Genomic DNA, 57,671 nt, shown 5'->3' with positions numbered 1-57,671 from the left:
CGTAGTCGTGCCGCAGGACGGCCGCTGCCGCGCGCAACGCGAAGGCCGTCACGGCGGCCGCCTCGAAACCTTCGTGGCCGAACCGGGCGAGCACTTCCTGCGCTCCCTGGCCGACGCACAGTGGGTCCGGGGAGATCGCCGGGAAGTGGCCGTGGGTGCAGTCGGTCGCGGCGGTCAGGCCGAACAAGCCCGGCGCGGTGAGCAGATCGTGGGTGGAGCGGACCTCGAAAGGCGGTAGCTGGACGCGCAGTCGGCCAGTGTTGGGTACCACCGGCTCGGTACGCACGTTCAGGCCCGGTCCCTTCGTGCCGACCGGCAGGTCGGAGCGGATCGGCGCACTGCCGGACAGCGCGGCCAGGCCCGTTTCGAGCACGGCGCCGGGTGCCCCGGTGCCGAGCAGAAGGTGGACGTCGAGGTCTGCGACGCCTTCGACGACCACGCGGGTGACCGGTTCCGATGCGTCCAGGATCGCGGCGTTCGACAGGTCGCGGCTCGTGCGGGACAACCCGGGTCCGCGATGTCCCCGCCACGGGCCGTCCTCGGGTGCCAGCGTCCCGACATCGAAGGGCGCCTGCCACTTCGTCTTCGCGACCAGCGCGGTGGCGAGTACCAGCAGCGTCTCGGGATCGACCGTGAGGGGAAAGCGTTCGATGAGCCCATCGGTGTGCCGGGCCGCCCAGCTGTCGAGCTCGGACTGCCCGGCCAGCCGCGCGAGCACGCTCTCGGGAAGCGACTGCGACCACGGCTCGTGCAACGGAAGGTCGCGGCGCACCCACACTCCGAGTGCGGCCGACACCGCCTCCGCGCGCTCGAGGTCGTCCAGCAGCCGGAGCGCCGCGGCTTGCCCGTCCGCCGCGGGCAAGCCGGTCGCGGTCGTCAGTTCGTCCCGAGCCGGACCGTCCGCCGCGGAAGCGAGCAGGGCGAGCAGTGGCCATACCCCGGCGCCGGACACCACGAAGTCTCGTTCGCCCGCCGCCGCGCACCACCGTGCGGTGAGCGCGTTGGCGGCGCCGACATGGGATTCCACAGAAGTCCGCACCAGCCCACCCTAGCTACGCCGGGGGCCGCGCGGCGTTATCCGGACACGGCGGAGCCCGGGCGCAGCACGATCTTGCCCAGTACCGTCCTTTCCTCCAACAGGCGATGCGCGCGGCTCGCCTGGTCCAGCGGCAGCACGGCCTCGACCAGCGGGTCGAGGCCGCCCGCCGCCGCGCGGGCCAGAACGGCGGTGCGCGCTTGAGCTACTCGGTTCAGCCAGTCCGGTCCTGCGCAACCGACGAAGGTGAGCCCGCGCATGAGCAGGTCGCTCGCCGACACCTGCGCGGGTGCTCCGGACAACCATCCGTAGCCCAGCATCCGGCCGCGCAGGGGTGTCAGGAGATCGAGCAGGCCGACGGCACTCGCGCCGCCGATCGAATCGAACACCACGTCCACCGTCGCGCCGTCGAGTGTTTCGCGCAGCCGGGTGGTCCAGTCCGGATCGTTGTGGTCGATCACCTCGTCGGCTCCCAGTTTGCGCGCGTGGGCGACCTTGTCGGGACCACCTGCGGTCCCGATGACGCGAGCCGCCCCGAATTCTCTCGCCAATTGGGTCAGCGCGCTGCCGATGCCCGTGGCGGCGGCTTCGATCAGGACGGTTTCGATGCCGGTGAGCGCGGCGGTCTCCAGCAGTGGAATCGCCACCGATCCGTTCATCAGCACCGCCGCGGCGTCCACGAAGGACAGGCCGTCCGGAATGGAAACCACGGAATCCGCGTTGGCGGCGACGAATTCGGCGTAAGCGCCGGAACCCTGGGTCGACACGACGACCCGGCGTCCGATCAGCGCCGGATCGACCTGCGCGCCGACCTCGGTGACGACCCCTGCGGCTTGGAAACCGAAAACCAGCGGCAGTGGCGCGCCGAGCGGGAACTCGCCGGAGCGCAGCTTGGTCTCGGGGAACAGCACCGGGATCGCCTCGGCGCGGATCACCACCTCGTCCGCGTCTGCCCGTGGCGCCGGGACGTCCGCGGTGACCAGCACGTCCGGGCTGCCCGGCGCCGTCATTACGATTGCCTGCATATGAACTCCATAAGTTGACTGACGGTCCAATTGACTCACCGATGATATGGACCGTCGGTCAACTTGTCTAGAAAGTGGGTGCGATGGGCGACGGACGGCCGAAGGAACGGGCCGACGCGGCGCGCAACCGGCGGGCGATAGTGGACGCCACCTTCGCCCTGTTGGCCGAGCACGGCGCCGAAGCGATCACCATGGACCGCGTCGCGGCCGCCGCCGGAGTGGGCAAGGGCACGATCTTCCATCGCTTCGGCAGCCGGGCGGGACTGTTGCACGAGATGGTCGCGCAAAGCGCGGTCGCGCTCATGGACGCGGTCACCAGCGGCCCGCCACCCCTCGGCCCCGGTGCGCCCGCCGATGCCCGGCTGGTCGCCTACTTCGACGCCATGGCGCGGTTGGTGATCAACAATTCCGAGCTGATGGTCGCCTATCGCACCGAGCCGCCACATCCGCGAACCGCCGAATTCCACGCGTTCTGGGACCACCACATCACCACGTTGCTGCGCGAGGCGCGTCCGGACCTGGACGCCGAAGTGGTCGGGCGGCTACTGCTCGGCGCGCTGAGCGCCGAACTGGTGCCTGCCATGGTCCGCGCGGGCGAGACGGAACGGTTGCTGGCCGCAGTCCGCGAGCTGGTCGAATCGGTGCTACGCGCGCCCTGACGCTCGTGCGGCATCGCGACCGGCGCGTCGGTCCGTCTACGGCTCGACCGTTTGTGTGCGGCACGCGGTTTCGATCCGCTCACACCTCGCGCGGCGATCAGTCCCGCGACAGAATGGCCTCGAACCGTTCGTCGGCTCGGTCGAGCTGATCGAGGATGTGCTGCCGGACGTGCTCGGCCAGCGGCGTGTCCGGCCGGGTGACCAGATCGCGGTACACGTCGGTGAGCGGGCGGTACTTGGCGGCGAGTCTCGCCATCGCGGGGCCGGTGGCGTAGAGGATGCCCACACCGTTGTCGGTGAAGTCGGAGAGCTTGATGACGCGGGCCCACGGGTCCCGGTCCAGATTCGTCGCGACATGCTCGCGGTACTGCGCCTGCCGGTCCCGGGCCGGATCCGGCTCGGGATTGGTCACCGCGGCCACGAGATCGGCCACTCGCGCACCGAACCGATCGGTGAGCGCGCCCAGTGCGGCGTCGACGGTGGGTCCGGGACGATCGGCGGCCAGCTCGGCGGCGTGGTCCTCGACCGCGTCGTGCAACAGCCCCGCCGCGACCACGTCCGGATCACGAACCTCGTAATGGCTGATGATCCGAATCGACACGCGCAGAAGATGACTGAGATAGGGCTCGCGGCCGTACCGATCGTCGCGATGCAGATCGGCCGCGAGATCGAGCGCCGCGGCCAGGCGTTGCGTGTCCGGCAACTCGGCGATTTCCAGCAGTAATCGTTCGCGCAGCCCGGCCTCGCCGTAGACCTCGCTGATCGTGTGCAGCGGCATCACGGCCAAGACCCCCGCCCCTGGATTGCTCATAATGCCAGGCTAACCGGAGCGAGGGACACGTGGCGGACGACGATCACTTCCGACCTCGACGATGGTTCAGCTCGAAACGGTGCGTGGGAGCAGGGTCAGCGGACGCCGCGCGGACGGTACTGGATGCTGATCCGCGGACCGGTGGGCCTGCGCGTCTTGGGCACGGCGTGCTCCCAGGTGCGCTGGCAAGAGCCGCCCATGACCAGCAGGTCGCCATGTCCGACAACGTATTTGATGCTCGGCCCACCGCCGCGCGGCCGGAGTAGCAGCGCCCTTGGCGCCCCGATCGACACGATCGCGACCATGGTGTCGTGGGTGGCGCCGCGGCCGATGGTGTCGCCGTGCCAGGCGACGCTGTCGTGCCCGTCCCGGTAGTAGCACAGGCCCGCGGTGCGGAACGGTTCGCCGAGTTCGCGCCGATAGTGCTCGCTCAGTGCTGTGCGCGCGTCGGCGAGTGCCGGATCCGGCAGCGGTTCGTGCTCCGCGTAGAACCGCAGCAGCCGGGGCACGTCTACCACGCGGTCGTACATCGACCTGCGTTCGGCTTTCCATGGCACGCCGTCGACCAGTCGGTCGAACAGCGCGTCCGCGCCCGAAAGCCAACCGGGCAGCAGATCCACCCAGGCGCCGTGGTCGAGCACCGTACGGCGCGCGTCGCGCAGCGGCCCGAGTTCGGTCTCACCGAACCCGTCGAGCAGCGATCCCTGTAGCGGTGTGGACATGCGGCCGAGCGTACCGCTGATCGAACATATGTGCTAGCGGTTTTCGGTCATATTCGTCGAACTTCCCCCGCGATCGACGGGACTCGCCACCGGCGTGAGGAGATGAGCTGCCGGTCGGCAAGCTGATCGGACGACGGGAGTCGTCATGAGCGGAAGACCGCCGCAAGCCCCCACAGCCGGTGTCGCGATAACTGCGATCGGCGTGGCGGTGATCCGCGCCTGGGAATCGCGGCGGTGCGACCGCCTCTGCGACGACCCGTTGGCGCAGCTGTTCGCCGACGTCGCGCGACGCGGATTCGTCGCCGAGCTGGACGGCGAAGCGCGCTGGGGCCGGCTCGAGGCGCTGGCCGGGAAGTTCTACGAGGGCCGCAGCGCTTCCGTGCGACTGGTGGACGTACGACGTCCGGGCGGCCGTCTTGGTGGCGCCGCTGGAGCATCCCGCACTCCTTGGCAGCCGCGATCTCGGTGTGTTTCTCGCCGTCCGCCGACAGCGGCCGCGGCTACGCGCTCAGTGGCCCCGCTCACAGCGCGATATGCCTGGTGAAACCGGGGGTCGGGGCGCTGCTACGCTGCTTGCCGTAAGACATCCTTTAACGGACCGTCCGGTGAGGCGGGGAAGGAGGTCGGCATGGCCGTGCCCGAAGAACGGGCCGCCAAGTCCGGCGCTGCCGAGACATCGCAGCGACATACCCCGGAATGGGTGGCGGCGGGACGAGAGCTGTTGTCGGCTTCGGATGTCGGGCGGACCGTCGCGCGCATCGCGCACCAGATCATCGAGAAGACCGCGCTGGACGCGGGTGAGCCGGGCGCGCCACGCGTGGTGCTGATCGGCATCCCCACCCGGGGCACCACCCTGGCCGCGCGGCTCACCGGCAAGATCGAGGAATTCTCCGGCGTCCGCCCGGCTCTGGGCTCGCTCGACATCACCCTCTACCGGGACGATCTGCGCAGCCGCCCGCACCGGCCGCTGGAGCGCACCTCCGTTCCGGAAGGCGGTATCGAGGACGCGCTCGTGGTGCTGGTCGACGACGTCCTGTTCTCCGGCCGCACCGTCCGCTCCGCGCTCGACGGTCTGCGCGACCTCGGCCGCCCGCGCGCGGTGCAGCTGGCGGTGCTCATCGACCGCGGTCACCGGGAACTGCCGATCCGTGCCGATTACGTCGGCAAGAACGTGCCGACCAACCGCTCCGAGGACATCTCGGTGCTGCTGACCGAACACGACGGCCGGGACGGCGTCTACCTGCACCAGGAGGAGGCGTGATGAAGCTGCCACACGCCGGCTCGCGACAGGAGGCAGGCGCGTGAGGCATCTGCTTTCGGTCGCCGCGCTCGATCGCGCCGCCGCGAACGAGCTGCTCGACGAGGCCGAGCGGTTCGAACAGGCGCTGCTCGGCCGCGAGGTGCACAAACTGCCCACGCTGCGCGGGCGCACCGTGATGACGGTCTTCTACGAGAACTCGACCCGGACCCGGGTCTCGTTCGAGGTCGCGGGCAAGTGGATGAGCGCGGACGTGATCAACGTGAGCGCGAGCAGCTCCTCGGTCGCCAAGGGCGAGTCGCTGCGCGACACCGCGCTCACCCTGCACGCCGCGGGAGCCGACGCGCTGATCGTGCGGCATCCGGCCTCCGGCGCCGCGCACCAGATCGCGCGCTGGATGGACGAGTGGGCGGTCTCCACGGGGCGCGGCTCCGGCCCGGCGGTCGTCAACGCGGGCGACGGAACGCACGAGCACCCGACCCAGGCGTTGCTGGACGCGCTGACCCTCCGGCAGCGGCTCGGCGACATCGAGGGCAAGCGGGTGGTCATCGTCGGTGACATCCTGCACAGCCGGGTCGCGCGATCGAACGTCTTCCTGCTGGCCACACTCGGCGCGGAGGTCGTGCTGGTCGCTCCGCGCACGCTGCTTCCGGTCGGCGTGGAGAGCTGGCCCGCCCGCGTCTCACACCACTTGGACGCCGAGCTGATCGGCGCCGACGCCGTGCTGATGTTGCGGGTGCAGGCCGAGCGGATGAACGGCGGGTTCTTCCCGTCGGCCCGCGAGTACTCGATCACCTACGGACTCTCCGAACGCAGGCTGGCCCTGCTGGAAGACCACGCGGTCGTGCTGCACCCCGGCCCGATGCTGCGCGGCATGGAAATCGCGTCCTCCGTTGCGGACTCGCCGAAAGCCGCTGTGCTGCAACAGGTCACCAACGGGGTGCACGTGCGGATGGCGGTGCTGTTCCGCCTGCTCGTCGGAACCCAGGAGGCAGTGGCATGAGTGGAAGGAACGACGCCATCGTTCTGATCAAGGGCGCGCTGCTGTACGGCGAAGGCGAGCCGGTCGACGTGCTCGTCGCCGACGGGGAGATCCGTCAGATCGGCACCGATCTGGGCGTGGTCGACGCCGAAATCATCGACGCGCAGGGCCAGATCCTGCTGCCCGGCTTCGTCGACCTGCACACCCACCTGCGTGAGCCGGGCCGCGAGGACACCGAGACCATCGAGACGGGTTCCGCCGCCGCCGCGCTCGGCGGCTACACCGCGGTGTTCGCGATGGCCAACACCAACCCGGTCGCCGACTCGGTGGTCGTCACCGACCATGTGTGGCGGCGGGGCCGGGAGGTCGGCCTGGTCGACGTCTATCCGGTCGGCGCAGTCACCGTGGGCCTGGAGGGCAAGCAGCTCGCCGAGATGGGGACCATGGCCGCGGGCGTCGGGGCGGTGCGCATGTTCTCCGACGACGGTCACTGCGTCTACGACCCACTGATCATGCGCAGGGCCCTGGAGTACGCGAACTCGCTCGGGGTGCTGATCGCGCAGCACGCGGAGGAGCCAAGGCTGACCAAGGGCGCCGTCGCGCACGAGGGGCCGACCGCGGCCCGGCTGGGGCTGGCCGGCTGGCCGCGCGCGGCCGAGGAGTCGATCGTGGCGCGCGACGCCTTGCTGGCGCGCGACGCGGGCGCCCGCGTGCACATCTGCCACGCCTCCACCGAGGGCACCGTGGAACTGGTGAGATGGGCCAAGTCCCAGGGTATTTCGATCACCGCCGAAGTGACCCCGCACCACCTGCTGCTGGACGACTCCCGGTTGGAGACCTACGACGCCGTCAACAAGGTCAACCCGCCGCTGCGCGAGTCGTCCGACGCCGCCGCGCTGCGGCAGGCGCTGGCCGAGGGCATCATCGATTGCGTCGCCACCGACCACGCGCCGCACGCCGAGCAGGACAAGTGCTGCGAGTTCGCCGCGGCGCGGCCCGGCATGCTCGGCTTGGAGACGGCGCTGTCGATCATCGTGCGGACCATGGTCGAGCCCGGGCTGCTGGACTGGCGCGGCGTCGCCCGCGTGATGAGCGAGCGACCGGCCGCGATCGTGGGCTTGGACGAGCACGGCAGACCGCTCGAGGTCGGCGAGCCGGCCAACTTGACGCTGGTCGACCCGGAGGCGAGCTGGACGGTGCGTGGAAAGGACCTGGCCAGCATCTCGAACAACACGCCGTTCGAGGCGATGACCTTCCCGGCCCGGGTGACGGCGACGTTGCTGCGCGGCCGGGTCACCGCCAGGGACGGCAAGGCGCTGGTCGACCGGGCGGAGGCGTAGATGAGCAACCGAGGCGCAGCCGTTCGAGGAGGTTCGTAGTGGAGAGAACACTCTGGGTGGTCGGGCTGCTGATCCTGTTCGCGGCCTGCCTGTGGCTGATGTACCGGGGCTGGCGCAACCGCGCGGCGCGCCAAGCCGAGCGCGTCGGCACGCTGCCCACCGTGCCTGCGGAACTGGGTGCGCAGGTATTGGAGCCGACCACCGGCCTGTACTTGGGCAGCACCATCGCGCCGAGCTGGCAGGACCGGATCACCGTCGGCGATCTGGGTTTCCGGGCCACCGCGGAACTCACGCGGTTCGAAAAGGGGATTCTGCTCGAACGCGACGGCGCGACGGTGATCTGGATTCCGGACGAATCCATCACCGCGGTGCGCACCGAACGCGGGCACGCGGGCAAAGTGATGACGGAAGATGGTGTGCTGGTCATTCGCTGGAAGCTGCCGACGGGAACCGAGATCGATACGGGTTTCCGCGGCGACGACAAGTCGGTCTACCCGGCTTGGCGCAGGCTTCCCGCGGCGGATCAGAGCGGGACGATGACGGGAGATGACGAGGGATGACAGGAGAAGCAGCACTCGTGCTGGAGGACGGCCGGGTGTTCCGCGGCCAGGCCTACGGCGCCGTGGGCCAGACGCTCGGTGAGGCGGTGTTCTGCACCGCGATGACCGGGTACCAGGAGACCCTCACCGACCCGTCCTACCACCGCCAGATCGTGGTGGCCGCCGCGCCGCAGATCGGCAACACCGGCTGGAACGACGAGGACGACGAGTCCACGAAGATCTGGGTCGCCGGGTACGCGGTGCGCGACCCGGCGCGGCGCGCCTCCAACTGGCGCGCCACCAGGACGCTGCCGGACGAGCTGGAACGTCAGCGGATCGTCGGCATCGCGGGCATCGACACCCGCGCGCTGGTACGTCATCTGCGCACCCGCGGTTCGATGAAGGCGGGCATCTTCTCCGGCGACGCGCTCGCCGCCGCGGACGAGCTGGTGGACCGAGTGAACGGTCAGCCGTCCATGCTGGGCGCCGACCTCGCCGGCGAGGTGACCACCGACGCGCTCTACACGATCGAGCCGGAGGGCGACCATCGCCGCACGGTCGTCGCGGTCGATCTCGGGATCAAGACCAATACCCCGCGCATGTTCGCGCAGCGCGGCATGCGGGTGCACGTGGTGTCCTCGAACACCACGTTGGACCAGATCCTCGAACTGAAGCCCGACGGGGTCTTCCTGTCCAACGGTCCAGGCGACCCGGCCACCGCCGACGCGGCGGTCGAGTTGACCCGCGGCGTGCTGGGCGAGGGCCTGCCGCTGTTCGGTATCTGCTTCGGCAACCAGATCCTCGGCCGCGCGCTCGGCCGGGGCACCTACAAGATGAAGTTCGGCCACCGCGGCATCAACATCCCGGTGGTGGAGCACGAGACCGGCCGGATCTCGATCACCGCGCAGAACCACGGTTTCGCGCTGGAAGGCGAGCGGGGCGAGCGGTTCGACACCCCCTTCGGCACGGCCGAGGTGAGTCACGTCTGCGCCAACGACGGCACGGTCGAGGGCGTCCGGCTGGTCGACGGTCGCGCCTTCTCCGTGCAGTACCACCCGGAAGCCGCCGCCGGACCCCACGACGCCGCGTACCTGTTCGACCGTTTCGCCGGTCTCATGGAAGGAGCCTGATGCCTCGCCGCGAGGATCTCGAGCACATCCTGGTGATCGGTTCTGGCCCGATCGTCATCGGCCAGGCGTGCGAATTCGACTACTCCGGCACGCAGGCGTGCCGGGTGCTGCGGGCCGAGGGCCTGCGGGTGTCGCTGGTCAACTCGAACCCGGCGACGATCATGACCGATCCGGAGTTCGCCGACTCCACCTACGTGGAGCCGATCACGCCGGAGTTCGTGGAGAAGGTGATCGAGAAGGAGCGTCCGGACGCCATCCTGGCCACCCTCGGTGGCCAGACCGCGCTGAACACCGCGGTCGCGCTGCACGAGCGCGGAGTGCTGGCGAAGTACGGCGTGGAACTCATCGGCGCCGACTTCGACGCCATCCAGCGCGGTGAGGACCGGCAGAAGTTCAAGGACATCGTGGCCAAGGTGGGCGGCGAGAGCGCCCGCTCCCGGGTCTGCTTCACCATGGACGAGGTCCGCGATACGGTCGCCGAACTCGGCTACCCCGTGGTGGTGCGCCCGTCGTTCACCATGGGCGGCCTCGGTTCCGGCATGGCCTACAACGAGGAAGACCTCGATCGCATCGCCGGCGGCGGTCTGGCCGCCTCGCCCACAGCGAACGTCCTGATCGAGGAGTCCATCCTCGGCTGGAAGGAATACGAACTCGAGCTGATGCGGGACGGCCGCGACAACGTCGTGGTGGTCTGCTCGATCGAGAACGTCGACCCGATGGGCGTGCACACCGGCGACTCGATGACCGTCGCCCCGGCGATGACGCTCACCGACCGCGAGTACCAGAAGTTGCGTGATCTCGGCATCGCCATCCTGCGCGAGGTCGGCGTCGACACCGGCGGCTGCAACATCCAGTTCGCGGTGGACCCGCGCGACGGCCGCCTGATCGTCATCGAGATGAATCCGCGCGTGTCGCGTTCGTCCGCGCTGGCGTCGAAGGCGACCGGCTTCCCGATCGCGAAGATCGCCGCCAAGCTGGCCATCGGCTACACGCTCGACGAGATCGTCAACGACATCACCAAGGAAACCCCGGCCTGCTTCGAGCCGACCCTCGACTACGTGGTCGTCAAGGCCCCGCGGTTCGCGTTCGAGAAGTTCCCCGGCGCCGACGGCACGCTGACCACCACCATGAAGTCCGTCGGCGAGGCCATGTCCCTCGGCCGCAACTTCTCCGAGGCGCTCGGCAAGGTGCTGCGTTCGCTGGAGACCAAGGCCGCGGGCTTCTGGACCCAGGACGACGGCGCGTGGACCGACGTCGAAGCGATCCTCGAAGACCTGCGCACGCCCACCGAAGGGCGCATCTACCAGGTGGAGCGGGCGCTGCGGCTGGGCGCGAGCATCGAGGACGTCGCCGCCGCCTCCGGCATCGATCCGTGGTTCGTCGCGGAGGTGGCCGGTCTGGTCGAGTTGCGCCAGGAGATCCTCGACGCGCCCGTGCTGGACGAACCGCTGTTGCGGCGGGCCAAGCACTACGGCCTGTCCGATCGTCAGCTGGCCGCGCTGCGACCCGAACTGGCAGGGGAGAGCGGTGTGCGCGCCCTGCGCCACCGGCTCGGGGTCCGCCCGGTCTTCAAGACGGTCGACACCTGCGCCGCCGAGTTCGAGGCCAAGACCCCGTACCACTACTCGGCCTACGAACTCGATCCCGCGGCCGAGTCCGAGGTGGCGCCGCAGCCCGACCGCGAGAAGGTGATCATTCTCGGGTCCGGGCCCAACCGCATCGGCCAGGGCATCGAGTTCGACTACTCGTGTGTGCACGCGGCGCAGACGCTGTCGAAGGCCGGATACGAGACGGTGATGGTCAACTGCAACCCGGAGACCGTCTCCACCGACTACGACACCGCCGATCGCCTCTACTTCGAGCCGCTGACTTTCGAAGACGTGCTCGAGGTCTACCACTCCGAGTGCGAGTCCGGCACCGTCGCCGGTGTCATCGTGCAGCTGGGCGGGCAGACCCCGCTCGGCCTCGCGCAGCGGCTCACCGCGGCGGGCGTGCCGGTGGTCGGTACCAGCGCGGCCGCGATCGACCTGGCCGAGGACCGAGGCGAATTCGGTGACGTGCTGGTCGCGGCCGGTCTGCCCGCGCCGAAGTACGGCACCGCGACCACCTTCGCGCAGGCGCGCAAGATCGCCACCGACATCGGCTACCCGGTGCTGGTGCGCCCCTCCTACGTGCTGGGCGGCCGGGGTATGGAGATCGTCTACGACGAGAATTCCTTGGAGGGCTACATCTCCCGGGCGACCGAGCTGAGCCCGGAGCACCCGGTGCTGGTCGACCGGTTCTTGGAGGATGCGATCGAGATCGACGTCGACGCGCTGTGCGACGGCGAGGAGGTCTACCTCGGCGGCGTGATGGAGCACATCGAGGAGGCGGGCATCCACTCCGGTGACTCCGCCTGCGCGCTGCCCCCGATCACCTTGGGCCGCAGCGATATCGAGTCGGTGCGCCGCTCGACCGTCGCGCTCGCCAAGGGCATCGGCGTCCGCGGCCTGCTCAATGTGCAGTACGCGCTCAAGGACGACGTGCTCTACGTTTTGGAGGCCAATCCGCGCGCGAGCCGGACGGTTCCGTTCGTGTCGAAGGCCACCGCGGTGCCGCTGGCCAAGGCCGCCGCGCGGATCATGCTGGGCGCCACCATCGCCGAACTCCGCAAGGAGGGCATGCTGCCGAGCGAGGGCGACGGCGGGCACGTCGCGCTGGACGCTCCGGTCGCGGTCAAGGAGGCCGTGCTGCCGTTCCACCGCTTCCGGCGCGCCGACGGCAGCGGCGTGGATTCGCTGCTCTCGCCGGAGATGAAGTCGACCGGCGAGGTGATGGGCATCGACGCCGATTTCGGCACCGCCTTCGCCAAGAGTCAGACCGCCGCCTACGGCTCGCTGCCCACCGAGGGCACCGTGTTCGTCTCGATCGCCAACCGGGACAAGCGCGCGATGGTCTTCCCGGTGAAGCGCCTGCACGACCTCGGCTTCCGCATCCTCGCCACCGAGGGCACGGCGGAAATGCTGCGCCGCAACGGGATTCCGTGCGAGCAGGTGCGCAAACACTCCGAGGTGGGGCCGGACGACGAGCCGACGATCGTGGAGCAGATCCGCGACGGCGAGGTCGACATGGTGTTCAACACGCCTTACGGCAACTCCGGCCCTCGCGTGGACGGCTATGAGATCCGCAGCGCGGCGGTCGGGGTGAACATCCCGTGCATCACCACCGTGCAGGGTGCGGCGGCCGCGGTGCAGGGCATCGAGGCCAGCATCAACGGTGGCATCGGCGTGCGGTCGCTGCAGGAACTGCACTCGGTGCTGCGTGGGTGAGCCGCGACCGGACGGAACGGGTGCGATGAAGACCTTCGGCGACCGCCTGCGGCACGCGATGCGGCAACTGGGGCCGGTGTGCGTCGGCATCGACCCGCACCCGGAACTGCTGCGGTCCTGGAACCTGACCGAAGACGTCGAGGGACTCGAGCGGTTCGCCGAGATCTGCGTGGAGGCGTTCGACGGCCTCGTCGCACTGGTCAAGCCGCAGGTCGCGTTCTTCGAAGCCCACGGCTCCGGGGGCATCGCGGTCCTGGAGCGCACCATCGAGGTGCTGCGGGCCTCGGGAACCTTGGTGCTCGCCGACGCCAAACGCGGCGATATCGGGTCCACCATGGACGCCTACGCGCGGACCTGGCTGGCCGACGGCCCGCTCGGGTCCGACGCGGTCACGGTCTCGCCGTATCTGGGCTTCGGTTCGCTGGCACCGGCGCTGACGCTCGCCGAGGCAGGCCACCGCGGCGTCTTCGTGCTCGCGGCGACCTCGAACCCCGAGGGAGCGCAGGTGCAGCGGGCGGTCGCTGCGGACGGCCGCACGGTCGCGCAGACCATGGTCGACGAGGCGGCGGCGCGCAACGCGGGCGGGGAGTTCGGTTCGGTCGGCGTTGTGGTCGGCGCCACGCTCAGCGAGGCGCCCGATCTCTCCGCGCTCAACGGCCCGATCCTCATGCCAGGGGTCGGCGCCCAGGGCGGCGGCCCGGAAACCATCAGGGAGCTGGTCCCGGAGGCGATGCTCTCGGCCGTCGTGCCGAACGTCTCGCGGGAGGTGCTGGGGGACGGGCCCACCGTTCCGGCACTGCGTGCCAGAGTGCACGGTTTCCAGGACGCGTTCGCGTTCCTCCAGAAATGACCGCGAAAGGCCGGCGCATCCGCGCCGGCCTTCGTCGTTTCCGTCCCTCGAGCGTGCAGGTGTTCGCACACACGTGCCCCTTAGCGGGGCCTGTGCGCGCTGCTGCGCTGATTTCGGGGCCGATCGGTGCACGGATGGGCACAAGGCTCCTGGACCGACGTACAGGGGCCGGTATCCGGCACCGGATGCCGGTCATGGCGGCCGAAACGGCTCGGATGTGACGCCCGACACGCGCAAAAAACTCGCGACACGCGGAGAATTTCCAGAAAGTTCCTGGTAGGGCGCGTGAGGGGTTGCTGGAGAGATGCGCTGCCGTCTCGCAACCCTTCCGCAAACCATTCGGTTTGTCGAAAACGCCCTGCTGGCGACACATTTCGCTGATTCGGTATCGCGATGCGCTCGATGGCGCGGGCGGCACCGGCGCCGGGCCGCCGTGGTGCGGTCCGTATCCGGAATCATGCGCTGACCTGGGGGGTGGGTTCGCAATCGGCGGACGTCGTGGGTACGGTCGCTGAGACTGCCGGGTTACCGGCAGGAGTTGAATGCAATGAACGATGAGACGGAGGAACCGTGGCCCTTCCCCAGCTGACTGACGAGCAGCGCGCCGCTGCTTTGGAGAAGGCGGCTGCCGCTCGCCGCGCTCGGGCGGAGCTCAAGGAGCGCTTGAAGCGTGGCGGCACCAACCTGAAGCAGGTGCTCACCGACGCCGAGACCGACGAGATCCTCGGCAAGATGAAGGTGTCGGCGCTGCTGGAGGCCCTGCCGAAGGTGGGCAAGGTCAAGGCGGCGGAGATCATGAGCGAGCTGGAGATCGCCCCCACCCGGCGGCTGCGCGGACTCGGCGACCGGCAGCGTAAGGCGCTGCTGGCCCGGTTCGACTTCGACGCCTGACAACGAGGGTGATCGAACACACGCGGAAGGGTCGACTGGTCGTACTGGTCGGCCCCTCGGCCGTGGGCAAGTCCACCGTGGTCCGCTGTGTCCGCGAACGACTGCCCTACCTGGTCTTCAGCGTGTCGGCAACGACCCGGGCCCCGCGGCCCGGGGAGGTCGACGGCCTCGACTACCACTTCGTCTCCCGTGCGGAGTTCGACGCGATGATCGAGGCGGATGAACTGCTCGAGTGGGCGGACATCCACGGCGGGTTGCAGCGTTCGGGCACCCCCGCCGGGCCGGTGCGCGCCGCGCTGGCGGAGGGCCTTCCGGTACTGGTCGAAGTGGATCTCGAGGGCGCGCGATCGGTGCGCCGGGCGATCCCCGAGGCGATTCTGGTTTTCCTTGCCCCGCCGAGCTGGGACGAGTTGGTGGCGCGACTGACCTCGCGCGGCACCGAGTCGCCCGAGGTGATCGAGCGTCGCTTGGAGACGGCCAGGATCGAGCTGGCGGCCTGTGACGAGTTCGACATAGTTATCGTCAACGACGAGGTGACCAGCGCCTGTGAGCAGTTGGTATCGTTGTTCGTTAGCACAAATTCGAGTTCGTGACCCCCACCTGCGCATGAGCGATCAGGCCCGGAGGAGGTAGCCTGCGTATTCACGTAGGGCCTTCGCGCATGCGCAATCCACTCCGGCATGAGTGACCAGGCCCGGAGGCGGCACGCCGCCGCACTCGCAGGGCCCCTCGTTCATCCGACCGACCACAGCAGGAGTCTTCCTAGTGACGGACACCAAGACCGCGCCCGCTTACGACACGCCGGTCGGCCTCACCAACCCGCCGATCGACGAGTTGCTGGAGCGCACGTCGTCCAAGTACGCCCTGGTCATCTACGCGGCCAAGCGGGCCAGGCAGATCAACGACTACTACAACCAGCTCGGTGACGGCATCCTCGAGTACGTCGGCCCGCTGGTCGAGCCGGGTCTGCAGGAGAAGCCGCTGTCGGTCGCCCTGCGCGAGATCCACTCCGACCTGCTCGAGCACTCCGAAGGCGAGTGAGGCGAACCCCGGTTCGCCGTGACCACTACTAGGCCGGAGGCGTAGTGACCACAAGGATCGTCGTCGGTGTAGCCGGAGGCATCGCCGCCTACAAGGCGTGCTCTCTGGTCCGGCGATTCACCGAGACCGGACATGACGTCCGGGTGATCCCCACCACCTCGGCGCTGGAGTTCGTCGGCAAGGCGACCTTCGAGGCACTGTCCGGGAACCCGGTGCACACCGGCGTGTTCTCCGACGTTCCCGAGGTGCCGCATGTTCGGCTGGGCCAGGAGGCGGACCTCGTGGTCATCGCCCCGGCGACCGCCGACCTCATGGCCCGCGCCGCGTCCGGCCGCGCCGACGACCTGCTCACCGCCACGCTGCTGACGGCCCGATGTCCGATCTTGTTCGCGCCCGCGATGCACACCGAGATGTGGGAGCATCCGGCGACCGTCGCCAACGTCGCGACCTTGCGCGCCCGCGGTGCGATCGTCATGGAGCCCGCGGCGGGCCGGCTCACGGGCGCCGACACCGGCCCTGGACGGCTGCCCGAGCCCGAGGAGATCTTCGGCCTCGCGTCGCTGCTCATGGAGCGTGCCGACGCGATCCCGCGGGATCTGGCGGGCCGCCGGGTCGTCATCACGGCGGGAGGCACCAGGGAGCCGCTGGATCCGGTGCGTTTCCTGGGCAACCGTAGCTCCGGCAAGCAGGGCTACGCGCTCGCGCGGGTCGCGGCCCAGCGCGGCGCCCACGTGACGTTGATCGCGGGCAACACGATCGAGATGGCGGCGCCCGCCGCCGTCGACCTGGTGCACATCACCACCGCCGAACAGCTGAAGACCGCCGTCGACAAGCACGCCGTCGGCGCCGACGCGGTGATCATGGCCGCGGCGGTCGCCGATTTCCGGCCGACCAACGTCGCCGCCGCCAAGATCAAGAAGGGTGCAGGCGAGCCCGACGTCATTCCGCTGACCAAGACCGATGACATCCTCGCCGGCTTGGTGCAGGCGCGCCGCGACGGACAGTTGCCCGGCACCGCGATCGTCGGTTTCGCCGCCGAGACCGGTGACGAGCACGGCGATGTGCTCACCCACGCGCGGGCCAAGCTCGCACGCAAGGGGTGCGACCTGCTCGTGGTGAACGCGGTCGGCGAGGGCAAGGCGTTCGAGGTGGACACCAACGACGGCTGGCTGCTGGGCGCGGACGGCACCGAACAGGCGCTCGATCACGGCTCCAAGGCGTTGCTGGCCAGCCGTGTGCTCGACGCGCTGAGCGTGTTGCTGCGCTGAGCCGGGCCGCGTCCCTGCCAGGATTGCGATCCGGTCCGTCGTTCGCGACGCCGTCATCAATTCGGCACCGGCACGACACCGGGAGTTCAGCTGTCCGGGATGGCCGCGGCGTTGAGGTCCGCCCTGTCGGTGATTTGGAATAGGCTGAGATATAAGGGTTGCGCAGTCGCGACATCGCGTTACTGTCGCAAGCCGATACGAGTAACCCGTTGAGGGAGAGGGAAGAACTGTGCGCACGTCCGGGAGCCGGCTTTTCACCAGTGAGTCCGTGACCGAAGGTCATCCGGACAAAATCTGTGATGCCATCAGCGATTCCATTCTCGACGCGTTGCTCGCGGAGGATCCGCGCAGCCGGGTCGCGGTGGAAACCCTCGTGACGACCGGCCAGGTCCACGTCGCGGGTGAGGTCACCACGTCGGCGTACGCCGATATTCCCCGAATTGTCCGGGAAAAGGTCCTGGAAATCGGATATGACTCGTCGGCAAAGGGATTCGACGGAAATTCCTGCGGTGTGAATATCGCGATCGGCGCGCAGTCGCCGGATATCGCGCAGGGTGTGGACACCTCGCACGAGGCGCGCATCGGCGGCTCCGACGACGAGATCGAGCGGCAGGGTGCGGGCGATCAGGGCCTGATGTTCGGTTACGCCACCAAGGACACCCCCGAGCTGATGCCGCTGCCGATCGCGCTCGCGCACCGGTTGTCGCGCCGCTTGACCGAGGTGCGCAAGACCGGCGTGCTGCCCTACCTGCGTCCGGACGGGAAGACCCAGGTCACCATCGAGTACGACGGTGATCGCCCGGTCCGCTTGGACACGGTGGTCGTCTCCACCCAGCACGCCGCCGATATCGACCTGGACAACCTGCTCGCGCCCGACATCCGCGAGAAGGTCCTCGACGCGGTGCTCGCCGACCTCGAGCTGCCCAGCCTGGACATCTCGGATATTCGCCTGCTGGTCAACCCCACCGGCAAGTTCGTGCTGGGCGGCCCGATGGGCGACGCGGGCCTGACCGGCCGCAAGATCATCGTCGACACCTACGGCGGCATGGCCCGCCACGGCGGCGGCGCCTTCTCGGGCAAAGACCCGTCGAAGGTGGACCGCTCCGCCGCCTACGCCATGCGCTGGGTCGCGAAGAACGTCGTCGCGGCCGATCTGGCCGACCGCGTCGAGGTCCAGGTGGCCTACGCGATCGGCAAGGCGGCTCCGGTCGGTTTGTTCGTCGAGACCTTCGGCACCGAGAAGATCGACCCGGCGCGCATCAGCACCGCGATCACCGAGGTCTTCGACCTGCGTCCCGGCGCCATCATCCGCGACCTGGACCTGCTGCGTCCGATCTACGGGCCGACCGCCGCGTACGGCCACTTCGGCCGCACCGACGTGGACCTGCCGTGGGAGCACACCGACCGCGCCGACAAGTTGCGCGCCGCCGTCGGACTCTGACCTCGATCAGGTCCGAGTGAACGAACCCGCGGCGGACACCCCCGCCACCGAGGCGGACCGTCCGGCCGCGGGTCCCGCGGGCGTGGAGTTGCCGATCGCCCGGGTGCTTCCGCTGCTCTCGCCCGCGCATCTCGACCGCGACTTCGACTACTTGGTGCCTCCCGAGCTGGACGAACTCGCCCAGCCGGGGGTCCGGGTGCGGGTCCGTTTCGCCGGTCGGCTGGTCGACGGCTATCTCCTGGCTCGATCGCGGCACAGTGACCACGGCGGAAAGCTGGTCAAGCTGGAACGCGTCGTCTCCGGCGAACGCGTGTTGACTCCCGAAATCCTGGAGCTGGCCGGCAAGGTCGCGGCCCGATATGCGGGGACGCGTGCCGATGTCCTGCGTCTGGCGATACCACCGCGTCACGCCCGCACCGAGACCGGTGGCGGGAAGAAGTCCGCTGCGGCCCGAGCCGATTCCGCGAACGAGAACCCCGCCACCGCAATTGGTCCCGTGCGGTCGGACGTGGCGAGTTCCGTGTCTGCCGGAGAGTTGCCCGTTGCATCGCCGGAATCCTCTGACCTGCAAGCCGATTCGGCCGGTGTGAGCAGCGCGGCTCCGAAAAGTGGTGCTGCGGCGGAACCGGATTCGAAGCGCGATAGCCCTGGCGCCGGCCGATATGTGCCCGCGCCGGAGAGCGACGAGAAGCTCGATGCCGAGCCGTCCGCACGTGCGCATCCGAAGCTCGGGCCAACCGGCGCGGGGGACTCGGGCGGTGCGGGGGAGACGAGCGGCGACGCCGAAGACCGAACCGCCTTCGTCGATTCGGAGTTTCCGGCCATAGATCTCGCGCCTTGGGAACGGTACGTCCACGGGGCGGCGTTCGTCGCCGCCCTCGGCCAGCGGAAAGGGGCACGCGCGGCCTGGCAGGCACTGCCCGGTGAGGACTGGCCACGACGGCTGGCGGAGCTCGCCGCCGTGGTGGCGCGGCAGGGGCGCAGCGCGATCCTCATGGTCCCCGACCAACGCGACCTCGACCGGGTCCTGGCGGAATGCGTTGGGCTGGTGGGGGACTCGGCAGTCGGGTTGTCCGCCGGTCTCGGTCCAGCGGCTCGGTACCGGCGGTGGCTCGCGGTGCTGCGCGGTTCGGCGCGAGTGGTGGTGGGCACGCGCAGCGCCGTGTTCGCACCGGCGTTGGACCTCGGGCTGATCGCGTTGTGGGACGACGGTGACGACACCTACGCCGAACCGCGTGCGCCGTATCCGCACGCGCGTGAGGTGGCGATGTTGCGGGCGCATGAAACCGGTGCGGCCTTCGTCGCGGCGGGTTTCGCGCGCACCGCGGAGATCCAAGCGGTGGTCGATTCGGGTTGGGCGCACGATCTGGTCGCCGATCGTGCCGTGCTGCGCAAGGCCGCGCCGCGCATCAGCGCCCCCGGCGACAGCGATATCGCGCTGGAACGCGATCCGGTCGCCCGTGCTGTCCGAATTCCCGGCGTCGCCTTCGCGGCTGCCCGCGCCGCGCTGAAGGAAGGCGCGCCGGTGCTGGTACAGGTGCCGCGTCGTGGGTACATTCCCGCCCTGGCCTGCGGGAAATGCCGTACTCCTGCTCGATGCCGACACTGCAGCGGACCGCTCGCGCTGCCGGAAGCTCGGGGACCGCGCGGATCGGCCGCCGACCCCGGCGCGGCCGCGCAGAGTCCCGCTTGCCGTTGGTGCGGGATCACCGAGACCGCGTTTCGTTGTACCACCTGCGGGTCGCGCGCACTGCGCGCCGTGGTGATCGGGGCGGCGCGCACGGCGGAGGAGCTCGGCCGTGCGTTTCCCGGCGTACCGATCCGTGCTTCCGGCGGCGGCACCGTGCTCGACACTGTGGAGCCGGGCCCGCAAGTGGTCGTCGCTACGGTCGGCGCCGAGTCGGTGGTTCCCGGCGGCTACGGCGTCGCGTTGTTGCTCGACGGCTGGGCGCTGCTCGGCCGAGCCGACCTGCGTGCCGCCGAGGACGCGCTGCGCCGCTGGATGGCCGCCGCGGCGCTGGTCCGCGCGCACGGCCAGGTCATCGTCGTGGCCGAGCCGTCCATCCCCACCGTGCAGGCGTTGGTCCGATGGGATCCGGTGGGCGCCGCGCGCGCGGAGGTCGCGGCGCGGGCCGAGGTCGGCTTCCCGCCTGCCGTCCGTCTCGCCGCGATCGACGGCACCGCCGACACGATCGCCGAACTGCTCTCGGCGGCGGACCTGCCGGATACGGTCGACCGCCTTGGACCAGTGCCGCTGCCGGACGGCGCCCGCAAACCGTTCTCCTCCGGCGATGCACCCGCCGAAGTCGAACGCCTGCTGCTGCGGGTCGAGCGGCGCTCCGGAGCGGCGCTCGCGCGTGCCCTGCGCGCGGCTCAGGCGGTTCGCAGCACGCACCGCTCGGACGCCCCCCTGCGCGTGCAAATCGACCCGGTCGACATCGGCTGACGGCTACCGGAGTGCGTCCACCGCTGCCTCGTCGGCATGGGGCCGCGATAGTGCCGCCGGGCACCCGGGCTGTGTCGCGAGGAGGTCGGCGTACTCGGACCGAGGGAAGGAGGGGGACCGCTCGGTGCACCTGATGTCGTCCGCTCGTCACTCGGCATATCGCGGCGAACCGGCCGCAACGGACCCGCGATCGGATCGCGTCGCTTCATGGCCGACTGGGCAAGCCCGTCGCGCGCAGGGGCTGTCTATGCCGCCCGTTGCCGGAGGCTTCGCTACCCGGGTGGACTGCCCTCGTTCTTGCCCAACCCGGGTGAGCGTGATCGCCTCGGCGTTTCCGGCCAGTGAAACGCCGAAGCCTGCGATCATCTCGCGACAGCGCAGCGCTCGGCCGAGCTTCAGGCGAAGGCCGCTCGATTGCGAGCCGCCCAGTCGGCGTATTTCGTGGCCGGGCGCCCGAGCACACGCGGCACGTCGGGGCTGATCCGCTGCTCGGCGGGTGTCGGCTCGCCGAGGATGGTCAGCGTGTGGTCGGCCACCGGCTCGGGCATGAAGTCGAGCATCGCCGAACGGGCCTGTGCCCGAGTCAATTCCACGAATCGTAGCGGCTCGCCGACTGCCGCGCCGAGTGCTTCGGCCTGGGCGCGCGGGGTAGCGAGCTCGGGCCCGGTCAGGGTGTAGACCTGTCCGTCGTGCCGGTCGTCGCGCAATGCCGTCGCTGCGACCGCGGCGATGTCGGCCGGATCGATCGAGGGAAGACCGACGTCGCCGAACGGCGCTGCGACCAGGCGCTGCGTGCGCACCGCGTCCGCCCACGCGTAGGTGTTGGAGAAGAATCCGGTGGGTCGAAGGAAGGTCCAGGCCAACCCGGAGTCCCTGATCGCCTGTTCGTAGGCGATGAGCCGGGCGTATCCCGCCGCGTCCGGTCGAGTGGCAACGCCCTGCGAGGACACGAAGACCACCCGCCGCACGCCTCCCGAGGCGGCGATTTTCAGCACCTGCTCTGGTTCCGGACCCGCCACCAACTGCTCGCCGGTGATCAGAAGAAACAGGGTGTCGGCTCCCGCGAAGGCGGGGGAGAGGCTTTCCGGCTCGCCCAGATCGGCCCGAACCGAGCGGACTCCGTCGGGCAGCGAAAGATCCGCATGCCGCGCGACGGCTGTCACCTCCTCGCCGGCGTCCGCCAGCGCCCGCACGAGGGGCGCGCCGATATTCCCGGTTGCTCCGGTGACCACGATCATTGTGACTCCTTAGTTAGTTAGCTGACTAAAAAAACGTTAGCCGGTCATCGCCGCGCTGTCTACAGTTAGTTGTGTGACTGACTCACAGGCGAAGGCCGGATCGGGCAAGCGGGAGCGGCTGGTCGAAGCCGCGGTGCGGGTGTTCTATCAGCAGGGCGTGGAGAAGACGACGATCGCCGACATCGCGCGTGCCGCGGACGTTCCGGTCGGCAACGTCTACTACTACTTCAAGACGAAAGACCAGCTCATCGAGGCGGCGATCGGCTCGCACGCGCGCATTCTCGATGCCGTGATCGCCGCGAGCGACCGGCACGAGACGCCTTCGGGGCGGCTGAAGGCCCTGATCGCGGGATGGGTCGCCGATCGTGAGCAGACCGTGCGTTACGGCTGCCCGTTCGGCACTTTGTCCTCGGAATTGGACAAGCGCGGCGACGGGCTCGATACCGCGGCCGCCGAGGTGATGCGCGTGCTGGTGGATTGGGCTGAACGGCAGTTCGCCGCGATGGGACGCGCGGACGCGAAGGAGCTCGCGATCGCCTATGTCGCGGCGTATCAAGGAATTTCCCTGCTCACCAACACTTTTCGGGATCCCGGACTGATGGTCGCCGAAGGGGCGCGGCTGTCGCGCTGGATCGATTCGCTGGTGAGCTGACCTCCAGCTGGGCGCGGATGCCGAAACCGATCCTTGCATTCGATGCATTGCCGATATATCGTCGATAGCATGATTCGAACACGAGAGCCTTGGGAGGCTGACATGGAACACCGAGAACATCGAGAATTCGGCCGGCGTGGCCGCGGGCCGGTGCCCGGTCACGAGGGCTTCGAGCACGGGCGGCGCTTTCGCCGCGGCGGACGTCACGGCTTCGGCCCGGAGTTCGGGCCTGGCTTCGGTCCCGGCTTCGGGCCAGGCTTCGGCCCGCATTTCGGACGCGGACGCGGCGGCCGGGGTAGGCGTGGTGACGTACGCGCCGCCGTGTTGTTGCTGCTCGCCGAGCAGCCCATGCACGGTTACGAACTGATCCAGCAGATCCGTGGGCGCAGCAACGACATCTGGCGGCCGAGCCCCGGATCGATCTACCCCGCGCTGGCGCAACTGGAGGACGAGGGCCTGGTCCTCATCGAGAAGGTCGCCGGGCGCAAGACCGCGAAGCTCACCGAGTCCGGCACCGAGTACGTCGCCGCGCACCGGGACGAGCTGGGCGATCCGTGGGCGGACGTGCAACAGGACGTCGGCGCACAGACGATGGACCTGCGCGCACTCGTCGGACAGCTGATGGGGGCGGTGGCCCAGGTCGCGGCGGCAGGCACCCCGCAGCAGGCGGCGCGGGCGGCGGACCTGCTCACCGAGACCCGCAAGTCCCTTTACCGCATCCTCGCCGAGGACGAGACCCCCGAGAAGTAGGGGACGCGAAACACCCCTATACCGCGCGCATTTCGAGCCGATCAGAGGGATCATTGTGAGATGCGACAGTCGATCCGAGCGGGAACTTGGGGCGTTTCACACTTGCGTGATGCCGTGCTGGCCTTCGTGTTGGCCGGTGTGGCCGCGCTCGGCCCGGGCGTGGCGTCGGCCGAGCCGCTCGGCTTCCGCCCGCCCGACGTGCCGACGTACGCCGCTCCACCGCAATCGGACCACCTGGCCGCCGCGTGGTATCAGAAGAGTCATCCGAACGCGGTCCCCAGCGGTACCAACGATTTCGGCTGCGTGCCCAGCGCCCGGCATCCCCGTCCGGTGGTACTCGCGCACGGGACCGACTCCACAGCCTATTCCGACTGGTCGGGGATCGCGCCGCAGTTGACCGCGGCCGGATTCTGCGTGTTCGCGCTGAACTACGGCGGCAAGCCCGGCGCGCACAGCTACGGCACCGAGGATCTGGTGCTCAGTGCCTACCAGGTCGGTGCGTTCGTCGATCGAGTGCTCGCGGCGACCCACGCGGACAAGATCGATCTGGTCGGGTTCTCGCAGGGCGCGAACGTGACTCGTTACTACGTCAACAAACTGGGCGGTGCGCCGAAGGTCGAGCAATGGGTCGGCCTCGCATCGCCCAGCTACGGCGGTGTGATGTACGGGCTGGTGCCGGTCGCCGAGGCGATCCCGGGCGCTCTGCAGGCGTTCGCTCAGGTGACTTCGCTCGCCGCCGTCCAGCAGGTCGAGGGGTCGCCGCTCATGCTCGATCTCAACGCGGGTGGCGACACGGTGCCCGGGGTGCGGTACGTGACCGTCGGCAGCCACGTCGACGAGATGATCCAGCCGTTCGAGAACATCGCGCTGCGCGGGCCCGGCGCGCGGAACATCGCCCTGCAAGACCTGTGTCCCGCCGACCTCACGGGGCACTTCCACATGGTGTACGACCCGTTCGTGCAGGAGTTGCTGCTCACCCTGCTGGATCCGGGCAGCCCGGCGCCGGTGTGCAGGCCGGTCCCACTCGGCACCGGTATCCCGGAGGTCATCATCGCGGGTCATTCCTGACCGCAACCGCCCGCGGCGCCTGGTTCGCGGCTGTGGGGCGCCAGAGCGCAATGATCGGACTCGGATCCGGTACCTCGATACAGGCACGCCGAGGCAGCGGACCGCCTACCGGAGGCGTGCGCCGTGCCCACCGCCGAGTGGCCGGGCCGTGTCGCCGAGTCCGCCCTGTGTTCGCCCGTGTGCATTCGGCACGCGTACCGGCCGACGCCGAAGCGGCTGAATCCGGTCCGCTGACCGCGACGCGGCCGGTGTGAATACCAGACGCTGCGCTACACGGGCGGCGGTGCTGCTCGCACTGCTCCCGGGTATCGGCGTATTCGGAGACGATCATGTGCCACGGCTGATCCGAGGGCCGCCCAGCGGCTTGAATTAAGTGCGGACAAAAGCGCCGGACCGCTTGCCGCGACCTGGCTCGACCGACGCCGTGCCGACGCACGTCTGCCGCGTGCGAGGTCGACGCGAAGCTCATCGACTCGGCCCGCCGTGCGTAACACCTTCGCGCTGTGCTCGCGGCCGGGTGTGACGACCTGGTGACGTGCAGTGAAACCCTGCGTTCTATCGGCTTTCGTCCACCACTTCTGGCATCCAGGGCGCAGCTCGGCGCGGTATCGGAGCTTGCGTGAACAAGTTTCAATCAATGATTGAATCAACGATGGAAACGTGCTTGACTTGGCGCATGCCGAAACCGGTCTCCGAAGCCGCGACCACCCGCGATCGTCTGCTGACGGCCGCCGAGCGACTGCTGCTGGAAGGCCGATACGACGAGGTGTCCGTGCGGGGTATCTGCGCGCAGGCAGGAGCGAACCCGGCGGCGGTGCACTACCACTTCGGGTCGAAGGACGCCCTTGTCGCCGCGTTGCTCGAGGAGCGTTTGGGTCCGGTGTGGGCGGACCGGTTGGCCGCTGTCACCGGTGGGCACGGGTCGATCGCCGAGGTGGTCGATGCGGTGATCGAGCCGTTCGTCGAGTTGGCCGCCGATCCGGTGGGCCGGTTGCACCTGAGGCTGCTGGCGCAATTCGTCCTCGGCAGGCAGGTGACCGAGTGGCGGCAGCCGTGGTTCCGGATCGATGCGTGGGTGAGCCTGTTGCCGGGCCTGAGCGAGCGCGAGAGCAGGCGCCGGTGGATGTTGGCGTTCGACCTCCTCATCATGCGATTCGGCAGTGCGGAGCACCGAGAGATGTCGCAGGAGGCGGTGGCCACCCTCCGGGAATTCGTGGTGGCCGGATTGACCGCTCCGACAGGAGAGAAACAATGAACGACGTATTCGCACCCGCCCAGCTCGGGCCGATCACCCTGCGCAATCGGGTGATCAAGGCCGCGACCTTCGAGGGCCGCACGCCGGACGCGCTGGTGACCGACGACTTGATCGAGTTCCATCGCGAGGTCGCAGCCGGTGGCGTCGGGATGACGACCGTGGCCTATTGCGCGGTCGCTCCCGGCGGACGGACCGACCGGCATCAGATTTGGCTACGCCCAGAAGCGGTGCCGGGGCTGCGGAGGCTCACCGAAGCCGTGCACGGTGCGGGTGCCGCGGTGAGCGCGCAGATCGGCCATGCCGGACCGGTGGCGAACGCGGCCTCCAACCGAGTTCCGGCGCTGGCGCCGAGCCGGATGTTCAGCCCGCTGTCGATGCGGATGATGCGAAGCCCGGACGAGAACGGGATCCGCGAGCTCGTGGCCGCTCATGCCGGCGCGGCGAAGCTGGCCGAGGAGGCGGGTTTCGATGCGGTGGAGATCCATTTCGGGCACAACTATCTGGTCAGCTCGTTCCTGAGCCCCAAACTGAACCGCCGCGCGGACCGGTACGGCGGCAGCTTGGCGAACCGGGCGCGGCTGGCGCGTGAGATCGCCGCCGCGGTAAGGGAAGCCGTGGGCGGCAGGCTCGCGGTGACCGCGAAGCTGAACATGGAAGACGGAGTGCGGGGCGGGCTCACCGTGCCCGAGTCGATCCAGGTCGCCGCGTGGCTGGAAGCCGACGGCAGCCTGGACGCGTTGGAACTGACGGCGGGCAGCTCGCTGCTCAACCCGATGCTGCTGTTCCACGGTGACGCCCCGCGGAAATCTTTCGGCGACGTTCTCCCGGTGCCCGCGCGATGGGGATTCCGTATGATCGGCAAGGCATTCCTGAAGGAGTATCCATACCGGGAGGCGTATCTGCTCGAGCGCGCACGGCACTTCCGCAGGGAATTGTCGATGCCGCTGATCCTGCTGGGTGGCATCACGAATCTCGACACCATGCGGCTCGCGCGGGCAGAAGGCTTCGAGTTCGTCGCCATGGGCCGTGCGCTGCTGCGGGAACCGAATCTGTTGCGACGCATCCAATCGGATGCGTCGACGCGGTCGGCGTGCGTGCACTGCAACGAGTGCATGCCCACGATCTACACCTGTACTCGCTGCGTATTCCGTCCCGGTCAGCCGCGCGAACCCGTCGAACTGACGCTGTCGGGCATCGGCGGCGTCGGCACGCAGCAATAGGCGGTCGCTGATCGACCGGCACCGTCTCGGCGAGGGGCAGTCGAACGCGGGCCGTTTGACCGGATGGCATCGCCGTGCCAGAAGGGGCCGAAGAAGCGTGTACGTGAGCGAAACGCGAATTGCACGTGGGCAGTGGGGAGGAACCCCACTTCCTTGCGGCGATCAGTCGTGGAACGCGTAGAGGATCGCGCCGTCGCGGGAGAGGACGGCGCGGATCGCCGCGTAATCGGCGGGCGTCAAGGAGGCACGGCGCTGTTTCCAGAAGGACAAACTCGCCGCCAATCCGGGATCGGCTGTGCCGTGACGGCGGCAGTACTCGGCGAGCGCCACCCGCAAGCGCGGCGATGTCGCGGGGTGCGCGGCGAGGTCGATCAGGCTGGTCAGCGTCGCGCAGGCGGACACGTAGTCGCGGGCCGCGGCGGTCGGGCTCTTCGTATGCTGGTTCATCGTCCTCTGGTGTCGTGACCGTCGGGGCTCGGTACAGTGCGGTTGTTGCCGAAAGCGCTTGCGGCGGAGGAGATTCGCGTGGGCATCAGGTCGGGCCGCGCGCCTACGTTGGCACGCGCGGGGTCGCCCGTGCCAGCCGGGAACCGCTGGATCGAGCGTGCGATCGGATCTTTCTATCGGCGATCCGCGTTGAGCGCGATCTCGAGGTCGACTTCGATGATGCCCTCGCCGGACTCGTCCGCGACCACGGTCGGCGCGATCGCGCCGGTGGCGCGGTAGGTGCGGCGGGGGATCAGCCGTCGCAGCCCCAGCCGCACCCGTCTGGACCCGTGGCCGGGCCGTAGCACCAGTTCGAGGGCACTGCCGTCGGGTCACCGCCTTGGCGACCAGGACATCCGTATGAGGCGCGATGCCGAGAATCGGTCCGGTCCGCCACTCGGGCGGCACCGTTCCGCGAATGAGATCGCGCAGGCCTCGGGCCGGTTGAATCGGGTGAGCGTGTGGTGGGCGTTGGTCACTGTCGAGACTCCCGCGAGCGCCGGGCGCCGTTGCGCTCGTCGACTCGGTACCGGGTCGGGCATGGACCAGGGCGTCGGCGAGGTCGGATTCGCGCATCTCGGCGGCGGCGGTGGCGACAAAGATTTTCGTCATCCCGTCACCGTTGATCACGTTGTAGTTGCCGAGGTCGACGCGGGCGCGTGAGCTGCCGCGCAGGCGCGCATCCCGCCCGTCGAAGTCGATGAAACGATCGCGCAGCGTGGTCCAGGTGTCGCGCGCGAGGTCGGGCATCATCGCGTTGAGCCAGGCCACCACGCCCGCGTCGTAGCCGAGCACGGGCCTGCCGATGGCGATCCCGTTGCCGATTCCGGAGTACAACGACCGGGAGCAGCGGCTCACGATGACGCGGTATCGGCAAGGACCGGGCGCGAGCACCCCGCTGCGCTGACCCGTCCTGCCTGCGGGAGAGCGTGACGCGCGAACCGAACTTCGTCGCTCCGGATTCGAGGCCCGTCTCCCGGGTATGCGCCAGATGTCAGCTTGTTCCGATATTCCAGGAGGTTGTTGTGGCTGAACATGGAAGCGGTGCTCGCGAGGGCGTCGAGGGCGTCGTCGAAGACGCCAAGGGCAAGGTGAAGGAAGCGGCCGGTACCGTCACCGGTCATCAGGACCTGAAGGACGAAGGTCGCGCGCAGCAGGACAAGGCGGAATCGCAGCGCGAGGCGGCCGGGAAGGAAGCCGCGGCCGAGAAGGCGCGAGCCGAAGCCGACGTCGACGAGGCCCGTCAGTCCGCCCATCAGCACGGGCGGTAATCACGCGCGGGTTCGTCCCATCGGAGGTATCCGCCGCCGTCAGCAGAGCTGGCGGCGGCGGACCGGCGTCATGGGCCCGCTTCGCTCAGTCGCGGTGAACGATGACCGTCACGGACCGATCGGGATGCGGGGTGCCCGGGCCGCCCCGCACGGCGAACACGTCAGCGGGCTTCCTGGACCTCGGTAGCTTGGCCAAGGGAGTGAACTGGTCATCGAGTGCGGTGCGCATCGCGTCGACCAGAGCGCGGTCCAAACGAAGCGTGCGCAGCGAGGCGTAGACGTCCACCCAGGTCGGCAGCGCGAACGAAGCATCGATCCAACTGTGCTGGTCGGGCAGGTAGACGGTGAGAATCGGCGGATCGTTGTACCCGAGCCCGGGCCAGGAGTCCACCGACTGACCGGCCACTTGCATGACGAAAGTCAATGCCTCGGAACGTAATTGCAGCATGCCCCGTTTGACGGCATGGCGGGGGTCATCGCTCCATCCGCTGACATCGAACCGCCTGCAATCGATCACGGTGCGGCGGGAACCCCAGTGCTCGGAGAACCACCGGCGGATCTCGCGATTCCATTCGAGAGCGGCCAGTATGTCGACACCTCCCGCCTGTGCCTGCGTCAGATCGGGAACCTGTTCGGCGATTTCCGTCATATCCAACGCGGCCTCGGGCTTCGGGTAGCGCCGCGCCAGCCGTACCGGCGATTTGTGTCGTCGGCTGTGTCGGCCGAGCCCTGCGAAGGCGGCGTAGTGGATATCCCAGCCCTGCGGATGGTTGGTCGGCGGCGGTAGGTCGACGGGGAGGCCCGCGACCAGTTCGTCGGCGATCCGATTGGCCACTCCGGCGTCGCCGTAGTGGGTGCGCAGCAGCCGCAATGTGCACACCGCGGCGAGTACATCGATGATCAACGGCGGGTAGCTCGGTACGTCCAAGACGAGAGTGGACGGGGGAAACAACGGCTGGTTCGGTTCGGGACGATCCGGTAGCAGATTGCGCGACGACATCGCTCGGTCGACCGAGATTGTCTGCTGCACAGAGATGTCCGCCACGACACGTCCGCGAAGGAAATCGGAGCGGTCCAGCAGATATTGGGTCAACTCGACCTCGCGTCGACACCACAGGCTGGCGGTGTAGGTCTCGGACCGCACCCTGGCGATCGCCGGTGTGGCGGCGAACAGACGCCACACCATGCCCGTGTTGGACTCGCCGGTGGGGACTGTCATCGCGTCGATGGCGACGTCGGGGGCGCGCCACAGACCGAGTTTCATCAGTTCCGGCTTCGTGTCGCCGGACCGATGGCTGAGCGCCAGGGAAGGCCGTGGCCACCACGGGGCGATGGCGGCGAACGCGAAGGTCGCCACGTCGGCGAGCCGGACATCCCGCCACGGATGAGTGGCGGCGGCTTCTAGCCAGGCCAGAGTCCGCAGTCCCAGGGCATAGCGGCGCAGGACGCACAATCCCAGCGCGCTGACCGGGCGATCCCTGCTGATCAGATAGCCGATGGCGTCCATGATCGGCGGACAGACCAGCAACCTCGCGACGATGCCGACGGCTTCCCGCAGCCGCTCCGGCTCCAGTCCGCGCGACAACCAGAACCAGTGGTCTCGCCACTCGAGTGATTGTCCTTGTTGCGTGGGTACCTTGATCGGCAGCCCGTCGGGCCACGTCGCGCAGTAGAAGGTCTCGATCGCTTCGGCGAGATCCATTCGCAAGTGGTGTGTCTGCTCGAAAGCACCCATCGCTTGGCCGACCCGGCGGATCGTCACGTGATACAGCAGATCCGCATCCGTGGAGGGCGCGCGGAACATGCTCGAAAAGGTGTTTCCGACGATAGAGCTGAGCCACGCGCGGATGAACTGCGATTGCAGGCGGGCTTGTGACGCTTCCTCCGTACTCGTTCGCTGTAGCTCATCCGACAACGAAATCAGCTGGGCAAGACTGTATTCGCGATCGTATTCGAGTGGGCCCGCCTGCGCGAGGACGTCATCGAGCGCGGCCGAGCTGGTCGAACGGCTCACACTGGGTGGAAACAGGTCCCATTCCGTCGCCCCGAAAAGCGGCCAGTCGTCGAGCGCGCCGCGGTGGGACCAGGTCTGGTAGGCGAGCGGGAGCGGTACCCCCTCGATGGTGTGCCGCACCCCGTGGGCGACCCAGTAGTCGTGAGGCCACGGCTCGGTCCACAGAATCGTCGTGTCGTCGCCGAATTTCCGATCCAGCCACTGCCACCACGACTCCCACAATTCGGGATCGATTCGCCGGACCGCCGTCCGGAACCACGCGTAGGCTCCGGCCGCCACCGCCGATGCCTCGGATCGCGACATGTCCGCCTCGAATACGGTTGTCGTGCAGATCGATTCATCCGAGAATACGGTGCCGCGCCCGAATGCGGCAGCCGATGAGACCGTCGGTAGCGCGGTCGCGGCCGGTGCGGGGTCGGCGGCAAACCTGTGGCATCGAGGGCGGGCTCGGATCGATAATCGGGGTGCGCGGCAGCCCGGCGAGCCGGCGCCTAGGCGTACGGCTCGACGGTGAGCACGTACTCGAGCCTCGTGAGTCGCTCGGCTGTCTCCAGCGACGATGTGATGACCAATCGGTTGGCGCCGCCGTCCTCGACGACTTCCGCGCCGGATCTCCGCAGCCAGTCGAAGAACTCCGAACGGATTGCCGTGAGAACGGTGTCGTCGCCGAGGTCACCCGGAGTCAGGAGGACGAGGTATCGGCGGTCTTGCGCTGGCATGCGGCTCTCCTTCGATCATCCCGGGGACTCGATCGGATCAGGGCGGCGGACCCTTTCACCGGCGAACTGCCGCCCTCGGATGCCTCGGCGGAGTCACGAAGTCCGCATGTTACGCGGATACTCGCTCGCCGGATCGCACGCGCGGCCGATCGACCCGGCAGCGCTCGGAACCGATTCCGTCCGGCGAGCCGGAAGTGCCGCACGTCGGGGACGAACGACCTGTCCGGCGTAGATCCGCGCAGTAGATCAGCGCGAAGACCCGTCGGCCACCGCCCGGCGGGCCGCGCTGACCGCACGCTTGGCAATGGCCCAGCGGTGCACTTCCGAAGGCCCGTCGTAGATGCGGAAGGGCCGTACTTCGCGGGAGAGGCGCGCCAGCGGGAGGTCGTCGGAAACACCGAGCCCGCCGCACAACTGAATGCTGCGGTCGACGATGCGGAAGATCGCCTCGGCGGCGAAGGTCTTCGCGATCGAGGTGGCGTTGCCCGCGTGCTCTCCGTTGTCGAGTTCCCAGCAGGCGCGTACCAGCAGTGCGCGGGTCGCGGCGATGTCGATCTCGTTGTCGGCGATCATCTTCTGCGCCATGCCCAGATCGCCGATCCGGGAACCGAAGCCTTCACGCTGGGCGACCCGCTCGACGGCGATGTCGTGGCCTCTGCGCGCCGCTCCCAGCCAGCGCATGACGTGCGTCATGCGAGCCGGACCCAATCGCACCTGGGCGTATTCGAAGCCGCGGTCGACAGCGCCGAGCACCGCCTCGTCGGGGACGAACATGTCCTCGAAGAAGACTTCGCAGTGTCCGCCGATCATGGCGCGGTCCAGCGTGGTGATATGCCTGCCCACGCGCAGGCCCGGGGTGTCGGCGGGCGCCAGGAACATCGTGGCCCCGCCCCGCTGTCCCGGTTCGCCGGACGTGCGGGCCATCACGATGAAGAAGCCGGCCCCGTCGGCGCCGGTGATGAAGTGCTTGTGGCCGTTGATCCGCCAGCCGCCGTCGACGGGGACGGCCCTGGTGACCAGCGCCGCCGGGTCGGAACCGGCTCCGGGCGCAGGCTCGGTCATCGCGAAGGCCGAGCGCACCTCGCCGCGGGCGAGCGGTTCCAGGTAGCGCGACTTCTGCTCCGGGTCGGCGATGTGGGCGAGCATGTGGACGTTGCCCTCGTCCGGCGCCGCGATGTTGAGCGCCGTCGGGCCGAACAGCGAGTAGCCCGCCTCCTCGAACACCGGCGCGCGATCCGACATCGACAGGCCGTGGCCGCCGTACTCGACGGGCGCGTGCGGCGCGAAGACCCCGGCCTCGCGCGCGAGCTTGTTCAGCGTGACGCGCAGTCCGTCGCCGCCCGCGGCGGTGATGTCGCCGAGGTGCTCGTCTTCGATCGGCAGCACCGTCTCCCGCACGAACGCCCGGGTGCGGTCGATCAGCGCCCGAACTTCGTCGGAATAGGTCAGTTCGATCGGCATCGCGCATCCCTCCTCGACATGCAGCGCCTCGTCCGCGGACCGAACGATCGCTCTGTCTGAACACTGTTCCACTGGGCAGGTGCGGTGTCAAAGAGCGCGATTCATGCGAGTTTCCGGCGCGGGTGGTTGATGTCTTTTGTTCAGCTATTCTGAACAACATGCGATACGAGGCTGTGGCGCCGCACGAGGCGATCCGGCACGCGCGCCGCGCCGCGGGTCTGTCGCTACGCGAAGTGGCCCGCCGTCTCGAGGTGAGTCCGGCGACGCTCAGCGCCGTGGAGACGGGAAAGACCGGAATCTCGATCGCCCGGCTCACTCGCTTGTCCGATGTGCTGGGCGTGCCGGTCGCTCATTTGCTCGGCGGCACCTCTCCCGCGGCGCGCCCGAGCTCCGACCGGGCCGATTCCGAGCGGGATGAGCAGGGTGACTGGCGCGAGTTCGCCCCGCTGGACGTCGACCCGGTGCTGGCCGCCGCCCTCGCGTCGTTCGTAGAGATCGGCTACCACGGCACGACCGTGCGCGCCATCGCCCGGCGGGCTGGTACCAGCGTTCCCGGCCTCTACCACCATTATCGCGACAAGCACGACCTGCTGGTCCGCATCCTCGATCTGACCATGGACGAACTGCACTGGCGAGTGCGCGCCGCCCGCGCCGAAGGCCGCGACAGCATCCACCGGGTGCGTCTGATCGTCGAAGCGCTGGCCTTGTTCCACACCCACCGCCGCGACCTCGGTTTCATCGGCGCCAGCGAGATGCGCAGCCTTTCTCCGGGGGAACGCGCGCGCATCGCCCGCTCCCGCCGCGATATCCAAGCCCTCCTGGACGACGCGATCGCCGAGGCTCATGCCGAGGGCCGCATCGCCAATTCCCAGGTTCGGGCGGCAGGTCGTGCCATAGCCACCATGTGTACCGCCATCCCCCAGTGGTTTCGCGAGTCGGGCCCGGCGACGCCGGAGGAAGTGGCCGCGCAATACGGGGATTTCGCCCTGGGTGTGCTCGGGGTCGATCCGGTGCGTTAGCCGCATATTCGCGGCTTCGCCCCGTCCTTCGCCGGTGGCCGAACAACACCCCGGCGAACAGTCCCACCTTGGTGGTGATCGGCATACCCCTTGGGGATCGGAGCCCAGCACTCGGGGGCCTGATGGCGGCGGCGCATACGGCGGAAAGTAGGACGAGTACCGCCAGTGAACCGGAGCAGCCCATGTCGACTCTCAGCACAATCGCCGCCACGGAGGAACGGCGTGCCACGGTGTGGACCGAGGACGGCGCGGCGCTCGCGGTTCGCGAATACGGCCCGAGAGACGCGGACCTCACCGTCGTCCTGCTGCACGGACATTGCCTGCGCAGCGAGTCCTGGACCTACGTCCGCGACGAGCTGCTGCGCCGCTACGCAGGCGCTCGGATCGTCTGCTATGACCACCGCGGCCACGGCGAGTCCGCCGCCGCGCCCCGGCGGACCTACAACATCGACCAGCTCGGCCGGGACCTGCGCGAAGTTCTCGATGTCGTCGCCCCGACCGGGCCGGTCGTCCTCGTCGGCCACTCGATGGGTGGTATGACCGCGCTGACCTACGCCGGTCAGAATCCGCACGAGATCGGCACCCGCGTCGTCGGAGTCGCCCTTCTCGCGACCGCCTCGGGCGGTCTCACCGACGCTGGGTTCGGCCGTCTGCTGCGCAGCCCGGTCGTCTCCGCGTTCCAGGCGGCCGTCCGACTCGCGCCGGGGGCGATGCACCACGCGAAGCTGCTGGCCTGTCAGCTGTTCGCCCCGCTCGTCCGTACCGCGGAATTCGGTGATCGCAAGGTGAGCCCGCGGGTGCTCGCCCTCGCCAACGCGATGCGCAACGAGACGCCGATCGTCACGATGGCGAGCTTCTTGAGCGACCTCATGGTCTACGACCGGACCGAGGCTCTCGGGCTTCTGTCCCGGATTCCGACGCTGGTGCTGTGCGGTGGCGCCGACTTGATGACGCCCCCGTCGCATTCCGTCGCGATGGCCGCCGCGGTCGAGTACTCGGACTTCGTGATCGTCGAGAGCGCCGGACACTCGGTGATCCTGGAGCAGCCCGGGCTGGTAGCGGAGGCCGTCGCGCGCCTGATGACGCGCGCGGGCGAGGCCGCCGACCTCACCTACGTCGCGTAGCGGCCGGAAACCTCACAGGTATCGCTGGCGGAGTTTGCCCTTGACCAGCTTCCCGGTGGGGGTCCTGGGCAGATCGTCGGCGAAGTCGAAACTGCGCGGCACCTTGTAGTGGGCGATGCGGTCGCGCAGATAATCGCGCAGCTCCGTGGCCAAGGCGGGGCCGGGCTCGGCGCCGGGGGCCGGTTGGACTACGGCCTTGACCGATTCGCCCATCTCCTGGTCGGGCACGCCGATCACCGCCACGTCGAGCACCTTCGGGTGCAGGGCGAGGGCGTCCTCGACCTCCTGCGGGTAGATGTTCACGCCGCCGGAGATGATCATGAAAGCCTTGCGGTCGGTGAGGAACAGGTAGCCCTCCTCGTCGACGTAGCCGATGTCGCCGGTGGTGGTCCAGGTCGGGTGGTCCGGGTGGACCGCTTCGGCGGTCTTAGCTGGGTCGTTGTGATAGGCGAAGGGGGCCTCATCGCGTTCGAAGTAGACGGTGCCGATCGCGCCGGTGGGCAGCTCCGCGCCGTCGTCGCCGCACACCCGGATGGTGCCGAGACCGGCCGTGCCGACCGAGCCGGGCTTGCGCAACCACTGCTCGGTGTCGATGAAGGTAGCGCCGTTTGCCTCCGTCGAGGCGTAATACTCGTGCAGGATCGGGCCCCACCAGTCGATCATGGCCCGCTTCACGTCGACGGGACACGGAGCGGCCGCGTGCACGGCGACCCGCAGGCTGGACACGTCGTAGCGGGCGCGGACGGCCTCGTCGAGCTTCAGCATCCGGACGAACATGGTCGGCACCCATTGGCTGTGGGTCACGCGGTAGCGCTCGATGGCCGCCAATGCCTGCTCGGCGTCGAACTTCTCCATGATCACCAGCGTTCCGCCGAGCGCGTGGACCACGCCGCCGAAACGCAGCGGCGCCGCGTGATAGAGCGGGGCCGGGGAGAGGTAGACGGTCTCGGTGTCGAATCCGTAGAGGGGGCCGAAGATCGCGGTGTAGGTGTCACCGGGCGCGTCACCGACCTGCCGTTCGGGCAAGGGTTGTTTGATGCCCTTGGGTCGTCCGGTGGTGCCCGAGGAATACAGCATGTCCGCGCCGCGCGGCTGGTCCGGGAGTGGCTCGGGCGTCGCCGCGGCCTTCGCCTCCTCGTAGGACTTGTATCCCGGCACCGGGCCACCGAAGGCGAGGCGGAGCTCGACCGCGGGAGTCTCCGGGACGATCTGCTCGGCGGCGTCGGCGAGACCGGCCGATACGATCAGCGCCCTGGCTCCGCAGTCGTTGACGATGTAGCTGGTCTCGCTGGGCGACAGATGCCGGTTGACCGCGGTGATGTAAAGCCCGGTTCGCAATGCCGCCCAATACACCTCGTAGATCTTCGGGTCGTTGCCGGACAGCAGCGCGACGTGATCGCCCTTGCGCAGCCCCGCGTCGTACAGGTGCCGGGCCAGTCGAACCGAGTTCTCCTCGAGCTCCCGATAAGTCAGCGCTTCACCGGTCTCGGCGACGACAACAGCCGGTTTTTCTGGGAATCGGTCGACGTGTGCGCCGGGGTACATGCGGCTCCTCGGTGGAACGGAGCGGTCGGTGTCCGACCGCCCGGGCCTGCGCGGGACGTCCGGATTCACGGCCGTGCCGGCATCCCTGGCGTCCCGCAGAGCGGTTGCTCTGCCACCGACGATAGCTGAAAGTAAACGGTGGTTCTGGTCTATTCATCGGAATTCGCCCGGGCGCGCTCAGCGCCGGTCGCCGCGGGTGCGATGGGCTGCCCGCACGGCCGGACACGCTCGCTCGCGGGAGGGACACCGGGGCAGCCGCCTGCCCGTCGATCAGGACATGTGCCACGCTCACCCGCGTGCCTCGCTCGAGCCGCACGCCGGCGCGGCTGCGCGGGCGAACTCGGCTCCACCCGAGGAACCCGCGCCGGGATCGAGCAGACGACGTGCCGATGCACCCTGAAGGGTGCGGTTCTCGGGATCCGCGATCGCGGCATGGACGAGGATTCCCCTGGACGTTACTGGTAGTTCACCGTTTCCGCCGTCGGCTGCGTTTACGATCGCGTCATCGAGGGGAAGGTGGCGAATTGCCGTATCGCCGCACATCAGTGCTTGCCGTAATAATTTTCACGCTCTGTGGTCTGCTGTCGGGTTGCGGGGAGGATCGCAAGTCCGGACCTGTCCGTGCGTACAACGCCGATGCGAGGGTGCTGAACATCGTGGCGGGCTCCGAGCACGACGCGGTATTCGAGCAGGTCGTGCAGCCGTGGTGCCGGGACCAGAAGCTGACCTGCACCATGACCCGCCTGGGATCGGTGGATCAAGCTCGGCTGCTGGAGTCCGGCGACGCGCCATACGACGGATTCTGGTTCGCCAGCAGCGTTTTCCAGCAATTGGGTGATACCGCACACCGCCTGCAGCAAGTGCAACCCATGTTCAGCACGCCACTGGTATTCGCAGGTCCGCGTAGCGAGTTGGACGCGCTGGGATTCACCGGGCGGGAGGTGGGCGTCGAGGAGATCCTGGCGGCGGTCGAGGCAAAGAAAACCACGACGTGGATGACGAATCCGACCCAGTCCAATTCCGGCGCGACCGTGCTGCTGGGTTTCCTCAACTACTTCGCAGGCAACGATCCCGGTGTGCCGCTGACCCGGCCGCAACTCGATTCGGAGCAGGTTCGTGCCGGGATAACGCGTCTGACACGGGCTTTCGGGAAGACGCCGCCGTCCACCGGGCTGCTCATGGACGAATGCCTGGCCGCACCGCAACAGTGCAAAACGATGTTCACGTACGAGGATCTGGTGATCGAGCGCAACCAGCAATTGGTGCGGGCGGGTAAGGAACCCCTGTACGCCATCTACCCCAAGGGCGCACTCGCGATCTCGGACGCGCCGCTGGGATTCCTGCCGCACGGCGACAATCCGGAGAAGCTCGCGAATTTCCGCGAACTACAAGACTTCTTGCTTTCGGCGGATACCCAGCAGCGGCTGGTGCAGTTGGGGCGGCGGCCGATCACCAGCATCGGGCTGTCGCTGCCGGGCGCACCGCGTGTGGTCTTCGATCCAGCCTGGGGCATCCGCGCGACGATCACCGAACAGCCGATCACGTATCCGGCCGCTCCGGTCATCGACGCCGCGCTGGAGAACTACCAGACCGTCTACCGCACTCCCACCGACCTGGTCTACTGCATCGATGCCTCCGGCAGCATGGCCGACAACGGCGGCTGGGACGGGGTGCAGCGGGCCGTGGACCTGCTGTTCGATCCGGTGCAATCGAAGAAGTACCTGCTCCAGATCGGTCCGCACGACCGCACGGCGGTGCTGCTGTTCAACCAGACCACGGCCCCCGCGCGATGGACCAGCGGCAATGCGGCGCCGGACCTGCGGAGCCTGCGCGACGCCGTTCGCGCCCGCAAGCCGGGCGGCAACACCGGCATCTACCGCTGCCTCGACGCCGCCGCCGACCAGTTCACCGGTGCGGCCGATCCGGAACGAAAACGTCTCGTCATCCTCATGACCGACGGCGCCGACACCGAAGGCGGCCGAGGCCTCGACGACATCGCCCGCACCGGAGTCCCGGTGGTGGTCATCGGATTCGGCTCCGCGGTGCAACAGGACACGCTCCGGACGATCGCCGAGCGCACCGGCGGGTCGTATATCACCACCGATGACATGGTCGCGGCGTTGCGCCAGGCCACCGGTTACCGGTAGGAGGGGCCGGTGCCGAGTAATGCCGCCGTGATCGCGGCGCTGGTCGTGCTCGTTCCCACTTTCCTCGGTCTGTACGCCGTGCTCGGATCGCCGGTCGGCGCGGCGCTGGTCGCGGTCGGCGTGGCCGTGCTCACCGGCCTCGCCGGGCAATCGGTCGCTGTCGTCACTCGGCGCGGTCGCCTGACACGGCGCGTATCGGAGACCAACCGCCGGGTGGCGACACTGGCCGCGCGCGTCACGGATGCCGACACACGCGTTGCCCTGCTGCGAGCCTGTGGCACCATCCCACGCCTGCTCGATCGCACCGAGACCGTCGATCCGGCAAGCCTTTCCATGACCTCGCGCAAGCTGCTGGACTACCTGGTCAGTGTGGAATCGGCGCTGCGGCGGTACGTCGAGATCCAGGACCACCGGTCGGCCTATCGTGATGCCGAGGCGCTGCTGATCCGCAGCCGACGCACACTCGCCGGTTTCGAGGCTTTCGCCGCGCACAGCGCCGAACAAATCGGCGAGGCCGATCTGGCGTCCTTCTTCCGGGACCTGGCCCACCTGGAACTCCTGAATCCTTTGCAGCTTCCCCCGAGTGAGGAGCGATGAACAGATCCCGCCTCCCCGTCCTCATCGCGATCGTGGTCGCCGTGACCGCCATCGCCGTTGGCGTCGTGGTGATCCGCGACTCGAACGACACTCCGGCCGCAGTCCAGCAGCTCACCTGCTCGGGCGGATCGGAGAAATCGTCGCTCATGGCCGACGGCGAAGTCCGTGCCGTCCTGCGCGACCGGTACGGACTCGAGGTGCGCTTCGACAAACGCGGTTCCTATGACCTGGCGCAGATACCCACCGAGCAGCTGCGCAATCAGAAGATCGACTGCCTGTGGCCGTCTTCGGCGAGTGCGCGCAGCGTCTTCGAGACATCGCACGACACCGCCACCTTCCCGGACTACCGCGCCGAATCGGTGCTCGAGACGCCGGAAGTGATCTACGCGGGCGCGGCCGCGACCGACGCGCTGGTTCGCGCGGGCATCGTGGCGCGGCGCGACAACACCTACTACATCGTCGATTTCAAGCGCTTGCTGCTCGACTTCGTATTGCCCAAGCAGAGGTGGACCGCGCTCGGCGCGCCCGACCTCGCCGGTCCCATCCGGATCGCCAGCACGGATCCGAAGTCCTCGAATTCCGGATTCACGCTGCTGCAACTGGAACTGACGGTCATCGCCTCGGGCGATGTGTTCCAGCCGCCGACAGTCAGCGAGGCCAGGTCGGGACTGCCCGCCGTGCGCGGCCTCTACGACGCGCAGGGTCTGCAGTCCGACAGTTCCGACGGCGGTTTCCGGGAATGGCTCATCCAAGGAGCGGCCTCGTTGTACGCCGGATACGAGAACCAGATCCTGCAACAGCTGGTCGGCTACCGCGACAACGGCCCCGCCACCGAGGCGCTGCTGGCGAACGCCAGGCTGCTGTATCCGGACCCGACGATCTTCAACAGCAATCCGATCCTCGCCCTCACCGCTCCGGCGCATCGGTTGATCACGGCGCTCCAGGATCCGAAGATCCAGTCGATCGCCTGGCAGCGTTACGGTTTCCGCTCCGCCACCCAGCTCGGCGCCGCGCACGCCGCCGACTTCGCGCAGATCCCGTTGGCCACCCAGCCGCGCTCCACGACGCCCCCGCGGGCCGACATCACTCAGCTCCTGCTCGCCTGCGTCCGCGACAGCCAGTGCTCTTGAGCAAGGTTATTCCACCCGAAGTGGGCAATACGGTCCATGGAGAGGTGAGAACCATGAGTTTGTTCCGAAATGCTGACAGATACCGATGGCGCCGCACCGGCGGAGTGCGGCGCAGCCGGTGGCGGACCGGGTACGGAAGCGGATGGCGCAACCGGTATGGCGACCGGTGGCGGCGGCGCGAGCGTCGGGGGACGGGCAGGTATGCGAGATCCGGCGGATTGCGTGGGGCCGCGCGCTTCGGCTTCATCGCACGCGGGATCGCCTACATCGTCATCGGCATTCTCGCCTTCATGCTGGCCGTCGGCACCGCGCAGCACGAGCCGACCGCGGGCGGTGCGCTGGCGGCGCTCGCCGGTAAGCCGCTGGGCTATCTGCTGCTGTGGATTCTGGTTTTCGGATTCGCGGCTCTGGCCGCCTGGCGGCTGGCGCAGGCCGCCGCCGCGCCCGCGACGAGTTCGAACGGGCCCCGGCTGCGCGCCTTGGGCCTCGGAATCCTTTATGCCATAGCGTTCTTCGTCGTTCTCAGGTTCGTCGTGGCCGGCCGGACACCGCAGCCGAGTGATGCATTCGCACGCGATGTGACCGCCCGGATACTCGGCTGGAGCGGCGGCCAAGTGGTCGTCTTGCTCCTCGGCTTGGCCATCCTGGCCGGGGGCGTCCTGATAACCTTGCGCGGGATTCGGCTGGGCTTCCTCGACGATCTGCGAATGGGCTGGATGACCCGCGCTTCGCGGGAGGCCGTGATATGGCTGGGCCGGATCGGCTATCTGGCGCGGGGCGTCATCGTCATCGGCATCGGACTCGCCGCGGTGGTGGCGGCCGCGAACTACGAACCGGCGAACGCCAAAGGGGTCGACGCCGTTCTGCATGATTTCGCCGACAGCGCCTTGGGCCCTTGGCTGCTCATCGCTGTGGCCCTCGGGCTGATGGCGTTCGGGATACTGTCGTTCCTCCAAGCGCGATACCGGCGCACCTATGGCGGTGTTCCGGTCTGAGTCCGATCACGGCCGGGCCGACCACCTGTTGTCGCGCTCGTCGGCGTCCGACGGCCCGAATGCGGGATGCGGTTCGCAGAGCCGCCGATACCGGCCGTCGGTCAGCCTCGTGTGTCCGCCGTCGGCTCGGACCGGTCGGACGGCCCCTTGATCTCGATGATCGGTAACCGGAGCGCGGCCGGAGCGTCGGCCGGGACCACGGGGTTGCGCGGCGGCACGGGGGCGATGCGCCGGTAGGGCGCGCCCGGCTCGGGACGCGGATCCGGCTCGCCCTTGTTCGGCCAGAGGGCGGTGGCGCGCTCGGCCTGCGCGGTGATCGTGAGCGAAGGGTTCACCCCGAGATTGGCCGAGATGGTCGAACCGTCGATGACATGCAGTCCCCGGTACCCGTGCATCCGGTGGTAGGGATCGACCACCCCGGCGTCCGAGGAGTCGCCGATGACGCAGCCGCCGATGAAATGCCCGGTCATCGGGATGTCGAACAGAGCGCTCCAACCGGCGCCCGGGATGCCGTCGATCTTGTCGGCGACCCGGTGGGCCACCTCGTGCCCCGCCGGAAGCCAGGCCGGATTCGGTTCGCCCACACCTTGTCTGGTGGTCATCTTGCGACCGAACAGACCGCGTTTGGTGTAGGTGGTGATGGAGTTGTCGACCGACTGCATCACCAGCAGCCCGATCATCTGTTCCGACCAGCCGCGCGGATTCTGGATGTGGAAGGCGTCGCGTCCGAGCTTGCGCATGGTTCGTGCCCACAGGCGTAGCTTCGATGTCCGCCCATCGGGGTCGATCATGGCGGTGCCGATGAGGCCGATGGCGTTACTGCCCTTGCCGTAGCGCACCGGCTCGATGTGGGTGTCTTCGTCCGGGTGGATCGAGGAGGTGATCGCCACCCCCTTGGTGAAGTCGGAGTCCTTGCGGCGGCTGCGTATCGAGAGCAGCTCCTCGGAGTTCGTGCGGGAGAGTTCACCCAGACGCGGGGAGATGTCCGGCAGAGAACCGCGGTCGCGGAGCCGGTGCAGCAGTCTCTGGGTGCCCAGCGCGGCCGCGGCGAAGACGACCTGCTCGGCGGTGAACCTGCGGCGCGCCCTGCGGACCCAGCGTCCGGTGCGGACGGTGGAGATCTCGTAGCCGCCGCCGGGCAGCGGACGCACATCGGTCACCGTGGTGAGCGGATGGACCGTCGCACCGGCCAGCTCCGCGAGGTAGAGATAGTTCTTGACCAGGGTGTTCTTGGCGTTGTGGCGGCAGCCGGTCATGCACTCGCCGCAGTGCGTGCAGGTGTTGCGGGCGGGGCCCGCGCCGCCGAAGAACGGGTCGGGCACATCCTGACCGGGCCGCGCGCCGTTGCCGCCGAACAGGACGCCGACGGGGGTGCTGCGGTAGGTCGAGCCGACGCCCATCTCCTCGGCGATCTCGGCCAGCACGCGGTCCGACGGCGTGGTCGCGGGGTTGGTCGTCACGCCCAGCATCCGCTTGGCCTGGTCGTAGTGCGGAGCGAGTTCGTCCTTCCAGTCGGTGATGTGGGCCCACTGGCGGTCGCGGTAGAACTTGTCCGGCGGTTCGTAGAGGGTGTTCGCGTACACCAGCGAGCCGCCGCCGACGCCCGCGCCCGCCATGATGAAGGTGTCCTTCAGCAGCGTCAGCCGCTGGATGCCGAAGCAACCAAGGGCCGGGGCCCACAGGTACTTCTTCGCGTCCCAGGAGGTCGTGGCGAACTCGTCGTCGGCGAAACGCCGTCCCGCCTCGAGCACGCCGACCCGGTAGCCCTTCTCGGTGAGCCGCAGCGCGGTCACACTGCCGCCGAACCCGGAACCGACGACCACCAAGTCGTAGTCGAACGTCATCTTATCTCCACCACTTGTCGAAAGTTGTTGCCGCAGAGAGGGTCGCGTCAAGAGACGCGCCTCGGGTCGTAGTCGGCGAAGTCGACCTTGCGCGTATGCCACCGATAGCTGGTGACGGTGCCCGGCCAGTTGTTGGTGATTCGCCCGGCCGCGTTGCGATACCAGCTCGAGCAGAAGTTCCACGGTGTGCGGTCGAGCCGCTGCTGCAGCCTGCGATCGAACCGGGCCTCGACATCGGGGCGCACTTCGAGCACGTGGCCGGGCCGCTCGGCGAGACGCTGGACGGCCTGGCGGATATAGCGGGCCTGGGATTCGATCATGTAGACGATCGAACCGACGCCGAGGTTGGTGTTGGGGCCGTAGACGAGGAACAGGTTCGGGTAACCGGGAACCGTGATGCCTCGGTAGGCCCGGGCCCCCTGCGACCACTCGTCGGCCAGCTTGCGGCCGCCCCGGCCGGAGATCCGCATCGGCCAAAGGAATTCGGTGCCCTTGAAGCCCGTGCCGTAGACCACCGCGTCCACCTCGTGCAGCGCGCCGTCGGCGGTGCGCACGCCCTCCGGGGTGATCTCGGCGATCGCGGTGGTCTCCACCGTCACGTTGGAGCGGGTGAGCGCGGGCAGGTAGTCGTTGGAGAACAGCGCTCGCTTGCAGCCGGCCGGATAGTCGGGGGTCAGCGCGGCCCGCAGGTCCGGGTCCGCCACCTGGCGCTTCAGCTGCCGCAGGCCGATCCGCGTCACCAGCTTGCGGATGACCGGCACGTCGACGATGCCCAGCGCGAGGAACTCGCAGAACAGCCAGAACGCGAACCGCTCGGTCAGGCGGGTGATCGGCAGCAGCCGGAAGGCGCGATGATGCCAGGCTTTGTACTCGACGTCCGGTTTCGGCATGATCCACGCGGCCGAACGCTGGAACAGCGTCAACTGCGCCACCGAGGGCGCGATCGCGGGCACGAACTGGACCGCGCTCGCGCCGGTGCCGATGACCGCCACCCGCTTGCCGGTCAGGTCGGCTTCGTGATCCCACTCGGCGGAGTGGAAGGCCGTGCCGCGGAAGGTCTCCACGCCGGGGATGTTCGGCAGCGCGGGCCGCGAGAGTTGCCCGACCGCGGAGATCAGCACATCGCAGGTCAGCTCGACCCCGTCGGCGGTGCGCACGGTCCACCGTCCGGTCGCGTCGTCGAACTCGGCCTCGGTGACCTCGGCGCGGAAGCGGATCTTGGGCAGCAGATCGTGCTCGCGAGCGATCCCGCGCAGGTAGGCGAGGATGTCCGGCTGCCGGGAGAACCGCTTCGGCCAGTCGGTGCGCGGCGCGTAGGAGTAGGAATACAGCGGCGAGGGGATGTCGCAGCCCGCGCCGGGGTAGGTGTTCTCCCGCCAGACGCCGCCGACGTCCTCGGCCCGCTCCAGGATCTGGAAATCGTGCAGGCCCGCACGCTGGAGTTCCATCGCCATGCCGAGCCCCCCGAAACCGGTGCCGATGATGACGATCGAAGGTGTGCTCATGACGACAACGCTATGACCTGGACAAAGACCGATGCCAAACACCTGAGGTCAGAAAATCCATACTTTCGGCCAAATATCGCAGCGCCTTCATCGCCCCGCCTAATCGCCCCGCCTATTGGAAGGAGCTCACGTTGTTCACCTGGTTCGCCTGCGTGTACCCGCTCAGCACGTACTCGCAGCTGAAACCGCCGGAACTGTCCCAGGTGATCGGGGTCGACTCGGTGCCGACATCGGTGATCCACAGGATGTAGATCTCGTGCCCCGCCTCGTACTCGGAGCTGGTCTGTCCGGGGGCGAGAATGAACAGCGATTTGGGCTGGTCCCATTCCTGCCGGTAGACCGAAACGTACACGTCCGTGTCGTTGTACAGCTTGTACCAGCCGGGCGAACTCTTCTGGGCGGGCGGCTGCTCGGTAGGTGCGGACAAAGACACGATCTTCCGCTTGGCTCCCATGCCGGTATCGGTCATCGGTCGTCTCCCTTCAGGTCGTGCGCTCGACAGCAATCGATGGCGCGAACCTCGTTCGCCCGGTGCAGCATATGAATTCGCGGCCGCGCGTTCCCTCACCTCTTTCGGATGAATTACTCCCGCATCGAGGAGCGGAGACGGCGATCTGGATACAGCTGCGGGAATCCGCTCCGATGTGGAGCCGTTTCTGCTGTACTTGCTGTCTGCGATTCGCCTTGGACGACGACTACGAGATCAGCGCAGCGTCACGGGCGGTGTCGAGCCCGGTAGCGGTGCGCTCACACAGTGAGGACGAGACCATGGCCGAAAAGACTGCCACGACTTACCAGATCATCAACTACGAGACGGGCCAAGCACTCGCGGTCGACGGCACCGCGGACAGCGTGACCATGCGCCAGCGTGCCGCCGACGACGACGCGCAGCTGTGGACCTGTCCGGCCAACCCCGAAGAGGGCGATTTCGACATCGTCAACAAGAAAACGGGCGGCCATCTCGCGGCGATCCGTGCGAATGGGCACCTGGTGTGCAGCGAGGAGCATTACGGCTGGGACCTGCCGGATTTCCCGGAGATTTCTCCGATCGCGACCAGCGACGACGAATTCGTCATCGGGGTGATCGTGAACAATCGACCGCAGCTGTTGATCAACCGGGAAAGCGACCGGGAGAAGTGGATTTTCCGGAAGGTGTGAGCGTTCGCGGATCGGCTGCCGCCTGCTACTTCGATGCGAGACCGAACCGTTCGGCGAATTCCGACATCTTGTCGTGCTGTTCTTCGGCGCTCGCCGTGGTCAGGTTGACCACGATCCGGGTCACGCCGTGTTCTTCGAGTTGCCCGACCTGCTCGGCCGACAGATCGGCCGAGCCCCAGCGCGTGTACTCCAAGGCGGCCGGGTCACGGCCCGCTTCCGCGGCCGCCTTGCGCGCCACCTCGATCTGCAGATCGCGCTCGGCCTCCTCCAGCATTCCGCCCGCGAAGTAGCCGTTGCCGCGCAGTCCGGCGCGGCGGGCGGCAGCCCGGCTCGATCCGCCCACGTGGATCGGAAGTCCGGCCACCTCGAGCGGCTTCGGGTAACTGCAGAGAGCGTCGAAGTCGAAGAACTCGCCGTGATAGCCGACGCCGTCGGGACCGCCCGACCACAGCAGGCGCAGCACGTCGATCGCCTCGTCGGCGCGGCGGCCGCGGGTGTGGAAGTCCACCCCCACCGCCTGCGCCTCGCCGGGCAGGGCCCCGATTCCGACGGTGAGCAGCCGCATGCGGCCCTTGGACAAGACATCGATGGTGGCCAGGCGCTTGGCGAGCACCACGGGGTGGCGATACGGCAGCAACAGGACACCGGTGCCCAGCAGCAGTCGTCGCGTGGCCGCGGCGACGAAACCCAGACAGTCGAGTGGATCGAAGTAGGGCAGTGTCGCGGGCAGTTCTCCAGCGCCGTAGGACGCGCCGGGGTACAACGCGATGTGATCCTGCACGTACAGGGCCTCGAAACCACATTCCTCGGCATGCTGGGCAAACCTGATGAGCCGATCGGGGTCGGTCCCGTTGAACGGCGTGCTGTAGCTGATCGCGAATTTCACAGACATCCCTTCGTATGCGCGTCGGCGCGAATCCAGCGGCGGAGCATCTCGGATGGAGAGCGGAGCCGGTGTGAGCCCGCATCGCCGTACTCGCGATCTCCGCACCACACCGGCGTCGTCACGGTAAACCTTGCCGTCGATGTCAAGGCAAGTCGAGCATGGCGGGATCAAACCAGGTGCCGGTCGGCTACCTTCGCGATCTCGTCGAGGGCGTGCAGTGTTTCCGATTCCGGAAGGGTCGGCAGGCCGAAGAGCAACCGCTGCACTCCGGCCTCGGCATAGCCCTCGATCAGGGCAGGATCCGTCGCGACGAATGCGACCGTGACCGGCAGGTCGTGCCCGTGGAGCCGGGACAGCTGAGCGGGGATTTCGGCGGGATCGGTCACAGCGGCAGGGATCCAGCCGACACCGTGGCGGATCGCGCGTTCGGCCGCTGCCTCCGCGCCGCCGAGGAAGATCGGCGGATGCGGCTGCTGCACGGGTTTCGGCCAGGCGTACATCGGCTCGAAATCCAGGAACCGGCCGTGGAATTCGGCGAGTTCGTCGGTCCAGATCGCCCGGATGGCGGCGAGTTGCTCGTCCAGCAGTGCGCCGCGGGTGCGTGGATCGGTGCCGTGATCGGCCATCTCCTCGCGATTCCAGCCCGTGCCGACGCCGAAGACGAAGCGTCCGCCGGAGATCAGGTCGAGCGTCGCGACCTCCTTGGCGGTGTGGATGACGTCGCGCTGGATCAGCAGGGTCACGCCGGTTCCGAGGATCAGCCGCTCGGTGACGGCCGCGACGGCGGCGAGCGCGACGAACGGATCCACCGCGCGGTAGTACGGCCGCGGCAGCTCGCCGCCGCCCGGGGCGGGGGACCTGCGGCTCGCGGGGATATGGGAGTGCTCGGCCAAGAACATCGACTCGAACCCCCGCTCCTCCAGTGCCACACCGAGTTTCGGACCGCTGATGCCTTCGTCGGTGACGAAGGTGGTGATGCCTATCTTCATGAGCCCTATGCTCGAACCTTCACATCTATGTGATGGTCAACCCGGGTCGGTATGAGGTGGAACACATATGCGTATCGGAGAATTGTCCGAGCGAACCGGCACGTCTCGGCGATTGCTGCGCTACTACGAAGAGCAGGGCTTGATCGCGGCGCAGCGCTGTGGCAACGGTTATCGCACCTACGACGAGCGTTTGGTGGACCGCGTTCGCCAGATCCGGGGACTGCTCGACGCCGGCCTGCCCACCCGCATCATCAAACAGATCCTGCCCTGCCTCGACCAGCCTTGCTCCATCATGTTCGACGAGGCGACGCCGGAAATGCTCACCCTGCTCGAGGACGAACTGACCCGCATGTCCCGGCGCATCGACTGCCTCACCCGCAACCGGGAGGCCATCGCCGAATACCTCGACGCCGTGCGTACCCATACGAGTCGCCAACAGCGGCGGCGGGATCTGCATCTGACCGAATCCTGAGTCGCCGAGGCGTATTCGGACCACTTATGCGGGCCGGACGCATGGCGACGGAGGCGCCCGCCACGGCGCCGCATTGCTCCGCTCGACTCGTCCGCCGCAGCCCGTCCGCCGCAACCCGTCGTCCAGCAGCATCGGTCCTCGAAAGTCATGCAGCGTCAGGGGTCGCGCAACGTCGCCATCCGGGCCTGCCGTGCGGAACTGATCCACTGCGGTAGTCGGTCCTGCTACTGAGTGTCGATCCGCGGCAGGCGGATTGCATCCGGGTCAGCGGGCGGCCGCGAGCGCCGCGAGGGTTTCGGCCGATGTGTACGCCGGTTTCCAGCCGAGATGCTGCTTCGCGCGGTTGGTGTCCATGACGACGGGGGTGCGCACGATGTGCAGCCACTCGAGGGTGGCGGGCACGAAGGGGAGATAGGTGAGGGCCGTCGAGGTCGCCGTGGCGGCGAAGGCGGGGACGCGCACCGGTCTGCCGCCCAGCGCGGTCACCACGTCGGACAGGCTGAGGGTGCCGTCGCCCGCGATGTTGTACGCGCCGGGCGGAGCGTCCGCGGTGGCGGCCAGTGCGATGGCGGTGGCCACGTCGTCGTGGTGGACGAGTTGCAGGGGGTGTCCAGGGTCGGGAACGATCGGCTTGAACAGCGGATTCGCGCGGGCCAGAGCGCGCAGCGGGCCGGGAAGTTTCGCCCACGGCAGGTCGTGCAGGGCCGGTGCCTTCGGACCCGCCACGATGCACGGCCGCAGCACGAACACCTCGAGGTCGGAGCCCGCCGTGATCTCGGTGAGCGCGGCTTCGCAGGCGGCCTTCTGCTGGGAGTAGTAGTGCTCGGTCGAGCCCTCGGGCGGCACGTCCTCGGTGAGGGGCGAAGGATTGTCCAGGTGGTAGCCGTAGGCGGCGACCGAGGAGGTGTAGACGAGGCGGCGGGCTCGTTCGGCGGCCACCGTCGCCTCGAAGACGTTGCGGGTGCCCTCGAGATTGACGCGTGCGCTGTCCTGCCGCGAGCCCATGATCACGAATGCCAGGTGGATCACCACCTCTGCGTCGGCGACCAAGTCGTCCACGGCGGCCCGGTCGAGGATGTCGCCGCGCCGGTACTCGGTCTTCGTCCAGCCGTGCGCGGCGGGGTCGAAGGGGCGGCGGGCCATGCCGAGGATCCGGCCCACCGCCGGGTCGCGTTCGAGTGTGGTGACAGCGGAGATGCCGATCTCGCCGGTCGGTCCGGTGACGGCGACGGTAATACCCATGGAGCATGAATTCCCCTGCCACCATGGGCGAAACGGTGCTCAGTCGGGCGGCTCCACCGCGCCCGCCTCCTCGTTGCGGTCTTCGTCCCGCGGGGTTTCGTAGGTTTCGAGGTCCAGGTCGTCGGGGTGGGAGGTATCGGTCTGGTCGCCCAGTTCGGGTGCCTTCTTGTTTCCGGGTTCGGTCACGTCCGTGGCCTACCCACCGATGTCGTCTTCACGCGCGGTGCGGTATCGGAATCCGCCCGAAAGCTTCGGGTCGCCGTACGGCCGGCGCCGAGGAAGCGCATCCTCTCCGCACACCACCAGCGCGGTGCCGTCGATCCCGAGCAAGCATCGCGCGCGGCCCGAGGTGTCACAGGGTGAGTAGGACCTTCGTGGCGCGGCGCTGGTCCATCGCGCGGTAGCCTTCGGCGGCTTCGTCGAGGGGCAGGGTGCGGTCGAAGACCTCGCCGGGATGGATGTCGCCGCGGAGGATGAGGTCGATCAATTCGGGCAGGAAGCGGCGCACAGGCGCGGGTCCGCCGTGCAGGTGCACACCGGAGAAGAACAGTTCCATGCCGTCGAGCGCGACATCGTGGCTCACCCCGACATAACCGACGTGTCCGCCGGGGCGCGTCGACCGGATGGCCTGTTCCATCGATTCCTGGGTCCCGACGGCTTCGACGACCGAGTGCGCGCCCAGGCCGCCGGTGAGTTCCTTGATCCGGGCCACACCGGCGTCACCGCGCTCGGCGACGATATCGGTGGCGCCGAACTTGCGGGCCAAAGCCTGGCGGTCGGCGTGGCGGCTCATGACGACGACGCGGTCCGCGCCCAGCTGCCCGGCGGCCAGCACGGCCAGCAACCCGACCGCGCCGTCCCCGACGACCGCGACGGTCTTGCCGGGACCCGCCTCGGCGGCCACGGCGGCGAACCACCCGGTGCCGAGCACGTCGGACGCCGCGAGCAGGTGCGGGATCTGCTCGGGCGTGGGGGTGGCGGGGACCACGACGAGGGTGCCGTCGGCCAGCGGGATCCGGGCTTGCTCGGCCTGGGTGCCGATCATGCCGATCGGTACGTTGTGCACGCAGCGGCTCTGATAGCCGGCGCGGCAGATCTCGCAGGTGTTGTCGGAGGCGAAGAAGGAACCGACGACGAAGTCGCCGACTTTCAGGGTGCTCACTTCCGGCCCGATCTCGGTGACCACGCCGATGTATTCGTGGCCCATCGGGGTGGGTCCCCTCAGCTTCTCGATGCCGCGGTAGGGCCACAGGTCCGACCCGCAGATACAGGTCGCGGCGATGCGGATGACCGCGTCGGTGGGCTCCACGATCCTCGGGTCCTCCCGCTGCTCGACGCGCACGTCACCGGGGGCGTGCATGACGACTCCGCGCATGATTCGGTCCTCCTTCACAAACGATGTCCGTTGTCGATCGGCTCGGCGCCGGGATACCGCTGACGGCTCGGCTCACACCTCGGCGACCAGATGCCGTTGTCGAAGTGGGAATGCCCGGTCGACCCCCGATCGGGCCGGTCTCCCGCCGGGCCGAACGTCGTGTCCCCGGACTGCGCCGCTCCGAAGTGGCCGCGCCGGCCGGGGCGACCTCGCCCGGCGCCGCCGATGCCGTCCCGACCTCCAGCCGGCCCGCGGGTCGAGCCCACTTGCCCCGGCGTGCTCGGTCCTCCTGACCGTTCGGGGCCCACTGCCGGTGTCATGATCTCGTCCGGCCGGTCCGTCGATGTCCGCCCATCGTCGCGGTCGTGCGCATGCGCCGCCGGGGCCGAAGATAGATAGGCCCCAGCCTGATCGGCGCGATTATCGCCGGATCACCGGCGCGATCCGCATATTCAGCGCTCGCAGGTGATTTCGCCGACCGCTGTTCGGGTGCGTGCGTAAGTGACGACTTCGTCCGCGTAGGCCGAGGCGTCCGGTCCCGTGGTGCACTGTTGGAAGCGGCGTATGGCCTCGTCGAGGCGCGGTCCTGGTCCGCGGTCGGCGAGGAGGACGACGATCGCTTCCCAGGTCCGGATGCCCGGATCGGGTTGGGACGACAACTCGTCGAGGTAGTGATCGGCTTCCAGCAGCCGTAGCGCTCTGCGGGCGTAGGCGTGCACGCGGCGGGGAAGTTGGCCGCGGATGGCGTCGATGTCGGATTGCAACGCCTGCTGGCCCGTCTGCGCTGGGTCGAGCCGCAGGATCCACGGCGTGGTCAGTTCATCGGACAGCGAGCGAGTGTCGATCAGGTTGGGGCCGCTGGCCGATTCCAGCGGTACATGGGGCAGGCCCAGTCGTGTGTTGCGCCAGTTGCAGTACTCCCACCACGGGGTGGGGGTGGCCTTCAAGGTCAGCCCGAAGCCGAGGACCTGTTGTCCGTCGGTCCATGTGCGGGTCACGCGGGTACGGCCGACGGACGCGACGCCGCGCGCCTCGACTCGTGTCCAGGTGGGCTCGACGCCATGGAACCCGTACGGCTGTAGCAGTTTTCCTGTTTCGCGCAGAAGGCGGCGCAGTGCCGTATCGGGGTTGACCATGCCCGGCAGATTAATCGCGACATCCGACACGACGGCAGCCCACCGGGACTGCCCTCGGTATGAACCGCCCTAGAGGGCGCGTGAGCCGATTGTGGTCGGTCACAGCATTTACGCATACTACCGGCTGGTAATGAGAGGCGTCACACGCCGGTGGCGGTCCAGGAGTTAGCTGGTCTCCAGATGGGTGAAACGCGTTGGCGGGCAGCGTAAAAACGTCGTTACGTGACTGCGTGTTCCGGCCGCGATGCGGTAAGGGGAGTTCGCGTGTTAAATACCGATAGGTCGGTATTTATTCCCGTTTGTCCAGTGGATGAATGCCACATGAACTGCACAGTTTCCAAAAGCGGGCACTTTATTGTGTCGAGCGGTGGCAGGTGACGTAAATCCACCGCGCTCGCCCGCTGTCAAATCGTCTGGGACAGTGCGTTTCCCGGCCTGGTTCCCGTGGTGCGTGGCTTTGTTTCCGGAAACATAGTCGGGGAAGTTGTCTGAAAAATTGCCTTCCGGCGAAACATGCTTTTCTGCAACGGGTTCCGGATTGCAGCCCGCATAGTGCGGGTGTACAGATTGTGAGAACGCGGGACGGTGTCGTGGCACGCCGCACGGGTAAGACGAGCGGCGAGAATCGGCAGTCCCGTTCGCGGATATCGGAGGGCAAGTGGGCGCGGAATCTGCGGGTGCGAAAACCCGCGATGAACTGTGTATATCCGGTTTCGAACGGCCCGAGGGCCGTCGATCGGCACAGATGTTCCGCGCCGGTGGAAAGGTCTGGCGCGCGATGAAGGAGGCGCTGAATGAATGAATTCGATGCCCTGACCGAACGAGTTCTCACGATGTTCTCGCGTGGTCTGCACGTGGTCGAAATAGCACCGGACACGCCGTTGCTGGATTATGGCTTGGACTCGGTTCGGTCGGTGGAGTTGGTGATCGAGCTGGAGCGGGAGTTCGGCATCGCGATCTCCGACGAGGAGGCGGCCATGCTGCATACCGCGCGCGATGTGATCGCGTGCGTTGCGGCGAAGACGACTCGTATGCGGCACACCCGGGCCGAGGCGCGCGCGTGACCACGGGCGCGGGGTGGCAGGAACAATTGCCGCGCACCGGATCCGACTCGTTCGGCGATTTCGCCGACTACAACCGACCCGGCCTGGCCGGATTGCTGCGAGCCTGCCACCTGGACGTGATGTACACCGCCGCGGAGGGCGACCATCTCGTCCGCGCGGACGGGACCCGGGTGCTGGATCTCGTCGGCGGTTTCGGCGCGGCACTGTTCGGTCACAACCATCCGGCGCTGGTACGTGCCGCGACCGCGACATTGAACCAGCAGGTGCCATTCGTGGCGCAGGGCAGTGTCCGGCCCGGCGCCGCGCGGTTGGCGCGGCGGCTGTCCGAGTCGGTCGGTGCGTCTACCGGCCGGGAGTACGTGGTGACATTGGGTTCCACCGGAGCCGACGCGGTCGAGGCGGCGATCCGGCACGCCGCGGTCGCGCACGCGCGCGCCCTGAGCGAACTGGACGCCGAGCTACGGCGGACGCTGCGCCGGCTGCGCCGCGACCGCCTGCACGATGTGCGCCCATCCGCGCCCGCCGGGGACGCCGAGCCGCGGACCGCCGCGGTCGTGCTCACCGAATCGCTGGGCCGGATCGCGCGGCTGCGTGAGCGCGGACCGGTGTTCGTCTCGCTCGCGGGCGCGTTCCACGGAAAGAGCGCCGGCGCCTTCGCGCTGACCGAACAGGCCGATACCCCGGCCGACCTGGTGGTGCCCGGCCCGCCGCGGTGGCGGCTCGACACCTGGGCGCCGGACGAGGTGGCGGACGCGTTCGCCGACGAGCTGTGCACCGTGGGTGTCATCGGCTTCGGCGCCGACGGCGCGCCCGTGCGGACGTGGCGGCGGTTGTCGCCCGTCGCGGCGGTGTTCGCCGAGCCCGTCCAAGGCGAAGGCGGTGTGCGGGAGGTTCCCGCCGAGACCCTGCGCGCCTTGCGGGAACTCGCGGATCGGCACGCCGCGGCGCTGGTCTTCGACGAGATCCAGTGCGGCATGGGCCGGACCGGCACGTTCCTGGCGTCGGCTCCCTCGGGTGTGCGCGCGGACTACTACCTGATGTCGAAATCGCTCGGCGGCGGACTGGTGAAGATCGCCGCGCTGCTGGTGGACCGCGCGCATGCCGTGTCCGACTTCGGTCGCTACCACACCTCCACCTTCGCCGACGACGAGCTGTCGGCGACGGTCGCCGACGCGGCACTGGACCTGTTGCGCGACAACCAACTCCGGATCAGCGATGCGGGAGCGCGATTGCGGTCGCAGTTGGACGAGGTGGCCCGCCGCTGGCCGCGAGAGATCGTGGCGGTGCGTGGGCGCGGGCTCCTGCAGGGCGTGCAGCTGCGGGCGCCGGAGCCGGAATCGGCGCTGCTGCGCGAGATCTGCGCGCCCGACATGTTCGGCTACGTGGTCGCCGGATACCTCCTGCACCGGCACGCGATCCGCATGCTGCCCACCCTCTCGGCACCGACCACCCTGCGCGTCCAGCCCTCGGCGTTCGTCACCCAAGGCGACATGGCGCGGCTGGCGGCGGCGCTGGACGACGTCGCGGCGCTGCTGCACCGTGGGCGATACGACGTGCTGCTGGCGCACCTGGCCGCTCCCGTCACCACGAAGCCCACGGTGACGGAGCGGGCTCCGTTGCCACGGCGCGCCGATATCCCGCCGGCGCGCGACCCGCACGCGCCGACCAAGGTGGCGTTCCTGGCGAACCTGCCCGAGACGGCCGACCTGCGCAGGCTCGCCCCCGAGCTGGAATGCTGGAGCGACTCGGAATTCGCCGCCTTGCTCGAACGTCTGCGCCCCGTCGCCGATCCCTTCGAACTGACCAGGCGGACGATCTCCTCGCCCACCGGCGCCGAGACCGAGATGATGGTGTTCGCGCTGCCGCTGACCGCCGAACAGATCGTGGCGCATCAGCGTGCCGGCGAGCGGACCCACGTGCGCGAACTGGTGTGGCACGCGGTAGAGCAGGCGATCGCGGCCGGAGCCACGGTGATCGGGCTCGGCGGCTACACCTCGATCGTCACCGATGCCGCACGCGAGGTGACAGAGGACACCGTTACGGTCACCTCCGGCAATTCGCTCACCGCGGCCTGCGCCTACGAGGTGCTCAGCGCCGAACTGGCCGCGCTGCCGTCGGGGCAGCGGCGGGTCGGCATCCTCGGCGCACTCGGCAACATCGGCTCGGTCATGGCCGAACTGCTCGCTCCGCTGGCCGATTCGCTGGTCCTGGTGGGCAGGCCGGGCGCGGGGACGCGCTTGCGCCGGGTGGCCGCCGGACTGCCCGGCGAGGTGGTCGTGAGCGAGGACCTGGCCGCACTGCGTGACTGCCGGGTAGTCGTGACCGCCACCAACTCGGCGCAGCCGCTGATCACCGCGCGACATCTCGCCGCGCACCACCCGGTGCTCGTCTGCGATCTGGCCGTACCTGGCGACGTGGACCCGGCGGTCGCCGAGCATCCGCATCTCACCCTGGTCGACGGCGGCCGCATGGCGCTGCCGCTCGGCCAGACCCCGTCCCTACCCGAAACCGGGTTGCCCGCCGGAATCGTCTACGCGTGCATGGCCGAGACGCTGCTGCTCGGCTTCGAGCCGCGCACCGCGAGCCCGTCCTACGGCGCGCTCACCGTGGCCGGTGTCCGCGCGGCACGAAGTCTGGCCGCGCGCCACGACCTGCGCCCGGTTCTGCTGCCGACAGGAGCCACCACCGTGATCACTCCGACTACCGCGTCCGCCCCGATGTTCCTGGGGGCGGCCGACTTCGCCCCCGCTCGGGCGGGCGGCAAGGCCGCCACTCTGCACGAGTTGCTGACCGACGGATTCGCCGTCCCAGCCGGTTTCGTCGTGCCCGCTGATCTGGACCTCGACGGCGTCGGCGACGACGATCTGTCCGGCTGGGTGCGGGCCATCGGCGGGTTCCCGGTGGCCGTGCGCTCCAGTGGCGTCCTCGAGGATCTCGACGACGCCAGCTTCGCGGGCCAGTACGAGTCCTATCTGGACGTCGCGGACGCGGACGCGCTGCGGACGCACATCGAACGGTGCCGCGCCTCGGTACGCAACGAGCGGGTGCGGGCGTATCTGTCCCGCCGCGGCATGGCCGACGCCGAGGCGACGGTGGCCGTCCTGGTGCAGCGCATGGTCGAGGCACGTTGCGCCGGAGTCGGTTTCAGCATCGATGTGCTCACCGGCATCGAGGAGCACGCGGTGCTGGAGGCCTGTCACGGCGTGGGCGAGCGATTGGTCTCCGGGCAGGTCACCCCCACTCGCTACACACTGCGGCTGTCCGACGGCGGCGTGGTCGCGCGCGAGGCTGGCGAGGAGGACGTCCGTCTCGACGGCGCCGACACCGAAGCACTGGCGGCGCTATTGCTGGCGGTGCAGGCCCGCAGGCATCGGCCGCAGGACATCGAATGGGCGATCGATGGCGACGGCGCACTCTGGCTGCTGCAGTCGCGAGCGGTCACCGCGATCAGCTGGCGCACCGACATCGACCAGTTCTCCGATGCGGACCTGCGCGACGGCGGCGTCTCGGCCCGGGTGTGCACACCCATGATGTTCTCGCTGTACGACAACGCCTTCCAGTACTCGATGCAGCGGTTCTTCGAGGGGCTGGGCCTGGCCGCGGCGGGCGAAGAGCCGGACTGGATGGCGATGTACTACGGCCGGGCCTACTGGAACGTGAGCGCGGTGAAGCAGTGCTTCCAGCGCATACCCGGCTTCGACGAACAGCACTTCGACGACGACCTGGGCGTCCTCAACGAGTACGGCCCCGAGGGGCCGATCCGCACGCCGAACACGCCGCTGACCATCGCCCGCGCGCTGCCCGTCGCGCTGGCGGTGCAGCGCAGCTATCGCGAACAGCTCGCCGCCGTCGACGCGTTCGCCGCGGGCTGGCCCGCCAAGTACGCGGCGTGGCGCGAGCGGGTGCGCGCGCTGCCCCGGACCGACCAGGCGACCTTCGCCGCCGACCTCGCCGACTGCCTGCTCACCCTGCACGCGACGACCGAGCGCACCTACTTCACGACGATCTATCACAACTCGAGCGTGCAGACCGACTTCAAACAACTGCTGGACAAGGTCGACGCGGCCACCGGCGCGACCAGCTCCGCCATCGACCTGATGGGTGGTCTCGCCGAGATCAGCCACATGGCGCTGCAACGCGGAATCGTCGAATTACACCGTGTCGCACAAGAATTCGGCATGGACAGCCCGGAGTGGGAGGTGGCGCTCGCGGCCTTCCTCGCCGAGCAGGGCTTCCACGCCGACGCCGAACTCGACCTCACCTGCCCGCGCTGGTCGGAGGACCCGCAGCGGGTGCGATCAATGATCGCGGTGATGCTCGAACACGGCACCGCGCCTGCCGACCCGGCGGCCACGCTGGTGGAGCAGCGCAAGCGCTACGAGTCCGAATCGGCGGCGGTCCGAGCCCGGGTTCGGGCTCGTCCGACGACACGGGTGCGCTACGCCAAGGCGCTGGACAAGCAGATCGAGCGGATGCGCCGCTACCTCGTGGCCAGGGAACGGATGCGGGAATTCTCGTCGCAGTGCTACGCCGTCGTGCGCGCCTACGTGGTGGAGGCCGGC

General features: G+C 68.6%; 51 protein-coding genes (1 of these 51 running past the window's edge). 31 read left to right on the top strand and 20 right to left on the bottom strand.

Annotation, left to right across the window (positions count from 1 at the left end):
• Together ACWESM_RS00255 and ACWESM_RS00250 are read right to left on the bottom strand one after the other, a co-directional pair.
• On the bottom strand, positions 1–1,039 hold the 5' portion of the coding sequence (locus ACWESM_RS00255) for a serpin family protein (protein ID WP_452490521.1). 128 nt of this gene lie to the left of the window's left edge; the window shows 1,039 of its 1,167 coding nt (coding positions 1–1,039); its start codon is at positions 1,037–1,039; the stop codon falls past the left edge of the window.
• A gap of 35 nt (positions 1,040–1,074) precedes the next feature.
• Positions 1,075–2,061: a quinone oxidoreductase family protein gene (locus ACWESM_RS00250; RefSeq protein WP_364425825.1), complete on the bottom strand. Its 987-nt coding sequence runs from the start codon at positions 2,059–2,061 to the stop codon at positions 1,075–1,077.
• Between the two features lie 83 nt (positions 2,062–2,144).
• On the opposite strand from ACWESM_RS00250, the gene ACWESM_RS00245 reads away from it, so the two are divergent.
• Positions 2,145–2,720, top strand: coding sequence for a TetR/AcrR family transcriptional regulator (locus ACWESM_RS00245; protein ID WP_356961709.1), 576 nt, complete (start codon positions 2,145–2,147; stop codon positions 2,718–2,720).
• A 97-nt stretch (positions 2,721–2,817) separates the two neighbouring features.
• Here the strand turns inward: ACWESM_RS00245 and ACWESM_RS00240 are convergent, their stop codons facing one another.
• Together ACWESM_RS00240 and ACWESM_RS00235 are read right to left on the bottom strand one after the other, a co-directional pair.
• A complete protein-coding gene (locus ACWESM_RS00240) occupies positions 2,818–3,531 on the bottom strand; it encodes an HD domain-containing protein (RefSeq protein WP_355070613.1) in 714 nt (237 codons plus the stop codon).
• A 95-nt stretch (positions 3,532–3,626) separates the two neighbouring features.
• On the bottom strand, positions 3,627–4,253 hold the full coding sequence (locus ACWESM_RS00235; protein ID WP_452490518.1) for an alpha-ketoglutarate-dependent dioxygenase AlkB: 627 nt from the start codon (positions 4,251–4,253) through the stop codon (positions 3,627–3,629).
• A gap of 628 nt (positions 4,254–4,881) precedes the next feature.
• On the opposite strand from ACWESM_RS00235, the gene pyrR reads away from it, so the two are divergent.
• The 13 genes from pyrR to ACWESM_RS00170 all read left to right on the top strand — a co-directional run bounded on the left by pyrR (position 4,882) and on the right by ACWESM_RS00170 (position 20,747).
• Positions 4,882–5,514 (top strand): bifunctional pyr operon transcriptional regulator/uracil phosphoribosyltransferase PyrR, encoded by a 633-nt coding sequence (pyrR, locus tag ACWESM_RS00230; RefSeq protein ID WP_379250969.1) that lies wholly within the window; start codon positions 4,882–4,884, stop codon positions 5,512–5,514.
• Positions 5,515–5,554: 40 nt separating this feature from the next.
• Entirely contained in the window at positions 5,555–6,514 is a 960-nt protein-coding gene (locus ACWESM_RS00225; protein WP_355070621.1) for an aspartate carbamoyltransferase catalytic subunit, read from the top strand.
• Positions 6,511–7,833 carry a dihydroorotase gene (locus ACWESM_RS00220; RefSeq protein ID WP_356961715.1) on the top strand — a complete coding sequence of 441 codons (1,323 nt, stop codon included), beginning with the start codon at positions 6,511–6,513 and terminating at the stop codon, positions 7,831–7,833. The genes ACWESM_RS00225 and ACWESM_RS00220 overlap by 4 nt, the downstream gene beginning before the upstream one ends.
• Before the next feature lie 38 nt (positions 7,834–7,871).
• On the top strand, positions 7,872–8,393 hold the full coding sequence (locus ACWESM_RS00215) for a PH-like domain-containing protein (protein WP_356961716.1): 522 nt from the start codon (positions 7,872–7,874) through the stop codon (positions 8,391–8,393).
• Positions 8,390–9,502 (top strand): glutamine-hydrolyzing carbamoyl-phosphate synthase small subunit, encoded by a 1,113-nt coding sequence (gene carA / locus ACWESM_RS00210; RefSeq protein ID WP_355070627.1) that lies wholly within the window; start codon positions 8,390–8,392, stop codon positions 9,500–9,502. The genes ACWESM_RS00215 and carA overlap by 4 nt, the downstream gene beginning before the upstream one ends.
• Positions 9,502–12,810, top strand: a complete 3,309-nt coding sequence (carB, locus tag ACWESM_RS00205) for a carbamoyl-phosphate synthase large subunit (RefSeq protein ID WP_355070629.1) — start codon at positions 9,502–9,504, stop codon at positions 12,808–12,810. The genes carA and carB overlap by 1 nt, the downstream gene beginning before the upstream one ends.
• Before the next feature lie 25 nt (positions 12,811–12,835).
• A complete protein-coding gene (gene pyrF, locus ACWESM_RS00200) occupies positions 12,836–13,660 on the top strand; it encodes an orotidine-5'-phosphate decarboxylase (RefSeq protein ID WP_452490513.1) in 825 nt (274 codons plus the stop codon).
• 570 nt (positions 13,661–14,230) lie between these two features.
• Complete coding sequence (gene mihF / locus ACWESM_RS00195) at positions 14,231–14,551, top strand: integration host factor, actinobacterial type (RefSeq protein ID WP_028476708.1); 321 nt, start codon at positions 14,231–14,233, stop codon at positions 14,549–14,551.
• Positions 14,552–14,559: 8 nt separating this feature from the next.
• The gene (gene gmk, locus ACWESM_RS00190) at positions 14,560–15,144 is read left to right on the top strand and encodes a guanylate kinase (protein ID WP_355070634.1); all 585 of its coding nucleotides are present in this window, start codon (positions 14,560–14,562) and stop codon (positions 15,142–15,144) included.
• A 172-nt stretch (positions 15,145–15,316) separates the two neighbouring features.
• Entirely contained in the window at positions 15,317–15,592 is a 276-nt protein-coding gene (rpoZ, locus tag ACWESM_RS00185; protein ID WP_355070636.1) for a DNA-directed RNA polymerase subunit omega, read from the top strand.
• A gap of 44 nt (positions 15,593–15,636) precedes the next feature.
• Positions 15,637–16,860 (top strand): bifunctional phosphopantothenoylcysteine decarboxylase/phosphopantothenate--cysteine ligase CoaBC, encoded by a 1,224-nt coding sequence (gene coaBC / locus ACWESM_RS00180; RefSeq protein ID WP_355070638.1) that lies wholly within the window; start codon positions 15,637–15,639, stop codon positions 16,858–16,860.
• A gap of 229 nt (positions 16,861–17,089) precedes the next feature.
• Complete coding sequence (gene metK / locus ACWESM_RS00175; protein ID WP_355070640.1) at positions 17,090–18,301, top strand: methionine adenosyltransferase; 1,212 nt, start codon at positions 17,090–17,092, stop codon at positions 18,299–18,301.
• A gap of 82 nt (positions 18,302–18,383) precedes the next feature.
• Positions 18,384–20,747, top strand: a complete 2,364-nt coding sequence (locus ACWESM_RS00170; RefSeq protein WP_452490938.1) for a primosomal protein N' family DNA-binding protein — start codon at positions 18,384–18,386, stop codon at positions 20,745–20,747.
• Between the two features lie 395 nt (positions 20,748–21,142).
• Here the strand turns inward: ACWESM_RS00170 and ACWESM_RS00165 are convergent, their stop codons facing one another.
• The gene (locus ACWESM_RS00165) at positions 21,143–21,985 is read right to left on the bottom strand and encodes an NAD(P)H-binding protein (protein WP_364425809.1); all 843 of its coding nucleotides are present in this window, start codon (positions 21,983–21,985) and stop codon (positions 21,143–21,145) included.
• 73 nt (positions 21,986–22,058) lie between these two features.
• Here ACWESM_RS00165 and ACWESM_RS00160 point away from each other — a divergent pair, with 73 nt between their 5' ends.
• The 5 genes from ACWESM_RS00160 to ACWESM_RS00140 all read left to right on the top strand — a co-directional run bounded on the left by ACWESM_RS00160 (position 22,059) and on the right by ACWESM_RS00140 (position 26,930).
• Complete coding sequence (locus ACWESM_RS00160) at positions 22,059–22,637, top strand: TetR/AcrR family transcriptional regulator (RefSeq protein ID WP_355070644.1); 579 nt, start codon at positions 22,059–22,061, stop codon at positions 22,635–22,637.
• Between the two features lie 102 nt (positions 22,638–22,739).
• Positions 22,740–23,387: a PadR family transcriptional regulator gene (locus ACWESM_RS00155; RefSeq protein ID WP_452490510.1), complete on the top strand. Its 648-nt coding sequence runs from the start codon at positions 22,740–22,742 to the stop codon at positions 23,385–23,387.
• 60 nt (positions 23,388–23,447) lie between these two features.
• A complete protein-coding gene (locus ACWESM_RS00150) occupies positions 23,448–24,455 on the top strand; it encodes an esterase/lipase family protein (protein ID WP_452490508.1) in 1,008 nt (335 codons plus the stop codon).
• Between the two features lie 676 nt (positions 24,456–25,131).
• Complete coding sequence (locus tag ACWESM_RS00145) at positions 25,132–25,710, top strand: TetR/AcrR family transcriptional regulator (RefSeq protein WP_355070650.1); 579 nt, start codon at positions 25,132–25,134, stop codon at positions 25,708–25,710.
• Entirely contained in the window at positions 25,707–26,930 is a 1,224-nt protein-coding gene (locus ACWESM_RS00140) for an NADH:flavin oxidoreductase (RefSeq protein ID WP_452490506.1), read from the top strand. Before ACWESM_RS00145 ends, ACWESM_RS00140 begins: the two co-directional genes overlap by 4 nt.
• A gap of 162 nt (positions 26,931–27,092) precedes the next feature.
• Here the strand turns inward: ACWESM_RS00140 and ACWESM_RS00135 are convergent, their stop codons facing one another.
• On the bottom strand, positions 27,093–27,377 hold the full coding sequence (locus ACWESM_RS00135) for a hypothetical protein (RefSeq protein WP_397275845.1): 285 nt from the start codon (positions 27,375–27,377) through the stop codon (positions 27,093–27,095).
• A gap of 173 nt (positions 27,378–27,550) precedes the next feature.
• Positions 27,551–27,694 (bottom strand): hypothetical protein, encoded by a 144-nt coding sequence (locus tag ACWESM_RS00130; protein ID WP_397275843.1) that lies wholly within the window; start codon positions 27,692–27,694, stop codon positions 27,551–27,553.
• Positions 27,695–27,956: 262 nt separating this feature from the next.
• Between ACWESM_RS00130 and ACWESM_RS00125 the strand changes: the two genes are divergently transcribed.
• Entirely contained in the window at positions 27,957–28,079 is a 123-nt protein-coding gene (locus ACWESM_RS00125; protein WP_364425799.1) for a hypothetical protein, read from the top strand.
• Between the two features lie 362 nt (positions 28,080–28,441).
• Positions 28,442–28,687, top strand: a complete 246-nt coding sequence (gene mbp1, locus ACWESM_RS00120; RefSeq protein WP_355070654.1) for a microaggregate-binding protein 1 — start codon at positions 28,442–28,444, stop codon at positions 28,685–28,687.
• A gap of 85 nt (positions 28,688–28,772) precedes the next feature.
• On the opposite strand, the gene ACWESM_RS00115 is transcribed toward mbp1, so the two are convergent.
• From ACWESM_RS00115 to ACWESM_RS00105, 3 genes are all read right to left on the bottom strand, one after another.
• Positions 28,773–31,004, bottom strand: a complete 2,232-nt coding sequence (locus ACWESM_RS00115; RefSeq protein WP_452490503.1) for a hypothetical protein — start codon at positions 31,002–31,004, stop codon at positions 28,773–28,775.
• A gap of 188 nt (positions 31,005–31,192) precedes the next feature.
• Positions 31,193–31,420 (bottom strand): hypothetical protein, encoded by a 228-nt coding sequence (locus ACWESM_RS00110; protein ID WP_355070658.1) that lies wholly within the window; start codon positions 31,418–31,420, stop codon positions 31,193–31,195.
• A 246-nt stretch (positions 31,421–31,666) separates the two neighbouring features.
• Positions 31,667–32,881 carry an acyl-CoA dehydrogenase family protein gene (locus ACWESM_RS00105; RefSeq protein WP_452490501.1) on the bottom strand — a complete coding sequence of 405 codons (1,215 nt, stop codon included), beginning with the start codon at positions 32,879–32,881 and terminating at the stop codon, positions 31,667–31,669.
• Positions 32,882–33,039: 158 nt separating this feature from the next.
• On the opposite strand from ACWESM_RS00105, the gene ACWESM_RS00100 reads away from it, so the two are divergent.
• Positions 33,040–33,900: a TetR family transcriptional regulator gene (locus tag ACWESM_RS00100; protein WP_452490499.1), complete on the top strand. Its 861-nt coding sequence runs from the start codon at positions 33,040–33,042 to the stop codon at positions 33,898–33,900.
• 182 nt (positions 33,901–34,082) lie between these two features.
• On the top strand, positions 34,083–35,024 hold the full coding sequence (locus ACWESM_RS00095) for an alpha/beta fold hydrolase (RefSeq protein ID WP_355070664.1): 942 nt from the start codon (positions 34,083–34,085) through the stop codon (positions 35,022–35,024).
• Positions 35,025–35,036: 12 nt separating this feature from the next.
• Here ACWESM_RS00095 and ACWESM_RS00090 read toward each other — a convergent pair whose 3' ends face one another.
• Positions 35,037–36,569, bottom strand: coding sequence for an acyl-CoA synthetase (locus ACWESM_RS00090; protein WP_397275835.1), 1,533 nt, complete (start codon positions 36,567–36,569; stop codon positions 35,037–35,039).
• A gap of 524 nt (positions 36,570–37,093) precedes the next feature.
• On the opposite strand from ACWESM_RS00090, the gene ACWESM_RS00085 reads away from it, so the two are divergent.
• From ACWESM_RS00085 to ACWESM_RS00070, 4 genes are read left to right on the top strand one after another with little or no spacing between them, the layout of a single operon-like run.
• Positions 37,094–38,716 carry a VWA domain-containing protein gene (locus ACWESM_RS00085; protein WP_452490497.1) on the top strand — a complete coding sequence of 541 codons (1,623 nt, stop codon included), beginning with the start codon at positions 37,094–37,096 and terminating at the stop codon, positions 38,714–38,716.
• A 9-nt stretch (positions 38,717–38,725) separates the two neighbouring features.
• Positions 38,726–39,313 carry a hypothetical protein gene (locus tag ACWESM_RS00080; protein WP_452490495.1) on the top strand — a complete coding sequence of 196 codons (588 nt, stop codon included), beginning with the start codon at positions 38,726–38,728 and terminating at the stop codon, positions 39,311–39,313.
• Positions 39,310–40,443, top strand: coding sequence for a hypothetical protein (locus tag ACWESM_RS00075; RefSeq protein WP_364425783.1), 1,134 nt, complete (start codon positions 39,310–39,312; stop codon positions 40,441–40,443). The genes ACWESM_RS00080 and ACWESM_RS00075 overlap by 4 nt, the downstream gene beginning before the upstream one ends.
• A gap of 53 nt (positions 40,444–40,496) precedes the next feature.
• Positions 40,497–41,438: a DUF1206 domain-containing protein gene (locus ACWESM_RS00070; RefSeq protein ID WP_452490493.1), complete on the top strand. Its 942-nt coding sequence runs from the start codon at positions 40,497–40,499 to the stop codon at positions 41,436–41,438.
• Between the two features lie 101 nt (positions 41,439–41,539).
• Here the strand turns inward: ACWESM_RS00070 and ACWESM_RS00065 are convergent, their stop codons facing one another.
• From ACWESM_RS00065 to ACWESM_RS00055, 3 genes are all read right to left on the bottom strand, one after another.
• Positions 41,540–43,282 (bottom strand): FAD-dependent oxidoreductase, encoded by a 1,743-nt coding sequence (locus ACWESM_RS00065; protein WP_452490491.1) that lies wholly within the window; start codon positions 43,280–43,282, stop codon positions 41,540–41,542.
• Positions 43,283–43,329: 47 nt separating this feature from the next.
• On the bottom strand, positions 43,330–44,787 hold the full coding sequence (locus ACWESM_RS00060; RefSeq protein WP_355070676.1) for a flavin-containing monooxygenase: 1,458 nt from the start codon (positions 44,785–44,787) through the stop codon (positions 43,330–43,332).
• Positions 44,788–44,899: 112 nt separating this feature from the next.
• Positions 44,900–45,256 carry a hypothetical protein gene (locus ACWESM_RS00055; RefSeq protein WP_355070678.1) on the bottom strand — a complete coding sequence of 119 codons (357 nt, stop codon included), beginning with the start codon at positions 45,254–45,256 and terminating at the stop codon, positions 44,900–44,902.
• A gap of 299 nt (positions 45,257–45,555) precedes the next feature.
• Here ACWESM_RS00055 and ACWESM_RS00050 point away from each other — a divergent pair, with 299 nt between their 5' ends.
• Positions 45,556–45,945, top strand: a complete 390-nt coding sequence (locus ACWESM_RS00050; RefSeq protein WP_364425776.1) for an RICIN domain-containing protein — start codon at positions 45,556–45,558, stop codon at positions 45,943–45,945.
• Between the two features lie 25 nt (positions 45,946–45,970).
• On the opposite strand, the gene ACWESM_RS00045 is transcribed toward ACWESM_RS00050, so the two are convergent.
• Both ACWESM_RS00045 and ACWESM_RS00040 read right to left on the bottom strand, forming a co-directional pair.
• Positions 45,971–46,837: a TIGR03619 family F420-dependent LLM class oxidoreductase gene (locus ACWESM_RS00045; RefSeq protein ID WP_364425774.1), complete on the bottom strand. Its 867-nt coding sequence runs from the start codon at positions 46,835–46,837 to the stop codon at positions 45,971–45,973.
• 161 nt (positions 46,838–46,998) lie between these two features.
• A complete protein-coding gene (locus tag ACWESM_RS00040; protein ID WP_364425772.1) occupies positions 46,999–47,820 on the bottom strand; it encodes a TIGR03619 family F420-dependent LLM class oxidoreductase in 822 nt (273 codons plus the stop codon).
• Positions 47,821–47,887: 67 nt separating this feature from the next.
• On the opposite strand from ACWESM_RS00040, the gene ACWESM_RS00035 reads away from it, so the two are divergent.
• Complete coding sequence (locus ACWESM_RS00035; RefSeq protein ID WP_364425770.1) at positions 47,888–48,292, top strand: MerR family transcriptional regulator; 405 nt, start codon at positions 47,888–47,890, stop codon at positions 48,290–48,292.
• 264 nt (positions 48,293–48,556) lie between these two features.
• Here the strand turns inward: ACWESM_RS00035 and ACWESM_RS00030 are convergent, their stop codons facing one another.
• The 4 genes from ACWESM_RS00030 to ACWESM_RS00015 form a co-directional block, all read right to left on the bottom strand.
• Positions 48,557–49,534, bottom strand: a complete 978-nt coding sequence (locus ACWESM_RS00030) for an NAD-dependent epimerase/dehydratase family protein (protein ID WP_397275817.1) — start codon at positions 49,532–49,534, stop codon at positions 48,557–48,559.
• Between the two features lie 39 nt (positions 49,535–49,573).
• Positions 49,574–49,720 (bottom strand): hypothetical protein, encoded by a 147-nt coding sequence (locus tag ACWESM_RS00025; RefSeq protein ID WP_355070689.1) that lies wholly within the window; start codon positions 49,718–49,720, stop codon positions 49,574–49,576.
• 166 nt (positions 49,721–49,886) lie between these two features.
• A complete protein-coding gene (locus ACWESM_RS00020; RefSeq protein ID WP_364425767.1) occupies positions 49,887–50,909 on the bottom strand; it encodes a zinc-dependent alcohol dehydrogenase family protein in 1,023 nt (340 codons plus the stop codon).
• A gap of 452 nt (positions 50,910–51,361) precedes the next feature.
• On the bottom strand, positions 51,362–52,045 hold the full coding sequence (locus ACWESM_RS00015; RefSeq protein ID WP_452490487.1) for a hypothetical protein: 684 nt from the start codon (positions 52,043–52,045) through the stop codon (positions 51,362–51,364).
• Between the two features lie 794 nt (positions 52,046–52,839).
• Between ACWESM_RS00015 and ACWESM_RS00010 the strand changes: the two genes are divergently transcribed.
• Complete coding sequence (locus ACWESM_RS00010) at positions 52,840–53,109, top strand: acyl carrier protein (RefSeq protein ID WP_452490485.1); 270 nt, start codon at positions 52,840–52,842, stop codon at positions 53,107–53,109.
• A partial coding sequence (locus tag ACWESM_RS00005; protein ID WP_452490484.1) for an aminotransferase class III-fold pyridoxal phosphate-dependent enzyme occupies positions 53,106–57,671 on the top strand: 4,566 nt, incomplete at its 3' end. The genes ACWESM_RS00010 and ACWESM_RS00005, both read left to right, overlap by 4 nt.

It is taken from the genome of Nocardia sp. NPDC003999, from assembly GCF_053604885.1.
Note: the sequence above shows the minus strand (reverse complement) of the source record. Positions and strands in the feature narration are given on the sequence as shown.

Bases quoted from the DNA above. Each gene is read 5' to 3' on its own strand.
- ACWESM_RS00240 (WP_355070613.1), bottom strand. From the start codon at position 3,531: ATGAGCAATCCAGGGGCGGGGGTCTTGGCCGTGATGCCGCTGCACACG.
- ACWESM_RS00150 (WP_452490508.1), top strand. From the start codon at position 23,448: ATGCGACAGTCGATCCGAGCGGGAACTTGGGGCGTTTCACACTTGCGT.
- ACWESM_RS00075 (WP_364425783.1), top strand. From the start codon at position 39,310: ATGAACAGATCCCGCCTCCCCGTCCTCATCGCGATCGTGGTCGCCGTG.
- ACWESM_RS00110 (WP_355070658.1), bottom strand. From the start codon at position 31,420: ATGCCAGCGCAAGACCGCCGATACCTCGTCCTCCTGACTCCGGGTGAC.
- ACWESM_RS00020 (WP_364425767.1), bottom strand. From the start codon at position 50,909: ATGCGCGGAGTCGTCATGCACGCCCCCGGTGACGTGCGCGTCGAGCAG.
- ACWESM_RS00155 (WP_452490510.1), top strand. From the start codon at position 22,740: ATGGAACACCGAGAACATCGAGAATTCGGCCGGCGTGGCCGCGGGCCG.
- ACWESM_RS00115 (WP_452490503.1), bottom strand. From the start codon at position 31,004: ATGTCGCGATCCGAGGCATCGGCGGTGGCGGCCGGAGCCTACGCGTGG.
- ACWESM_RS00135 (WP_397275845.1), bottom strand. From the start codon at position 27,377: ATGAACCAGCATACGAAGAGCCCGACCGCCGCGGCCCGCGACTACGTG.
- ACWESM_RS00010 (WP_452490485.1), top strand. From the start codon at position 52,840: ATGAATGAATTCGATGCCCTGACCGAACGAGTTCTCACGATGTTCTCG.
- ACWESM_RS00105 (WP_452490501.1), bottom strand. From the start codon at position 32,881: ATGCCGATCGAACTGACCTATTCCGACGAAGTTCGGGCGCTGATCGAC.
- ACWESM_RS00035 (WP_364425770.1), top strand. From the start codon at position 47,888: ATGCGTATCGGAGAATTGTCCGAGCGAACCGGCACGTCTCGGCGATTG.
- ACWESM_RS00050 (WP_364425776.1), top strand. From the start codon at position 45,556: ATGGCCGAAAAGACTGCCACGACTTACCAGATCATCAACTACGAGACG.
- ACWESM_RS00145 (WP_355070650.1), top strand. From the start codon at position 25,132: ATGCCGAAACCGGTCTCCGAAGCCGCGACCACCCGCGATCGTCTGCTG.
- pyrR (WP_379250969.1), top strand. From the start codon at position 4,882: ATGGCCGTGCCCGAAGAACGGGCCGCCAAGTCCGGCGCTGCCGAGACA.
- ACWESM_RS00045 (WP_364425774.1), bottom strand. From the start codon at position 46,837: ATGTCTGTGAAATTCGCGATCAGCTACAGCACGCCGTTCAACGGGACC.
- ACWESM_RS00090 (WP_397275835.1), bottom strand. From the start codon at position 36,569: ATGTACCCCGGCGCACACGTCGACCGATTCCCAGAAAAACCGGCTGTT.
- ACWESM_RS00095 (WP_355070664.1), top strand. From the start codon at position 34,083: ATGTCGACTCTCAGCACAATCGCCGCCACGGAGGAACGGCGTGCCACG.
- ACWESM_RS00125 (WP_364425799.1), top strand. From the start codon at position 27,957: ATGGACCAGGGCGTCGGCGAGGTCGGATTCGCGCATCTCGGCGGCGGC.
- ACWESM_RS00040 (WP_364425772.1), bottom strand. From the start codon at position 47,820: ATGAAGATAGGCATCACCACCTTCGTCACCGACGAAGGCATCAGCGGT.
- carA (WP_355070627.1), top strand. From the start codon at position 8,390: ATGACAGGAGAAGCAGCACTCGTGCTGGAGGACGGCCGGGTGTTCCGC.
- ACWESM_RS00140 (WP_452490506.1), top strand. From the start codon at position 25,707: ATGAACGACGTATTCGCACCCGCCCAGCTCGGGCCGATCACCCTGCGC.
- ACWESM_RS00065 (WP_452490491.1), bottom strand. From the start codon at position 43,282: ATGACGTTCGACTACGACTTGGTGGTCGTCGGTTCCGGGTTCGGCGGC.
- ACWESM_RS00015 (WP_452490487.1), bottom strand. From the start codon at position 52,045: ATGGTCAACCCCGATACGGCACTGCGCCGCCTTCTGCGCGAAACAGGA.
- ACWESM_RS00100 (WP_452490499.1), top strand. From the start codon at position 33,040: ATGCGATACGAGGCTGTGGCGCCGCACGAGGCGATCCGGCACGCGCGC.
- ACWESM_RS00235 (WP_452490518.1), bottom strand. From the start codon at position 4,253: ATGTCCACACCGCTACAGGGATCGCTGCTCGACGGGTTCGGTGAGACC.
- ACWESM_RS00165 (WP_364425809.1), bottom strand. From the start codon at position 21,985: ATGATCGTGGTCACCGGAGCAACCGGGAATATCGGCGCGCCCCTCGTG.
- carB (WP_355070629.1), top strand. From the start codon at position 9,502: ATGCCTCGCCGCGAGGATCTCGAGCACATCCTGGTGATCGGTTCTGGC.
- pyrF (WP_452490513.1), top strand. From the start codon at position 12,836: ATGAAGACCTTCGGCGACCGCCTGCGGCACGCGATGCGGCAACTGGGG.
- ACWESM_RS00055 (WP_355070678.1), bottom strand. From the start codon at position 45,256: ATGACCGATACCGGCATGGGAGCCAAGCGGAAGATCGTGTCTTTGTCC.
- ACWESM_RS00070 (WP_452490493.1), top strand. From the start codon at position 40,497: ATGAGTTTGTTCCGAAATGCTGACAGATACCGATGGCGCCGCACCGGC.
- ACWESM_RS00245 (WP_356961709.1), top strand. From the start codon at position 2,145: ATGGGCGACGGACGGCCGAAGGAACGGGCCGACGCGGCGCGCAACCGG.
- ACWESM_RS00220 (WP_356961715.1), top strand. From the start codon at position 6,511: ATGAGTGGAAGGAACGACGCCATCGTTCTGATCAAGGGCGCGCTGCTG.
- ACWESM_RS00030 (WP_397275817.1), bottom strand. From the start codon at position 49,534: ATGGGTATTACCGTCGCCGTCACCGGACCGACCGGCGAGATCGGCATC.
- ACWESM_RS00250 (WP_364425825.1), bottom strand. From the start codon at position 2,061: ATGCAGGCAATCGTAATGACGGCGCCGGGCAGCCCGGACGTGCTGGTC.
- ACWESM_RS00060 (WP_355070676.1), bottom strand. From the start codon at position 44,787: ATGAGCACACCTTCGATCGTCATCATCGGCACCGGTTTCGGGGGGCTC.